Raw genomic sequence first — 43,424 nt, forward strand, 5'->3', positions numbered from 1 at the left:
CTGGCGGTGCGGGACCGGGTGACGGTCAACTCGTTCCTTCAGGCACTGGACCGGGCGATGGCTCTGGCGCATCACTGAGCCGCGGCGCCACCCGCTCCCGGGCGCCGTCCGGGAAGCGGATCTCCACGGTTCCGTCCGCGGCGACCGACGCGCTCGCTCCCGGGCGCAGGGCGTCCGGGTCGGCGCTGAGCACCACGAGGGTCACCAACAGGCGGACGCTGTCGCGCAGTTCGAGCACGGGCGTCGCCGAGTGGTGGCCGACGGCGTTGGTGCCCAGCGCCGTCGTGACCGTGCCCTCGGCGCCGTCCCAGCCGAACAGGCCGGTGATCGCGCTGGTCAGCCCGTCCGCCCGGCGGGCCGACGCGTGGCCCGGGCCGGTCCGGGCAACCGGCGGCGCGGTGTCGTCGGCGACGGCCCAGCCGCCTTCGCGGACCGCGGTCCCGGGCGGGACGCCGAGGTGGTGGACGCGGACCTCCCACGGGCCGTGGACCACGCTCACCGTCTCGATGCGATGCCCCCGCGCCCGGTGCCAGGAGGCGGCACGGCCGTCCGAGGCGCCGAGCGGGTGGATGCGGCCGCGCGGGGACGGCGTGCCGTCGGGGGCGAGCAGGGCGATGTGGTTGTCCGGGCCGGTGTCCGGGGCCGGAGGCGTTTCGGGGGCCGTCGCGCTGGAGTACGCGAACCGGGCGTAGTGCGGGCTGTCCTCGGCGGTCGCCGGCGGTGGCGGGAGCCGGTCGCTGCCGTGGTTGACGAGCCGGACGATCCCGTCGGCCGCGGTGGTGTGCAGGAGCCAGCCGGGGGCCGGGAGGGCGAGGCGGACGTCGGCAGTGTCCACGGGGGCGGGCTCCTCGGGTGCCGTCCACACCGGGTGGCTCTCGGGCAGCAGCAGGCCGAGGAATGCCTTGCTCGCCCAGTACGGGGAGGCGGGGCCCGAGTAGCGCTGGGTGACGGGGAGGAAGGGGCGGTACCAGCCGAGGGTGAGCAGACCCCGCTCGTCGGGCGCGCCCCGTTCGGCGAAGTGCCGCAAGGCGCCCGAGGCGAGGCGGCGGGTGCGGCCGGGCGGCAGCGGGGTGGCGTCGGCGAGGACGCCCGCCCACAGCGGGGCGGCGGTCGCGAAACGGTAGGTGAGGGACCGGCCCTGGTGCAGCGGGGCCCCGTCGGAGCCGAAGAAGTGCTGGTGGACGGCGAGGAACTCGCGCAGGCGGCCGCGGTGCCGGGCCACCGCCTCCGGGTTCGCACGCGGTCCCGCGATGCGCGCCCACAGCACCGGGTACAGGTGCAGCGCCCAGGCGTTGTAGTAGTCGAACTTGCGGCCGTCGCCGTCGGTGTACCAGCCCTCGCCCCGGTACCAGTCGTCGAGGCGGGCGAGCCCGGCGTCGATCTCGGCGCGGCGGTGCGGGGCGCCGACGGAGGCCAGGAACTCCTCCGTGATGACCTGGAACAGGCGCCAGTTGGAGTCGTTGACGTCCGCGCCGACGAAACCGCCCAGCCAGTCGGCGACCTGTCCGCGCACGCCGTCGTCGAGGTGGTCCCACAGCCAGCGGCGGGACTCGTGCAGGGCGATCGCGATCGACGCGGCCTCGACCATGGGCTGCGCGCGGTCGGTGATGGGCGGCCAGCGTTCGGCGCCGCGCGGGTCCGTGCCGGCGGCGAGTCCGGCCGCGTACCGCTCGATCAGGGCGGGACCGACGCGGCCGTCCGAGCCCGCGATACGGAACGCCGCCAGCAGGAACGACCGCGCGAAGCCCTCCAGCCCGTCCGACCACGGGCCGGAGTGACTGGGCGGCCCGGGCAGCCGGTACTGGGCGAAGCCAGGCGAGGCGTACGGCAACAGCCCGTCGAGAAGCCGGTCGGCGATCGCCTCCCAGTGGGCGCGGGTCCACCCGGTGACGGGCGAGAGCACCCGGTCGGCCGGAGGCAGTCCGGAAAGGTTCGGCAGCTGCGTCGGATCGTCGGGCAGCGACACGTGCGGCGCGGTCATACGGGGGTGGGTCCTCCGTCTCGGTGGTGGCCGGGGGTGGGCAACGCGGCGTGCTGGCCGGGGGCGGGGCCACGCGGCGGAATACGGCGGCGTCGGTGCGGGTCCTCCGTCGGTCGGTGGCTGCCGCGGGCGGGCGACGCCGCGGCATACGGCGATCAGGCTGGAGGCCCCCGGTGGATCGGCGGTGGCCGGGGCCGGGCCACACCGCGGCATGCGGCGAGGTGGGTGCAGGTCCTCCGTCGGTCGGCGGTGGCCGGGGGCGGAAGGCCGGGCTCCGGCACACGTTGTGGGCGGTGGCCGGGGGCGGAAGGCCGCGCTCCGGCGCACGTTGTCGGCGGTGGTCGGGGGCGGAAGGCCGCGCTCCGGCGCACGTTGTCGGCGGGTGCGGGGTCTCCCTCGGTCGGCGGGGGTCGGGGCGGGGCGGGGCGGGTCGCGCTCCGGCGTACGACGACGGGGGCGCGGTTCTCCCTCAGTGGGCGGTGGCCGGGGGCGGGGCCACGCTGCGGCGTACGACGATGTGGGTGCCGAGGAGGTGGTGGCTGCCGGCGGCGTGGTCGGGGTCGCGCAGGGCGATGCGGACGGCGGCGCGGCCGAGTTCCTCGGCGGGGGTGCGGACGGTGGTGAGGGGCGGGTTGAAGTCCTCGGCGAGGGGGATGTCGTTGTAGCCGACGACGGAGATGTCGTCGGGGACGCTCAGGCCCGCGTCGGCGATGGCGCGCAGGGCTCCGGCGGCGACCATGTCGTCCCCGGCGAAGACCGCCGTGAACTCCCGTGTCTCCTTGAGAAGTGCGGTCATCGCGTGCAGCCCGGCCACGCGGCCCAGGCCGCAGTCGACGACGTGCGCGGCGCTCGGCGGCAGTCCGTGCTCGGCGAGCGCGGCCCGGTAGCCCGTGACGCGGGCGTCGAGGGCGGTGTTGCCGGGCAGCCCGCCGAGGAAGACGATCCTGCGGTGGCCGGCCGACAGCAGGTGCCCGGTGACGGCCCGCGCGCCCGCCTCGTTGTCGAACTCGACCACCAGCGCGGGGATGTCGGGATCCGGGGCGGGCCTGCCGCACAGCACCAGCCGGGCACCGGTGGCGTCCAGGGCCTGGGCGTAGTGGGCGACCCGCTCGCGGTAGGCGTCGTCCTCGACGACCCCGCCGACCAGGATCACCAGCCTGGCTCCCTCCTCCCGCATGAGCTGCACGAACTCCATCTCGCGCTGCGGGTCCCCGCCGGTCGCGCCGACCACGCACAGCCAGCCGCGGTCGGCGGCCTCCGCCTCGACGCCCTCGGCGACCTGGGCGTAGAACGGGCTCGTCACCTGGCGGACGACGACCGCGGCCATCTTGCGGCCGCCGCCGACCAGGGCGCGGGCGTGCGCGTTCGCGACGTAGTCGAGGTCACGGGCGGCGCGCAGGACGCGGGCCCGCGTCGCGGGGGGCACCGGGTGGTTGCCGCTGAGCGCGCGGGAGGCGGTGGCCATGGACACGCCCGCCCGCTCCGCGACCTCCCTGATCGTGACCCGCCGCTTGGACCCCATGTCGTTCCCCATCCCCCGCGCTCCTCTTCCACCGGCAGCCGTCACGTGTTGGCCGCGTAGTCCTTCGCGAACTCCTCGGCCATTCTGTCGCCGCCCCGGGCCCGCCACTTCTTCACGGCCCCGTCCCACTCCGAAAGCGGGATGCGCCCGGCGACGATGCCGGTGACGGTGTCGTCGAGGAGCGCCTTGAGCGTGGTGCCCTGGGCGTTCTTCGTCCGGGACTGCAGGCCGTAGGAGGCGTTGCGGACGGCGTGCGGGACGGTCTTGAGCTGCCAGGCGTGCAGCGCCCGTACGGCGTCGGGCATGCCCGGCACGAACAGCACCTGGGGGCCTTCGGCGAGGTACTTCAGCGGCAGGTTGGTGTTGTTCTCCACCTCGCCGAGCTTGGTGGGCTGCGGTGAGCCGTCCTTGCCGCGGGTGAAGTGGGTGCCCTCGACGCCGTAGTGGACGAGTTCCCACTCCTGGCTGCCGAAGGGCGCGGCGAGGTAGTCGAGGATGCGCAGCAGCAGCTCGACGCGTTCCTTCTTGGCCTTCTTGAGCACGGTGTAGCCGAAGGAGCGGCGGGCCGCGACGATGCCGCCGGGCGTGCCGTCGACGCTGTACGGGAGCGCGGCGGCCGGGGTCAACTTGCCCTGGGATTCCCGGTACTTGGGCAGGTAGGCGCCGAAGCCGTCCTGCATGGAGCCGACCGTGCCGTTGTAGTAGAGGGTGGTGAGGTCGATCTGGGAGATGGACGTGGCGTCCGGGTGGTAGGAGCCGTCCTTGCGCAGCCGGGACTGGAAGGCGATCGAGGCCTTGAAGCGTTCGTCGGCCCAGCCCGGCAGGAAGGTGCCGTCCTTGGTGACGGCCCACTCCTGGGGTGCGTTGTGGGCGGCGGAGTGCACGGCGTTGCCGAACAGGGAGCCCTGCGCGGCGCCGAGTGCGTAAGTACGGCCGTTGGTGGCCTTCTTGGCGGCGGCGGCGAAGTCGTCGGCGCTCCAGCCCTCCGTCATGCCGGCGTCGGCGAACATGCCCTGGTTGAGCCAGAGGGTGGAGCCGGGCAGCGGGCGCTCCAGCGGGATGCCGAAGACCCGGCCGCCGATGCGGCCCATGTCGCGCCAGGCGTGGGTGGGGATGTTCGCGAGGTTGGGGTAGTCGGTGATCGCCTCGCCGGACAGGTACGGCGTGAGGTCCTCGGCCCGCCGCTGCACGAACTCGGCCTCGCGGGGCAGGACGAACCCGGTGAAGAGGTTGATGATGTCCGGCAGGGCGTCGGCGTCGCCGGCCATCACCGTGGCCATCTTCTTCTGGTAGTCGGCCTGGGAGACGATCGTGTACTCGATCTTCACGCCGAGGGCCTTCTCGACGGCGGCCCAGAACCGGTTCGCCGAGGCGGGCTTGGGCGGGGTGCCGAAGGACACCGACATGACCTTGACGGTGGAGCCGTCGCCCGGGGTGCGGGAGACGGACTTGACCAGGTCGGAGGGGTAGGCGGTGTATCCGGCCTGGACTCCGTCGCCGGTGGGGGCGAGGTCCGGCTTTGGGCCGGTGGCGGGCTTGTACGCGGGCCAGGGGGCGAGTTTCTTGCCCGCGTTGGAGACGTCGCTGTCGCCGGAGCTGGTGGAGCAGGCGGTCAGCAGGGCGGGGGCGGCGATCGCTGCGCCGCCCGCGGCCACGGATCGCAGCAGGGTACGGCGGGACATGCTGGGCATGGGCAAGTCACCTTTCTACACACGGCTCTTGATGACGGGTCGGCCGGCAACGGGCCGGTCAGCTCTTGATGGCGCCCGTGAGCACGCCCTTCGTGAAGTACTTCTGCAGGAACGGGTAGACCAGCAGGATCGGCACGGTGGCGATCACCAGCACCGCCATCTGCACGGTCTGCGGGGCGGTGACCGTGCCCTCGCCGGTCGTCGCGTCGGTGAGCCCGGAGCCGGCCACCACGTAGGTGCGCAGCACCTGTTGGAGGGGCCAGTGGTCGCTCTCCAGGTACAGGGAGGCGTAGAACCAGGAGTTCCAGTAAGACACCGCGTAGAACAGGCCGACCACGGCGAGGGCCGCCTTGGACAGCGGCAGGACGACGGAGAACAGCACCCGCCAGTCCCCCGCCCCGTCGAGCCGCGCGGCCTCGTACAGCTCCTCGGGGATGCCCTGGAAGAAGCCGCGCAGGACGACGAGGTTGAAGACGTTGACCAGGACGGGCAGGACCAGCGAGGCGTAACTGTCCAGCAGGCCCAGCTCCTTGACCAGCAGGAAGCTCGGGATCATGCCGGGCGGGAAGAGGAAGGTGAACAGGATGAGGAGCAGGACCGGTTTGCCGCCGAAGACTCCGGGGCGGGACAGGGCGTAGGCGAGGGTCACCGTGCAGGCGAGGCTGAGCAGGGTGCCGACGATCGTGACGCCGGCGCTGACGCCGAGGGCGTGGGTGACGATGCCGCCGTCGAGGATGTCGCGGTAGGCGTCGAGGGACGGTTCGGTCGGCCACAGCACCCAGCCGCCGTTGTCGACGACCTCGTCGGTGGAGGCCAGCGACGTCGACACGATGACGAGGAACGGCACGCAGACCAGCAGGACGACGGCGACGAGCGCGAGGGCCTTCGCGGCCTGCGTGAGCGGCTTGGGCTTCTCCAGCCAGCCGGGACGGACAGCGGCCCGGGTGCGGGCACTCACTTGTAGACCCCCTGTTCGCCGAGACGGTGGGCGACCTTGTTGGCGGCGTAGACGAGCAGGGCGCCGATCACGCCCTTGAACAGGCCCGCGGCGGCGGCGAATCCGTAGTCGCCGCCGACGATGCCCTGGTAGTAGACGAAGGTGTCGATGATCTCGGCGGCCTCCGGGCCGACCGCGTCGCGCTGCAGCAGCATCTGCTCGAAGCCGACGGAGAGGATGTCGCCGAGCCGCATGATGAGCAGCAGGACGATCACCGGGCGGATCGCGGGCAGCGTGACGTGCCAGAAGCGCCGCCAGGGCCCGGCGCCGTCGATCGCGGCGGCCTCGTACTGCTGCTCGTCGACCTGCGCCAGCGCGGCGAGGAAGATGATCGTGCCCCAGCCGGCGTCCTTCCAGATGACCTGGGCGACGGTGAGCGGCTTGAAGACGTCGGGGTTGCCGATGATGTCGACGGTGCTCAGCCCCATGCCGTCCAGCGAGGTGTTGAGCAGTCCGGTGTCGCCGAGCAACTGCTGGAAGAGGGCGACGACGATCACCCACGAGATGAAGTGCGGCAGGTAGGCCACCGACTGCACGAAGCGGCGCACCGAGCTCCAGGTGAGGCTGTGCAGGAGCAGGGCGAGGCCGAGCGGCACCGGGAAGTAGAAGGCCAGCTGCAGGACGGCGATCCAGACGGTGTTGAGCACCGCGTCCCAGAAGGCGCCGTCCTCGAACATCCGCTGGAAGTTGCCGAGCCCGACCCAGGGACTGCCCCAGAGGCCATCGAAGGGGACGTACTCCTTGAAGGCGATGACGTTGCCGGCCAGGGCGCCGTAGTGGAACAGCAGGAAGTAGGCGAGGCCGGGCAACAGAAGCAGGATCAGACCGCGACTCTGCAAACGTTTTCGTCGCGGATGCTCACCGCTGGTTCGACGGCGAGTTGTGTCAACCTCCTCCGTACCTGCGCGTTCCCGTAGGACAGCGACCACGGGTCCCCCTCGAGTCTCGATGTCGGAGTGAGGGGAAGTTAAAACGTTTTCATTCGGCAGTCAACAGGTCTGACACAGAAGGGCTGTTGACTGCGAACACGCTCGGCCGGTCAGCTCCGGCTGCGGCGCCCCGGCGCCAACTCCGCTGCGGCCGGGGCGACCTGCGACTTCACGTGGGCGGCCGGGGCCGTGCCGGTCCCGTGCCCGCCGAGGAGTGCGCTCGGTGGGGCACAGGCCGTTCGCTCACCCCACGACCCGCCCGTTCAGCACCACCCGCAGCGGGTCCGCGAGTACGCGGACGTCCGTGCGGGGGTCCCGTTCGTACACCACCAGGTCCGCCGCCGCGCCCTCCTCCAGGCCGGGGCGGCCGAGCCACGTCCGGGCGGCCCAGGTCGTCGCCGCGAGGGCCTTCAGCGGTGGGATCCCGGCCGTCACCAGTTCCGCGACCTCCGCCGCCGCCAGACCGTGGGGCAGGGTGCCGCCGGCGTCCGTGCCGACGAAGACCGGGATACCGGCGTCGTAGGCGTTGCGGACCGTGTCGTAGCGGCGTGCGTGCAGGCGGCGCATGTGGGCGGCCCAGCGGGGGAACCGGGACTCGCCGCCCTCGGCCAGCAGGGGGAACGTGGCGATGTTGACCAGCGTCGGGACGATCGCCACGCCACGGGAGGCGAACAGGGGGATCAGCTCGTCCGTCAGGCCCGTCGCGTGCTCGATGCAGTCGATGCCGGACTCCACCAGGTCACGGAGCGAGTTCTCGGCGAAGCAGTGCGCCGTCACCCGCGCACCCAGCCGGTGGGCCTCCGCGATCGCCGCCTCGGCGGCCTCCCGCGGCCAGCTGGGTGCCAGGTCGCCCACCTCGCGGTCGATCCAGTCGCCGACCAGCTTCACCCAGCCGTCGCCGCGCCGGGCCTCCCGGGCGACGTACGCCACCAGGTCGTCCGGCTCGATCTCGTGGGCGTAGCCCCGGATGTAGCGGCGCGTGCGCGCGATGTGCCGACCCGCCCGGATGATCTTCGGCAGGTCCTCGCGGTCGTCGATCCAGCGGGTGTCGGAGGGGGAACCCGCGTCGCGGATCAGCAGGGTGCCGGCCTCGCGGTCGGTCAGCGCCTGCTTCTCCGCGACGTCCTGCTCGACCGGCCCGTGCGGGCCCAGGCCCACGTGGCAGTGCGCGTCGACCAGGCCGGGAAGCGCCCACCCCGACACCCGGCGGATGTCACGGGCGCCGACGGGACGGTCGTAGGAGATCCGGCCGTCGACGATCCACAGCTCGTCCCGGACGTCCTCGGGCCCGGCCAGGATCCGGCCCTTCACGTGCAGCACCGCGCGATCGCTCATGAACGGCACCTTAGCCAGCCCCGGTGTCACTGCTCCCAGGGTGGTGGCCCCTCGAAGGCGAGCCGGTGCACGTCGAAGAGGACCGCGGCCTCCACACCGAGCGCGGGCCCGGCCTGTCGGGCCGCCCAGGTCAGGAAGGAGCGGGGTTCGAAGCCCTGGGCGCCGAGGCCCTTGGTGTACTCGGCGTGGGCGGCGAGCGACGCGATGCCCCGCTCCAGTGGTTCGCCCGTCACGTCCACGCCGTGGGTGGGCCGCTCGGCGCCGGCGAAGCACACGAAGCGGACTCCGCCCCACGGTTCGAGCCCCTCGTCGGCGAGCTCCGGGAAGATCCACCGGTTGCCGGCGTCGCGGGCCGCGTCGAGCGCGGCGAGGCCCACCACGCGGTGGTCGGCCTGGTTGACCACACCGGCGACCATCCGCACGGTGTACGCGCCCGACACCACGACCTCGGGCCGGTGCCGGCGGATCGCCCGCACGATGTCGCGGCGCAGGGCCGGCCCGTACTCGATGCTTCCGTCGCGGTGGTCGAGGAACTCGACCGTGTCCACGCCCACTTCGCGGGCCCCGGCCCGTTCCTCGGCCTCGCGCAGCGGGCCCGCCTCGTCCGGGTGCAGCCCGTCGATGCCCGCCTCGCCCCGGGTGGCCAGCAGGTACGTGACCTGCTTGCCCCGAGCCGTCCAGCGGGCCACGGCGGCGGCCGTCCCGTACTCGATGTCGTCCGGGTGCGCGGCCACGGCGAGGCAGCGTTCCCAGTCGTCCGGCAGAAAAGGCAGCGCGGCACCGGCTCCGGGGCCGCCCGCGTCGTCGAGAGTCGTCATGCCCGAAATGATGCCGCTCCGCGGACTCTGACCGAAAGAGAAACGTATGTCTTCTTCAGGCGCTTCCGCCCACCTGGTCCGACGTCTCCTCCTCCACCTCGGCCATCGCGGGGTCGAGGAGGCGGGAGAGGAAGTGGCGGGTGCGTTCGTGGCGGGGGCCTGCGATGACCTGCTCCGGGGTGCCGTCCTCGACGATCACTCCGCCGTCCATGAAGACGACCCGGTCGGCGACCTCGCGCGCGAAGGTCATCTCGTGGGTGACGACCATCATCGTCATGCCCTCGTTCGCCAGCCTGCGCATCACCGCCAGGACGTCCCCCACCAGCTCGGGGTCGAGCGCCGACGTCGGCTCGTCGAACAGCATCACCTCCGGGCCCATCGCCAGCGCGCGGGCGATCGCGACGCGCTGCTGCTGGCCGCCGGAGAGAGAGGAGGGGTACGCGGCCGCCTTGTCGGACAGTCCCACCCGCTCCAGGTTCTCGGCGGCGATCCGGGCGGCCTCCGCCTTGCCGCGCCGGAGCACCCTGCGCTGCGGCAGCGTGAGGTTCTCCGTCACCGACAGGTGCGGGAAGAGGTTGAACTGCTGGAAGACCATGCCGATACGGCGGCGTGCGGCGTCGATGTCGACGTCGGGGTCCGTCAGTTCGGTGCCGCCGACGAAGACCCTCCCCTTGGTGGGTTCCTCGAGGAGGTTGACGCACCTGAGCAGGGTCGACTTGCCCGAGCCCGACGGGCCGATCACACACACGACCTCGCCCTGGCCGATCTCCAGGTCGATGCCGCGCAGCACCTCGTTGTCGCCGAACGACTTGTGCAGGGCGCGGACTTCGATCTCGGGGTGCGCCCCAGGCGTCTTCTCGCTCATTTCACGGCCTCCTGGGCCTTCGTCTCCATACGGCGTACGACGAAGCCGAGCGGGATCGTGACCAGCAGGTAGCACAGGCCGGCGACGAGGATCGGCGTGGAGTTGGCGGTCGTGCTGGCCAGGTCGCGGCCGTACTTGGACAGTTCGCGCTCCTCCAGGGTGACGCCGAGGAACAGCACCAGCGAGGAGTCCTTGAAGAGCAGGACCAACTCGTTGGTGAGCGGCGGCAGGATGATCCGGAACGCCTGCGGGATGATGATCGAGACCATCGCGCGTGCGGGCGAGAAGCCCAGCGAACGGGCCGCTTCCATCTGCCCCTTGGGCACCGCCTGGATGCCCGCGCGGATCGTCTCGGCCATGTACGCGGCGGCGACCAGGCCGAGTGCGAGCGCGACCTTGCCGTAGGTGCCGCCGACGATCTCCGTGCCCGGGAAGGCGAGCGGGACGGCGACGCCGATGAAGATGAAGATCAGCAGGGCGGGCAGGCCGCGGAAGATCTCGATGTACACGCCGGCGAACCAGCGGTACGGCCCGACCGACGAGAGCCGCATCAGCGCGATGACCATGCCGAGCACCAGGCCGACGACGAAGCCGGACAGGGTGTAGAGCACGGTGTTCTTCAGCGCCAGCGTGATGACGTCCGGGAACATCTGCTCGGCGATGTCGACCTGCGCGAACTGGTTCTTCAGCCGCCCCCAGTCCGCCGAGAACGCGAAGGCGATCACGGCGGCGACGAAGACGGCGTACTGGACGCCGCGCGACAGGCTGCGCTTCTGACGTCGGGTCAGACCCTTTTTGCGGGGCGTGACGTCGAGTTTCGTGACATCACTCATGAGGCGGACGGAGAGGCCGCGGACTCGTCGTACGGGCCGATCCACTGCTCGTAGAGCTTCTTGTACGTGCCGTCGGCCTTGGCGTCCTTGATGGCCTTGTTGATCGCGGCGAGGAGCTTGGTGTTGCCCTTCTTCACCGTGAAGCCGTACTGCTCACCGGTGTTGAGGTTGTCGACCACCTTGTAGGCGTCGGCGTTGGCCTTGTCCTTCAGCCAGCCCTGGACGACCGGGTAGTCGATGACGACGGCCTTGACCTGGCCGGAGCGCAGTCCGTTGAGGACCGCGTCGGAGGACTCGAAGGAGACCGGGTCGAAGCCCTGCTTCGTGACGTAGTCCTCGCCGGTGGTCTGCGCCTGGGCGCCCAGCTTGGCGCCCTTGGACTTCACGTCGGCGAGGGAGCCGAGCCCGCTGGCCTTGTCGACCAGGACGGCCTGGGTGGCTTCGAAGTACGGGTCCGAGAAGTCGACGTTCTTCTTGCGTTCCTCGGTGATGGTCATGCCGGCCGCGGCCAGGTCGCACGCGCCGGAGTTGAGGAAGGCGCCGGTCTTGAAGTTCTCGAAGGGCGTGTCGAGGACGTCCTGCTTCACGCCCAGGTCCTTGGCGGCCAGGTCGATGAGCGAGACGTCGAAGCCCTGCACCTTGCCGTCGATCTCCGACTGGAAGGGCGGGTACGGCAGGTGCGTGCACGTGGTGAGCTGTCCTGCCTTGACCAGCTCGACCCCGCCGGCTGCGGTCTTCGAGCCGCTGCCGCCGTCGTCGGTGGAAGTGCAGGCGGACACGAGCACCAGCCCGGCCGTCGCGGTGATGGCGGCCAGGACACGGGTCCGGCGCCCGAGGGGCGTGTTCACGGCGGGCCTTCCTATGGGGGAACTATGCGTGGAGAGGGTTCTGATTATAAGGAGAACTTTGGGTTCCTCAAACCAAACCGATGGTTGCGGAGCCGTCCGGCCTGAGAAGTCATCGGTCGGGGAAGGGCTGCGGGCGACGGTTACCCTCGTCTCGTCTACCCCGTGAGTGACACTCGTTACCCCGCGAGCGAGTGGGAGTCGTTGCCCCGTGAGTGAAGAGAGCACTGCCGTGACGCATCCGTTTCTGGATCTGGCCCCGTTGACCGCGGCGCACTTCGCGTCGATCGAGGACCGCGTGACGCGCCTGCTGGGCACCGGACAGGACGTGGTGATCACGCAGGGCGAGGCGCTGCTGCCGCTGGAGGGTGCGATCCGTGCCACCGCCGGACCGGGCACCACGGCGCTCAACGTCATCACCGGTCCGTACGGGCAGACCTTCGGCGACTGGCTGCGCGACTGCGGCGCGCGGGTCGTCGACCTGGCGGTGCCCTTCCACACGGCCGTCACCGCCGAACAGATACGGGACGCCTTCGCCGAGCATCCGGAGATCGACTTCGTGTCCCTGGTGCACGCCGAGGCCGCGACCGGCAACACCAACCCGGTCGCGGAGATCGGCGAGGTCGTACGGCGCCACGGTGCGCTGTTCTACCTGGACGCCGTCGCCTCCATCGGCGCGGAGCCGGTACTGCCGGACGCGTGGGGCGTCGACCTGTGCGTGATCGGGGCGCAGAAGGCGATGGGCGGGCCCGCGGGGGTCTCGGCCGTGTCGGTGAGCGAGCGGGCGTGGGCGCGGATGACGGCGAACCCGGGAGCCCCGCGACGGTCGTACCTCTCCTTGCTGGACTGGAAGGAGAGGTGGATCGACGGCGGCCGCAAGGCGCTGCTGCACGCGCCGGCGCAGCTGGAGATGCTCGCGCTCGAGGCGTGCCTCGAACGGATCGAGTCGGTCGGCCTGGACACCGTGATGGACCGGCACCGGCGCGTCGCCGCGGCGACCCGGGCCGGGGCGCGGGCGCTGGGCGGGGGCCTGGAGCCGTACGTGTACGAGGACGCCGAGGCCGCGCCGGTCGCCACGACGCTGAGGGCGCCGTCGGGGGTGGTGGCGTCGGAGCTGGTGGCCCGGGCCCTGGAGTCGGACGCGGCGGTGCCGCTGGTGGCGGGCGGGGGTGCGCTGGCCAAGGAGATGATCCGGGTCAATCACTACGGGGTGGACGCGACGCGGGGAGCGGTGCGGGCGAGCCTTTCGGCGCTCGGTGCCGCGCTGGCCGCGAAGGGGTTGAACGTGGATGCGGAGGGGGCGCTGCGGGCCGCGGAGGATGCGTGGCGGTAGTCGTCGCCGACTGAGGTCTCGATTCTTTCGCCCCCGCCGCCCCTACCCGTCCCGTCCCCGGGGGCTGCGCCCCCAGACCCCCGCTTTCGGCCCCGGAGGGCCTCGTCCTCAAACTCCGCCAGAGGCGGGACCCCCAGACGGGCTGAGATACGCCAACCCCCCATGTAATGCTCGCCGTATGACGATGACCCTTCCCGACGGCCGTCCCATCCCCTTCATGACCGGCGGCGAGCGCCCCATGCTCGAGAGCTGGCTCGCCTTCCACCGGGCCACGCTGGAGCTGAAGTGTGCGGAGCTGGACGACGCACAGGTGCGGGCCGCGTCGGCGCCGCCGTCGTCGCTCACGCTGCTCGGGCTGGTGCGGCACCTCGCGGAGGTGGAGCGGAACTGGTTCCAGCGGGTGGCCGCGGGGATGGACGTACCGCCGCTGTACGCGGGCGGGACGGGCTATGCCCTGGATCCGGAGCAGGGGCTCGACGAGGCGCTGACGGTGTGGCGGCGGGAGATCGCGCGCGGGGAGGAGCTGTGTGCGGGGCGGCCACTGGACGACGTGGGGCGGATCACCGACGGGTTCATGGCTGGGATCGAGGTCAGCCTGCGGTGGGTGTACATCCACATGATCGAGGAGTACGCGCGCCACAACGGGCACGCCGACATTCTGCGGGAACGAATCGACGGGGTTACCGGAGCCTAATTCCAAGCTAATTCCGGGTATTCTTTTGCGTGCAGCTTCCCGTATTCTTCTGCCCGCTTTTTCTCGACCTAAACGCAAAGATTCTGCGAACGTCGGTCGATGGAATTCGGGCAGATCTCGTGGGGATTACATGGCTGTGACGCGTTACACATGTCGCCTGTTTTGCCCCCTATTATCCTGCCAAATAGGCCCATTCTTCCGCATGCACCCGCGCGGATAACACAAGCAGCGCCCGGACGTAACCCCAACCGGCGATGCATTTTTCAATTTCCCTCGGTAAATTCACTCCGCATGACTGCCGCACAAGCAGACCTGCAAATCGACCGCCCGGCGGTGGCGGACGGAGCCGCGCTGTGGCGGATGGCAAGGGACTCGAAGGTCCTCGACCTGAACTCGTCCTACAGCTATCTGCTGTGGTGTCGCGACTTCGCCGCCACGTCGGCCGTCGCTCGCGACGAGCACGGCGAGCCGGTCGGCTTCGTCACCGGCTACGTACGGCCGGACCGCCCCGGCACCCTGCTCGTCTGGCAGGTGGCGGTGGACGAGTCGCACCGAGGGCGCGGCCTCGCCGCCGCCCTGCTGGACGGGCTGGTCGCGCGCACCGCCGCCGAGCGCGGTGTGACCAGCGTCGAGACCACCATCACGCCGGGCAACACCGCCTCCGAGCGGCTGTTCACGTCGTTCGCCGAGCGTCACGGCGCCCGCCTGGAGCGCGAGGTGCTGTTCGACGCCGGTGTGTTCCCCGACGGCCCGCACGACCCCGAAGTCCTGTACCGCATCGGGCCCCTGTCCCTCACTCCCGCCGCCTGACCCCCACGCAACGAGGAGCGATTCGTCGTGACCATCACCCAGCCCGACCTCAGCGTCTTCGAGACCGTCGAGTCCGAGGTGCGCAGCTACTGCCGCGGCTGGCCCGCCGTCTTCGACCGTGCACAGGGCAGCCGCATGTACGACGAGGACGGCCACGAGTACCTCGACTTCTTCGCCGGAGCGGGCTCGCTCAACTACGGCCACAACAACCCCGTCCTCAAACGGGCGCTGATCGACTACCTGGAGCGGGACGGCGTCACGCACGGTCTCGACATGTCGACCACCGCCAAGCGGGCCTTCCTGGAGTCCTTCCAGAACCTGGTGCTGCGGCCGCGTGACCTGCCGTACAAGGTCATGTTCCCCGGGCCGACGGGCACCAACGCCGTGGAGGCCGCGCTCAAGCTGGCGCGGAAGGTGAAGGGGCGCGAGGCGATCGTGTCGTTCACCAACGCCTTCCACGGCATGTCGCTCGGCTCGCTCGCCGTGACCGGCAACGCCTTCAAGCGGGCCGGCGCGGGCATCCCGCTCGTGCACGGGACGCCGATGCCGTTCGACAACTACTTCGACGGGCAGGTCCCGGACTTCCTCTGGTTCGAGCGACTGCTCGAGGACCAGGGCTCCGGGCTCAACAAGCCCGCCGCGGTGATCGTGGAGACCGTGCAGGGCGAGGGCGGCATCAACGTCGCGCGTCCGGAGTGGCTGCGCGCGCTGTCCGAGCTGTGCGAGCGGCAGGACATGCTGCTCATCGTCGACGACATCCAGATGGGCTGCGGACGCACGGGCGCCTTCTTCTCCTTCGAGGAGGCGGGCATCACCCCCGACATCGTCACCGTGTCCAAGTCCATCAGCGGCTACGGCATGCCCATGTCGCTGTGCCTGTTCAAGCCCGAGCTGGACATCTGGGAGCCGGGCGAGCACAACGGCACCTTCCGCGGCAACAACCCCGCCTTCGTCACGGCCACCGCCACGCTTGAGGCGTACTGGGCGGACGGCTCCGTGATGGAGAAGCAGACCCGTGCCCGCGGCGAACAGGTCGAGCAGGCGTTCATCTCCATCACCGAGGAGAACCTCGCCGACGTGAAGGAGTACCGGGGACGCGGGCTCGTGTGGGGCATGGAGTTCCACGACAAGGCGCGCGCCGGGAAGATCGCCCATCGCGCCTTCGAACTCGGGCTGCTCATCGAGACGTCGGGCCCGGAGAGCGAGGTCGTGAAGCTGCTGCCGGCGCTCACCATCACGCCCGAGGAACTGGACGCGGGGCTGAGCATCCTCGCCCGCGCCGTCCGCGAAACCGCCTGACCGCCTGACCGCCTGACCCCCCATCAGTACATCCACCTAGGAGGCATCGCAGCACCGTGATCGTCCGTTCGTTCAAGGACATCGAAGGCACCGACCGGCACGTGAAGGCCGAGTCCGGAACCTGGGAGAGCAAACGCATCGTCCTCGCCAAGGAGAAGGTCGGCTTCTCCCTGCACGAGACGATCCTGTACGCGGGTACGGAGACGTCGATGTGGTACGCGAACCACGTCGAGGCCGTCGTGTGCGTCGAGGGCGAGGCCGAGCTCACCGACGACGAGACCGGGCAGAAGTACTCGATCACGCCCGGGACCATGTACCTGCTCGACGGCCACGAGCGGCACACGATGCGGATCAAGCAGGACTTCCGCTGCATCTGTGTCTTCAACCCGCCCGTGACCGGCCGGGAGGACCACGACGAGAACGGTGTCTACCCGTTGCTCACCGAACCCGAGGAGGTGTGACATCACCATGACCACCGCCACCAAGATCCCCGACCTCTATCCCAGTCGTGGCGCCACCGAGGTGGCCACCGAGCGCAAGGACCCCGTGGTGTGGTCCCCGCCCGGCACGCCGGGTCCGGTCACCCCCGCCGAGCTGCAGTCCTTCGACCGCGACGGCTTCCTCGCCATCGACCAGCTCATCAGCCCGGCCGAAGTGCCCCTCTACCGGAACGAGTTGGAGCGGCTCGTCACGGATCCCGCGATCCGGGCCGACGAGCGGTCCATCGTCGAGCCGCGGACCCAGGAGATCCGGTCCGTCTTCGAGGTGCACAAGATCAGCGAGATCTTCGCGAACCTCGTGCGTGACGAGCGGGTCGTCGGCCGGGCCCGGCAGATCCTCGGCTCGGACGTGTACGTCCACCAGTCGCGGATCAACGTCAAGCCCGGCTTCGGCGCCAGCGGCTTCTACTGGCACTCCGACTTCGAGACCTGGCACGCCGAGGACGGTCTGCCGAACATGCGGACGGTGTCGGTCTCGATCGCACTCACCGAGAACTACGACACCAACGGCGGTCTCATGATCATGCCGGGGTCGCACCGTACGTTCCTCGGATGCGCGGGGGCCACGCCGAAGGACAACTACAAGAAGTCCCTGCAGATGCAGGACGCGGGCACGCCGTCCGACGAGGCGCTGACCGCCATGGCGAGCGAGTACGGCATCAAGTTGTTCACCGGCAAGGCCGGTTCGGCGACCTGGTTCGACTGCAACTGCATGCACGGCTCGGGCGACAACATCACGCCCTTCCCGCGCAGCAACGTCTTCATCGTGTTCAACAGTGTGGAGAACGAGGCGGTCGAGCCGTTCGCGGCGCCGGTGCGGCGGCCGGAGTTCATCGGGGCCAGGGACTTCACGCCGGTGAAGTAGGCCCTCGGGGAGCGGGCGGTGTCACAGCCATGCCAGTGACGCCGCCCGCTCCAGCACGTTCCGTACGGCCTCCGCGTCCCCGTCGGCACCGCGCGGCACCTCGTCGGGCGCGTACCGTCCGCCGACGAGGAGGCAGAAGTCGACGGGATCGAGGGCGAGTTCGGCGCGTACGGGCTCGTCCTCGGAGCCCAGCACCCATTGCTCGCCGCCGGTGACCGAGAACAGCACCGGCGGCGCGGTGGGTCCGAGGGCCTGGCCGAGGATGCGGACGGCCAGCCGGACCAGCTGCCACAGGTGTGCCTCGGGCGGCGGCGGGACGGACAGACCGAGGGCGCGGCCGATGTCGTCGGTGTGGATCCACACCTCGAAGGCGCGCACCAGGAAGTGCTCGGCGACCGGCAGCCGCATCCCCATCAACGTCACGGCGGACGCGGCCGGTCCCAGGTCGCGCGCCTCGGGTGTGGCGAGCAGCGCGTCGGCCTGTGCGCCCCAGTCGGCGACCGTCTCCTCGGGCGTACGGCTGTGCTCGTGGGCGATGACCCGGGCGGTACGCCGGTTCCAGGCCGGCTCCCAGTCCGGGCTCTCGTCGGCGGGCTGTGCGACCGGCGCCCGTGTGCCGACGCCGAGCCGGCCGGCCAGGGGCTCGTCCGCGGCGAGGAGGTGGGCGACGGTCGCGTGCACGTCCCAGTCGTGCACCACGGCAGTGCCCCAGCGGCCGTCCGCCTCGGGCAGCAATGCCCTCAGCCCGGCGACGGCGGCGGCGTAGGGAGCGGCGTGCGGGGCGACGCGGGGTGCGGGCGGGCGGGTGCGCAGGGCGAGCGGGAGCGTGTCGGCCCGCGCTGTGGCGGGCCGCGCCGGGGGATCGTCCAGCGGCGGTCCGTCCAGCAGTCGTGCCGTCTCCCGCAGCCGTTCCGCCTCCGCCGCGCAGTCCTCGCACTCGGCCAGGTGCCGGGAGACCTTCCTCCCGTCGGCCGGTTCCAGGGCGCCGAAGGCCCAGGCTGCCAGCAGGTCCGGTACGCCGTCGTGGTCCGTGGTCATCGCACACCTCCTTCCCGCTCTTCCCGCGGTTTCCCGCCCGCCATCATGCGCCTGTCTCCCACGCCGGGTCGGGCGGATCGGGCGGGTCGGGCACATCCGCCAGGGACGCGGCCAAGGTGCGCAGCGCCGTGCGCAGGCGCGTCTTGGCGGTGCCCTCGGGGATGCCGAGTTCGACGGCGGTCTGCCGGTAGGTGCGGCCCGCGAAGTAGGCGAGGTGCACCACCTCCCGCAGTGGCTGCGGGAGTTCGGCGAGCGCGGAGTGCAGGAGCAGGCGGCGTTCCCGGTCGACGACCGCCTCGTCGGGGCCGGGGCCGGTGTCGGGGATGGCGTGCAGCGCGAGGTCGTCGGCAAGGGCGTCCTTGCGGTGCCGGGCCTCACCGCGCACCCAGTCGACGGCCCGCCGGTGGGCGAGCAGGGACAGCCAGGTGCGCAGGGTGCCCCGGCCGGCGTCGAAGGCGTACGGCCGGCTCCACAGCTGGGCGAAGACCTCCTGCGCCACGTCCTCGGCTGCGGCCGGACTGCGGGTGACCCGCAGGGCCACCCGCCGCACCAGCCCGCCGTACGCCGTGTAGGCCTCCGCCAGCGCCGACTCGTCGCCGTGGACCAGCCGCCGGTGCAGCGCGGCGTCGGCGCACGGTTCGACGGACGTCTTGCCCCTGGGCTCCAACGGCACCACCACCCCTGTGCCCTTCCTAGCGTCCAGGGCGGGCCCGCGCCACCGGTTCGGCCGGGTTCAGCCGGACAGGACGTCCAGCAGCCGGTCCACGTCCGCCGTCGTGTTGTACAGATGGAAGGAGGCACGCAGGTTGCCCGCGCGGTTGGAGACCTGGATGCCCGCACCGGCCAAGTCGGGCTGGCGGTGGCCGAGTCCGAGCACGGACACGATCGCCGAGCCGGGCGCGGGCAACGGTTCGTGGCCGAGGCCGGCGAGTCCCGTACGGAAGCGGTCGGCCAGGCCGAGGTCGTGGCTGTGCACGGCGTCCACGCCGAGTTCCTCGACGAGTTCGAGGGAGCGGCGCATTCCGGCGTACGAGAAGAGGGCGGGGGGCAGGTCGAAGCGCCGGGCGGAGTGGGCGAGTTCGGTGACGGGGCCGTAGCAGCTGTCCCAGGGGTTCTCCCCCGCGACCCAGCCCGCCAGGATCGGCGTCAGCGCGCCGAAGTCCTCCGGCACGACGAGGAAGCTCACGCCGTGCGGCCCGAGCAGCCACTTGTAACCGACACAGACCGTGTAGTCGTACCCGTCGGCCTCGGGCGGCAGCCAGCCGGCGGACTGGGAGACGTCGAGGTAGGTACGGGCGCCGTGCTGCCGGGCCGCCTCCCGGAGGGCGGGCAGGTCGGCGATCCGTCCGTCGGCGGACTGCGCGGAGCTGACCGCGACGAGCGCGGTGCCGTGACGGACGGACTCGGCGAGCCGTTCCAGCGGCACGGCCCGGACCTTGAGGTCGCCGCGGGTGTGGAAGGGGTTCACGACGGAGGTGAAGTCGTCCTCGGCGGTGAGGACTTCGGCGCCCGCGGGGAGCGAGGCGGCGACCAGTCCGCTGTACGCGGCGACCGAGGATCCGGCCGCGACCCGGCCGACCGGGACGCCGGCCAGCCGGGCGAAGGCGGCCCGGGCGGCCTCCACGTCGGCGAACAGGGGATCCAGCGGCCGCCCCTCGGCCCTGAGCTGCACGGCCTCGTGCAGGGCCGCGACGGTGCGGGCCGGCAGCAGCCCACTGCTCGCGGTGTTCAGATAGGTGTTCTCCGGGGCGAACTCGGCACGGACGAGGCTCTCGAAGGTCTCCATGGACCCACTGTGAGCCCCTGCCCGACCTCCGGTCCATTGCGAATTTTTACGTGATTCCTCTTAGGAGTGCTTATACGTCAGCCCCGACCTGCACGTTTCCTCAGTGCTGCGGCACCGCGCACCCGTCCGGACCGCACGCCTGCGCGCCCGCCTGGTCGATCAGCTTCAGCGGCTCGCGCTCGCCCCACGCCTGCGTCAGCGCCTGTGCGAACACCTCGGCGGGCTGGGCGCCGGAGACGCCGTACTTGCGGTCGAGGACGAAGAAGGGCACGCCGTTCGCGCCGAGCTCCGCGGCCTCGCGCTCGTCGGCGCGGACCTCGTCGGCGTAGGCGGCCGGGTCGGCGAGCACCGCGCGGACGGCGTCGGCGTCGAGCCCCGCGGCGACGGCCAGCTCCACGAGCCGCTCCTCGCCCTCGGCGAAGACGGACCGCTCCTCGGCGAAGTTGGCCTTGTAGAGCAGGGCGAGGAGCTCGTCCTGGTGGCCCTGCTCCTTGGCGAGGTGGAGGAGGCGGTGCATGTCGAAGGTGCTGCCGTGGTCACGGCCGCGGGTGCGGTACTCCAGCCCCTCGGCGGCGGCCTGCGCACCGAGGTTCTCCTCGCCTGCCTGGGCCTGCGCCTGGCTCATGCCGTACTTCTTGCTGAGCATCGTGAGCACGGGCTGGATGTCGTCCTTGGCACGGCCGGGGTCCAGCTCGAACGACCGGTGCACCACCTCGACCTGCTCGCGGTGCGGGAAGGCCTCCAGCGCCTTCTCGAAGCGGGCCTTGCCCACGTAGCACCAGGGGCAGGCGATGTCGCTCCAGATCTCGACGCGCATGGTGGCAGCACTCTCCAGGTCGTAGGGGTACGGAGGCTCTCTCCGGCGAGTGCGTGAACGTTCAAGCAGCGGGTTTCATTCCCCGGCTCCCGACGGCCGTGGCTCCCAGGCGGCTGAACTGTGCCCGGTAGGCGCTCGGCGGCAGTCCGGTCCGCCGGACCAGATGCGCCCGCAGCGAGTCGGCCGTGCCGAGGCCGCTCTCGCGGGCCACCTGCACCATGGGCAGGCCGGTGGTCTCCAGGAGTTCCTTGGCGCGCTCGATGCGCTGGTGGAGCAGCCACTGGAGGGGGCTGACCCCGCTCTCGGCGTGAAAGCGGCGGGTGAGGGTGCGCACGGAGACCCCGGCATGGCGGGCCAGATCGGTCAGGGTGAGGGGCTTGTCGAGATTGCGCATGGCCCAGCCGCGGGTGTCGGCGCAGGCGGTGCCGCGCTCGGGCGGCAGCGGGGTCTGGGTGAACTGGGTCTGGCCGCCGGGGCGGACCGGGGCGACGAGCGCGAGCCGGGCGACCTGGTTGGCGACCGCGGCGCCGTAGTCGGTGCGGATGACGTGCAGGCACAGGTCGATGCCGGCGGCGTAGCCGGACGCCGTCAGATACGGCCCGTCCTGCACGAACAGCACGTCTCCGCACAGGTCGACCTCGGGGTACCGCCTGCGGAGTTCCTCGGCGTGCGCCCAGTACGTCGTGGCCCTGCGCCCCGCCAGCAGGCCGGCCTCGGCGAGCTGGAAGGCGCCGGTGCACAGGGACGCGATCCGCTTGCCGGCGGCGGCCGCCTCGCGCACCGCGGCCACGATCCGCGGCTCCGGCTCGAACGGCGTCCCAGTGCCCGCCACCAGCACCGTGTCCGCGTCGCGCACCGCGTCGAGACCGCGCCCCACGAACAGATCGAGGCCGCCGGTGGTGGGCACCGGTCCCGGCTCGGCCGCGCAGATCACCACCTCGTACCCGGGCCGCCCGTCCTTGACGACCTTGCCGAAGAGCATCTCCGGGATGGCGAGGTTGAACATCGACACGGGCGAGGGCGCGATGACGACGACGCGGTGCGGGACGACCGACTGGGTCATGGCCAGAACCTCCGGGCATATGGCATTGCGGCCACTACTGTACGTCGGCGGAGATCCGCAGCATGGAGTCATGTCAACGAACCGGACCCTCCAGGCCGACGAACACGCCACCGGCCGACAGGAGTTGGGCGCCGATCGGCCCTCCCCCGCACTCACCCTCACCGCCGCCCTGCTCGGCTTCGCGCTGATCTGCCTCGACGCGTCCGTGGTGAACGTGGCGCTGCCCGCGATCGGCTCCTCCTTCGACAGCGGCATGTCCGGTCTGCAGTGGGTGGTGGACGCGTACACGCTGGCCTTCGCCGCGCTCATGCTGTCCACCGGGGCGTTCTCCGACCGGGCGGGGGCGAGCCGCGCGTACGCGCTGGGCACCGCGGTGTTCACGCTCGCCTCGGTGGCCGGCGGGCTGGCGCCGAACCTGCCGGCCCTGATCGGCGCGCGGGTGGTGCAGGGCGTGGCGGCGGCCGTCGTGCTCCCGGCCTCGCTGGCGCTGGTCCGGCAGGCCTACGCCGATCCGGCCGGGCGGGCACGGGCAGTGGCCCTGTGGGCGGCAGGGGGTTCGGCGGCGGTGGCCCTCGGCCCGGTGGCGGGCGGTGCGCTCACGACGGCCTGGGACTGGCGCGGGATCTTCTTCGTCAACCTGCCGGTGGGGCTGGTGATCCTGGCCCTGTTGGTGCGGGCCCCACGCTCGGAACGTCGTCCGGCACCGCTGGATCTGCCCGGCCAGGTGACGGCGGTGCTGGCCCTGACGGCCCTGACGTTCGCCGTGATCGAGGGCGGGGCGGCGGGCTGGGCCGCGGGAGCGGTGGCCGTCGTCGCCGGTGCCGCGTTCCTTCGGATCGAGGCACGCCAACCGCATCCGGTCGTCCCTCTCGGGCTCTTCCGCGACCGGACCGTGACCGCGACGGTCGCGACGGGCGCGGCGGTCAGCGTCGCCTTCTACAGCATGGTGTTCGTCTTCTCGCTCTTCTTCCAGCAGGTCCAGGGGCGCTCCGCACTGGCCGCGGGGCTGATGTTCCTGCCGATGACCGGGCTGATCGCGGTGACGAACGTGGTGGCGGGCAAGCTCGCCGGCCGGTACGGCCCCCGGCTGCCCATGCTGGTGGGGCAGGGGCTGGCCTGCGCGGGACTGCTGGTCCTGCTGTCCGTTGACACCGGCACGCCGTCGGCTCTGGTGGCCGTCCTCCTCGTCCCCATGGCGCTGGGCTGCGCACTGACGGTGCCGCCGCTGACCGCGGCGATGATGGACGCCGTACCCGCCGAGCGGGCGGGGCTGGCGGCCGGAGTGCTCAACTCGGCGCGCCAGGTGTCCGGGGGTCTGGGGATCGCCGTCTTCGGGGCGCTGGTCTCCGACGGGTTCGTCGAGGGGATGCGGCTGAGCCTGGTCATCAGCGCGGCCCTGCTGGCGGTGACGTTCGCGCTCAGCTGCCGTCTCTCAGGTCCTTCGGCCAGCTAGGCCGGAACTCGATGTGGTCGTACGTCACCACGCAGCCCTCGCCCAGCGGCGACTGCGCCATGAACCCGACCAGGGCCGCGCCGGTCTCCTTCTCGCCCCCGAGGGTGAAGAGCCGGACGAAGGTCCAGCGCTGTCCGTCGCGGGAGGCGTGGAAGGCGAAGGCGCGGCCGGTGCGGCTCACCCTGAGCCAGACGGAACTGCCCTCGACCGTCCAGGAGTTGGCGTCGTCGGAGTGCCCCCGGGTGACCACCGTGCAGACGGTGGCCACGTCCGGGGAGTACTCCAGGCACAGCTTGGCCCAGGCCCGCTCACCGACATGGACGTAGAGCACCCCCGCGTCGAAGGCCCCGGCGAACCCCACGGTGACGCGCGCGATCAGCTGGAAGTCCCCTTCGGGGTCACCCAGCAGCCGCGGTGCGTCGGAGGCGGGGTCCAGCCCCTCGCCGGTCGGCGGCACGAAGCGGTCCTGCCGGGGACCCGCCCATCCGGTGAGCACACCGTCCTCGTGGGACCAACTGCCGTCGGGACCATAGGTACGGAGAGGAAAGGGCAGTTCGGGAATCTCCACGTCCATTGCCTGACTCTCGCAGGTCCGGTCGAGGTTTTCGGGGGCGCGGGGAACTGCGCGACCGGCCACGGCGGACCGGCAGACGGCAGTCCACCGCACCCCTACGGCGCTATCGTTCCAGGCGCCCGTTGAACCTGCGCGGCAGCCCCAGCGGATTCTCGTCCCGAAGCTCCGCCGGAAGCAGCGCCCCCGGCGCGTTCTGGTACGCGACCGGCCGCAGCCACCGCTCGATGGCCGTCCCGCCGACGGACGTCGACGTCGACGTCGTGGCCGGGTACGGACCACCGTGATGCTGGGCCGCGGCCACGGCGACACCCGTCGGCCACCCGTTCACCAGCACGCGACCGGCCAGCGGCGTCAGCTCGGCGAGGATCTCCGCGCCACGTCCCTCACCGGCCGCCTCCTCCGTCGACAGGTGAACCGTCGCGGTGAGGTTGCCGGGGAGACGGGACAGGACGGCCTGTGCCTGCGCGTCGTCGTCGTAGCGGGCCACGACGGTCACCGGTCCGAAGCACTCCTCAAGGAGGAGGTCGTAGGCGCCCTCGCTCGTCAGCTTCTCCGCCGCCACCGTCAGGAAGCCCGCGCTCACCGTGTGCTCGCCACCCGCGCCGGGCGTCACCGGGGAGTCCACGTCGGGCAGCTCGGCCCGCTCGGCGACGCCCGCGACGAAGTTGTCGCGCATCCGGTGGTCGAGGAGCACCCCGGCCTCGGTGTCGCTGACGGCGTCGGTCAGGGACTTCAGCAGACGGTCGCCCGACGCACCGGACGGGGCGAGAACGAGCCCCGGCTTCACGCAGAACTGGCCGACGCCCAGCGTCAGCGAACCGGCGAGGCCCGTGCCGATCGCCTCGGCGCGTTCCGCGGCCGCCGCCTCGGTGATGACGACGGGGTTCAGCGATCCCAGCTCACCGTGGAACGGGATCGGCACCGGCCGCGCGGCCGCCGCGTCGAAGAGGGCACGCCCGCCCCGGATGGAACCCGTGAAGCCCGCCGCGGCGACCAGCGGGTGCTTGATCAGTTCGATGCCCGCCTCGAAGCCGTGGACGAGGCCCACGACACCGTCCGGGATGCCGTGCTCGGCGGCGGCCCGCCGCAGGACGGACGCGACCAGCTCGGACAGGCCCGGGTGGTCGGGGTGGGCCTTGACGACGACCGGGCAGCCCGCGCCCAGCGCGCTCGCGGTGTCTCCGCCGGCGACGGAGAAGGCGAAGGGGAAGTTGGACGCCGAGTAGACGGCGACGACGCCGAGCGGCACCTTGTAGCGGCGCAGGTCCGGGATCGGCGGCGTCGCGGTGTCGTCGGGGTGGTTGATGACGACGTCGAGGAAGGCGCCCTCGTCGACGATGTCCGCGAAGGCCCGCAGCTGGTAGCAGGTGCGGGCGAGCTCGCCGGTCAGCCGGACCGGGCCGAGCGCGGTCTCGGCGTCGGCGGCCTCGACGAGGTGGTCCTTGGACGCCTCCAGGCCGGCCGCGGCGCTGCGCAGGAAGGCCGCGCGGACCGTGCGGTCGGCGAGGGCGCCGCGCGCGGCGTGCGCGGCGCGGACGGCGGCGTCCACCTCCTGGGCTGTGGCCTCCACCGCAACCTGTTCACGCTGCTTCCCGGTTCGGGGGTCGACACTCCAGACTGGTGCTGCTGCCACCGCGAGTCCCTCCACATTGCTCGGCCGTCGGCGTGTTTGCCGCTTTATTGCCGCAGTTACTAGGTCATCCACCAGGGTCGTTCGATATGTTGAACGCTGTCTCTGATGGTGAATATGCTGTCGGAGACTATTTCCCGTCGAACGAAGGGGTCAAGGGCGATGTCGGCAGCCGAGACAGGCGGCGGGGCACAGGTCAAGTCCGCGGTACGGACCGTTGAACTGCTGGAGTACTTCGCCGGACGCCCCGGGATGCACTCCCTGGCCGCGGTCCAGGAGGCCGTCGGGTACCCCAAGTCCAGCCTGTACATGCTGCTGCGCACGCTCGTGGAACTGGGCTGGGTGGAGACGGACGCGACGGGCACGCGGTACGGCATCGGCGTGCGGGCGCTGCTGGTCGGCACGTCGTACATCGACGGCGACGAGGTGGTCGCGGCGGCCCGCCCGACGCTGGACCGCCTCTCGGACGACACCACGGAGACGATCCACCTGGCGCGGCTGGACGGCACGAACGTCGTCTACCTCGCCACCCGCCAGTCGCAGCACTACCTGCGCCCCTTCACCCGGGTCGGCCGCCGGCTGCCCGCGCACTCCACGTCCCTCGGCAAGGCCCTGCTGAGCACCTACTCGGACGAGCAGGTCCGCAAGATGCTGCCCGAGACCCTGCCCGCCCTGACCGAGCACACGATCACCGATCGGGAGAAGCTCATAGAGGAGCTGCACCAGGTGCGGGACCAGGGCTTCGCCGTGGACCGCGAGGAGAACACACTGGGGCTGCGCTGCTTCGGCGTGGCGATCCCCTACCGCACTCCCGCGCGCGACGCGATCAGCTGCTCGGTGCCGGTGGCCCGGCTGACCCCCGCCCACGAGCAGATGGTGAAGGACGCCCTGTTCGACGCCCGTGACCGACTGACACTCGCCACCCGGAGGCTCTGAACCATGCAGGTCGCACTCCGCGACGTCCACGACAGCGACCTGCCGGTCTTCTTCCGGCAGCTCAACGACCCGCAGGCCCTGCACATGGCTGCCTTCACCCCACGGGATCCGGCCGACTGGGACGCCTTCGAGGCCCGGTGGAAACAGCAGAGGTCGTCGGCCGACGTGGTGGCGCGGACCGTCCTCGCGGACGGTGACGTGGTGGGCAACGCGGCGGTCTACGGCGAGCCGGGCGAGCGCGAGGTCACGTACTGGATCGACCGCGCGTACTGGGGCCGGGGCATCGCCACCGCCGCTCTGAACGCGCTGCTGGCCGAGGTGCCGGAACGCCCGCTGTACGCCCGCGCAGCCGCCGACAACGAGGGGTCTCTGCGCGTTCTGAGGAAGTGCGGCTTCCGGACGGCCGCCCGGGCCACGGGCTACGCGAACGCCCGCGGCGACGACATCGACGAGGTCGTGCTGACACTGGACGCCTGAGTGCGGGCGGAGGCCGGTTTCATGAACACCCGATGAGAAAACCGCCGGAAGGGAACGTTCCGTCCGCTTCCGCTCGTCTTTCTGAGCGGGATGAACAAAACGATCAGGCGCGCCTCCGTCTTCACACTGATCCTGGTGTTCGCTCTGCTGATCAGGGCGACCTGGGTGCAGTTCTACGACGCCAAGGCGCTCGCGGACAACAAGGACAACCGGCGCAATGCGATCGAGCTCTACAGCGAGCCGCTCGGTGACATCGTCGTGGGCGGAAAGTCGGTCACCGGCTCGGCGCCCACGACGGGCAGCGACCTCAAGTACAAGCGGACGTACACGGACGGCAAGCTCTACTCGGCCGTCACCGGCTACAGCTCGCAGGTGTACGGAGCGACGCAGTTGGAGGGCATCTACCAGGACCTGCTCGACGGGACGGACACCCGTCTGAAGACCGTGATGGACACGGTCACGGGCAAGCGCGCCGAGCCGGGCAACGTCATCACGACGATCGACCCTGCCGTACAGAAGGCGGCGTACGACGCGCTCGGCGACAGCAAGGGCGCCGCCGTGGCGATCGACCCGGCCACCGGCAGGATCCTCGCGGTCGTCTCCACCCCGTCGTACGACCCGTCGACGCTCACCACGGGGACCGGCGACGCGTGGACACAGCTGACCAAGGACCCCGAGAAGCCGATGACGAACCGGGCGCTGCGCCAGCCGCTGCCGCCGGGCTCGACGTTCAAGCTGGTCGTCGCGGCGGCCGCGCTGGAGGACGGGCTGTACTCCTCGGTGGACGAGCGGACGGACAGCCCGAACCCCTATCCGCTGCCGCTCTCCAACAGGGTGCTGTCGAACGAGAACCCGTCGGCGCCCTGCGAGAACGCCTCGATCCGGGTGGCCCTGCAGTACTCCTGCAACAACGTCTTCGGGAAGATGGCCGTCGACCTGGGCCAGGACAAGGTCCGGGCGCAGGCGGAGAAGTTCGGGTTCAACGACGCCTCGCAGGACGTGCCGGTGCGGGCGTACGAGAGTGTGTACCCGAAGGACATGGACGAGGCGGAGACGGCCCTGACGGGCATCGGCCAGTTCGACGTGACGGCGACGCCGCTGCAGATGGCCATGGTGTCGGCGGCGATAGCCAACGGCGGCAAGCTGGTGACGCCGCACATGGTGTCGCAGATCACCGACAGCGGCGGTGACGCCCTGGAGAACTACGACGACAACACCGACACCACGGAGATCGTCAGCTCCTCCACCGCCGAGCAGCTGCAGTCGGCGATGCAGACGGTCGTCGAGAAGGGCACCGGCACGAACGCGCAGATTCCGGGCGCGACGGTGGGCGGCAAGACCGGTACGGCCCAGCACGGCGAGAACAACAGCAAGACGCCGTACGCCTGGTTCACGTCGTACGGCAAGACCGACGGCAAGCAGGTCGCCGTGGCGGTGATCGTGGAGCAGTCGAACGCGGCCCGCTCGGAGGTCAGCGGCAACGGTCTGGCCGCGCCGGTCGCCAAGGCCGTGATGGAAGCGGCGCTGGAGAAGTAGGAAGGTCCGGGGCAGCCCCTCGCAGGCTGCCCCGGACCCGATGTGCTTCGCCGACGCGCTACTTCGCGCCGAGGACCTGCTCGATCGGGTCGATCGCGAAGTACACCAGGAACAGCGCCGAGGTCGCCCACAGCAGCCAGTGGATCTCCTTGGCCTTGCCGAGGACCGCCTTGATCACCACGTAGGCGAGGAAGCCGGCGCCGATGCCGTTGGTGATGGAGTAGGTGAACGGCATGACGGCGATGGTCAGGAACGCCGGGATGGCGATCTCGTACTTGTCCCAGTCGATGTGCTTGACCTGGGTCATCATCAGGAAGCCGACGGCGACCAGGGCCGGGGCGGCCGCCTGCAGCGGGACGATGGTGAGCAGCGGGGTCAGGAACAGGGCCAGGGCGAACATGCCGCCGGTGACCAGGTTGGAGAAGCCGGTGCGCGAGCCCTCGCCGACGCCGGCCGCCGACTCGATGTAGGAGGTGGCGGAGGAGGACGAGGCCGCGCCGCCCGCGACCGCCGCGGCACCGTCGATGAGCAGCACCCGGCCGAGGTTGGGCACCTTGCCCTCCTCGTCGAGCAGGCCGGCTTCGGCGCTGATGCCGACGACGGTGCCCATGGTGTCGAAGAAGTCGGACAGGATCAGCGTGAAGATCAGCAGGACGACGGTGATCACACCGACGCCGGCCGCGTCGAAGGCGCCGAACAGGCTGAAGTGACCGATCAGCCCGAAGTCGGGGGTGTCGACGACCTTGTCGGGCCAGGCGGGCGTGGTCAGGCCCCAGGCCTTGATGTCGGCGATCGAGTTGATGATCATCGCGATGACCGTCATGGTGACGATGCTGATCAGGATGGCGCCCTTGACCTTGCGGGCGAGCAGTCCGATCGTCAGCAGCACGCCGAGGCAGAAGACGAGGATCGGCCAGCCGGTGAGGGTGCCGGTGGCGCCGATCTGGACCGGGACCGTGGTGCCCGCGATGTCCGGGATGCGGGTGACGAAACCGGCGTCGACGAAGCCGATGAAGGCGATGAACAGGCCGATGCCGACGCTGATGGCCTGTTTGAGGGCTTGCGGGATGGCGTGCATGACCGCCTCGCGCAGTCCGGTCACCACCAGGACGCAGATCAGCAGGCCTTCGAGGACGACCAGACCCATCGCGTCGTCCCAGCTCATCAGCGGGGCGATCTGGAAGGCGACGACCGCGTTCAGGCCGAGGCCGGCGGCGAGCGCGAGGGGCAGGTTGCCGCCGACGCCCATGATGATCGTCATGACGGCGGCCACCAGGGCGGTGGCGGTGGTGAGTTGGACCGCATCCAGCTGGTGTCCGAACTTGTCCTTGGCACTGCCGAGGATGATGGGATTCAGGACAAGGATGTAGGCCATCGTGAAGAACGTGGCGAAGCCGCCGCGTATCTCACGGGCGAAGCTGGATCCCCGTTCGGAGATCTTGAAGAACCGGTCGACGCTGTTCGTCGCGGGTGGCGGGGCGCTTCGCCGGTCGGCCACCTTCTGCGGTTCGGACATGGTTGTTGCTCCTTGTTGCCTGAATGATCGGTGCGCGGATGCTGGCTGGATTGTTCCTGCGTTGAACCTGTTTCAGGTTTTCTCCGTGTTACGGAATCGGGGGTCGGGGGACCATACAGCGTTCGAAGGCCCGTACGAAGCACGTGTTCGATCACTGCTACGCTTCCGGATCTCGTCCCGGCGGACGCCGGACGATCACATGTCATTCACATGACACACACAGGGGGCCCTGCGGGTGCCCGAGTCGCCGTGAGGAGAGGTCTGCCCGTGGGCACAGTCGTCGACGACGCCGCCTCCGTGGAGTTCCATGCCTTCTTCGAGCGTCACTACGCCGAACTGTCCCGCCTCGCCCATCTGCTGACCGGCGAGGCGGACGCCGCCGACGACCTGGCGGCCGACGCGTTGCTGGCGCTGTGGCACCGCTGGGACCGGGTCCGCGCGGCCGACCATCCGGCGGCGTACGCCCGTGGCGTCGTGGCCAACCTGGCGCGCACCCGCATCCGCAGCGCGGTCCGCGAACGCCGGCGCATCGCGCTGTTCTGGTCGCAGCGCGAGGAGAAGATCGAGAACCCGGACGTGGCCGGCGTGGTGGACGTCCAGGAGGCGCTGCGCAGACTGCCGTTCCGCAAGCGGGCCTGTGTGGTGCTGCGGCACGCGTTCGACCTCTCGGAGAAGGACACCGCGCTCGCCCTCGGTGTCTCGGTCGGTACGGTGAAGAGCCAGACCTCGAAGGGGATGGCGGAGCTGCAGCGGCTGCTCGGCACGCAGGCGGCACCGCTTAGAGTGCATGCGGCGATGGCGCGCACCGGTGACGCCGTGGGAAGGGACCGATGACCATGCAGCGGGAGGTGCACGACGAGCTGCGCGCCCGGCTGCACGAGGCTGCCGGAACGCACGAGCCCGACCGCGCCCGCATCCTGGCCCGGATCGAGCGCGGCATGAGCGAGCAGACCCGCACCGACCACCGGGCGACCCGTCCGCCGGTGTTCGGCTGGGTGCGGGTGGTCGCCGCCACGACCGCGGTCGCGGGCGTTCTCGGTGTCGGCGGCTACGCGGTGGCGTCCGCGGTGAAGGAGGACGCTCCCCCGCAGAAGACGGTCGCGGTCACCGCGACCCCGTCCCCCGACGCCACGAGCCGCGCGCCTGTCCCGCCCGCGGACCCGACGCCGAGCGCCCCGGAGCAGTCCCCCGAGACCGGCGACGCGCCGTCGCGGACCCCGAGTGCCTCCGCCACCACCGAGGCTCCCGTCGCCTCCGGCGTCGAGGACGGCCCGCTGTGGTCGGACGGCTCGGTGGACCCGCACAGCAACGAGTTCTGGGGGCAGAGCAACGTGACCCTCAAGACGGGCGGGAAACTCACCGCGCTCACCGTGCGGTTGAAGGTCCGCCAGACCGGCGGGGTGACGTCGGCGGGTGCCTGGCGTTCCGCTCCCGAGGGCGACTTCACGGCGACGGTCGCCGAGCAGGACGGCTTCCTCGTCTACACCTGGGTCCTCAAGCCCGAGCGTTCCCTGTGGACGGGCGAGTGGGTCTTCGCGGGCCAGTACGACCACGACCGCGGCGGCCGGGACGCGCGGGACGACAGCTACGCGATCACCGCCACGGTGGACGGCGAACAGCGTGCCGTGGCGGGCGACTTCGCGGCCACCGAGGACGACGAGGACGACTCGTAGGAAAATCTCGGAGGGGCGGCAACCCTTTCCTCACCCCGTGGCGACCAGGAAGCGCAAGGTTCCTCTCCCACGCAAGGAATGGGCATGACTGCACGAGCCGCACAGCGCGTCCGCCACCGCCGCCGGGTCACCACGAGGCGGGCCGTGATCGCCTCGACCGCCGCGTTAGGTATCACCGGCGCGGCGATCGTCACCACGACGATGCTGTCCTCCGCCGGCGCCGCCTCGGCGTGGCCCACCGCCAAGGGCAGCAAGGCCGTGTCGTCCACCATCAAGGTGTCCGGCACGTACGACGGCAAGCTCACCAAGTTCTACGGCTCGGGCGCCCTGGGCGGCGACAGCCAGGACGAGGGCCAGGACCCGGTCTTCCAGCTGGCCGACGGCGCGGTCCTCAAGAACGTGATCATCGGCACCCCGGCCGCCGACGGCGTGCACTGCCTGGGCAGTTGCACCCTGCAGAACGTGTGGTGGCTGGACGTCGGCGAGGACGCCGCCACCTTCAAGGGCAAGTCGGCGTCGTCCGTGTACACGGTCCACGGCGGCGGCGCGAAGAACGGATCGGACAAGGTCCTCCAGTTCAACGGCGCGGGCAAGCTCGTGGTCAGCAAGTTCCAGGTCGAGAACTCCGGCAAGCTGGTGCGCTCCTGCGGCAACTGCTCCACGCAGTACAAGCGCACGGTCATCATCAACGACGTGGACGTCACCGCGCCGATGAACTCAATCGTCGGCATCAACTCCAACTACGGCGACACCGCCGCCCTGCGCAAGGTGCGCATCCACGGCGACAGCGGCAAGAAGATCAAGACCTGTGTCCGCTTCCAGGGCAACAACACCGGCAAGGAGCCCACCCAGCTCGGTGTCGGCCCGGACGCAACGTCCTGCCGGTTCTCCGCGTCTGACATCACGTATCAGTGATCTCCTGACTCCGGGTCGTCGCCCAGACGTCCGACGGCCCGGACGCCGGTCGGCCAAGCCCCCCTTGGGCCGACCGGAAGCGCTGGTCGAGCCCCCCTCGGCCGGTACGAAGAACGCCCCCGTCGGTGACGACCGGCGGGGGCGTTCATCTGCGCGGGGTTCTAGTTCATCGCCGTACCGACAGTCGTCGTCCCCGTGGTCAGGAACGTCGTGGTGGGCAGCGAGCCGTCCGCCGCGCGCGGGCCGTGGGCCGTGGTGGCGTCCGTCGACTTCAGCGCCGGGGTGCTGACGCCGCCGTCCCAGTTGTTCGCGGCGGAGACGGTGGACGAACCGAGCTCGGCCGGGCGCCTCTTGTTGCTCACCGCGAGGTTGCGAGCCAGCCGTGCCTTTCCCGTGGCGAAGGAGAACCCGGCCTTGGCGTTGGCGTAGGCGGTGTTCCGGTTCAGCACGATCGCGCCGGGGTTGGAGTTCTCGGTGAAGCCGTTCGACCTGTTGTCCCACGCCGCGTTGTCGTTGACGACGTGCGCGACCGTGACTCCCCCGCCGCCCAGCTCGAACCCGTCGCCGTCGCCCTCGAACACCGAGTCGCCCCACCGGTTCTCGCCGTTGCCGAAGGCCCAGGTGTGCTCGACGGTGACCGGTGAGGAGAACTGCCACAGGTCAAGGCCGTCGTCGGAGTTGTCGTACAGTCGCGCGCCGGTGATCCTGTTGCCCGTCCCAGAGCCGAACTTCACCGCCAAGCCGTCGGCGTTCTGCCCGTGCCCGGCCGGGTCGTAGTTGCCGTGACTGTCCAGGTTCTGCACGAGGTTGTCGGTGGTGCCGTCGCCGCGCAGGGTGAAGCCGCAGTCGCCGTTCTTCGTGGTGACGAGGTTCCTGAAGACGCCGCCCACGGAGGAGGTGGCGACGAAGCCCTGGGCCGGGGAGTTCTGGAAGGTGAGGTTCTCGACGGTCCAGTAGTCGCCGTAGATCCCGGCGAGCCAGGAACCGGCGGCTAGCCGGGAGCCGTCGATCCTCACCTTCTCGCTGCCGTACGCCCGCAGGGTGATCCGCGCCGAACCGGTGCCGTCTGCCGTGGACTTGAGGGTGGCCGTCGGGTAGTACGTGCCGGCGCGGACCTGGATGACGGTGCCCGCCGACGCGTTCTTGACGGCCGCCTCCAGCCGGCCGGTGGTGGACACGGTGACCGTCGTCGAGGCGGCCTGGGCGCCGCCTTCGGACAGGCCGAGGTACACGCCGCCCGCGCACGCGGCGACGGCCACCGTCGCGGCGATCGACAGGGTCCGCGTCCTGCGGTGGCGTCCGGTGCTTGGGCGCACGGGGCGTTCCTTTCCTGGGAGATGGGGACGAAGCGGACCGGAGGGGCCGCCCCGGCCCGCTTCTGACATCCGGTCGTCGCCCCGGCCGGAAAGGTTGCCGCAGCCCCGCGAAAACGATCGAAACTTTCGCTTCCGCCGGCCCCACCCGCACCGATTGACCAGCTGTCCCCCTCCCATGACACTCCGAGGGAAAACCGACTCCACAGAAACCCCCACACTCACACAGGATGTGTCATGCGACCCCCCAGAGGCCGTACCGCCCGCACGCTCCTGATCCCCTTCCTGGCCCTCCTCGTCTGTCTCCTCTCCCTCGTCGCCAGTCCGCCCAGCACCGCGCAATCTGGAGCACCACCCGTGAAGCAGTCCAAGTACGCCGGCTATCTCTTCGCCTACTTCACGGGCGAGGGCACCGCCGACGGCGAGCAGATCCGCTACGCCCTCAGCCGCGGCAACGACCCGTTGCACTGGCGTGAGCTGAACGCGGGCAAGCCGGTCCTCACGTCGACCATCGGCGAGAAGGGGCTGCGGGACCCGTTCGTGATCCGCTCCCCCGAGGGCGACAAGTTCTACATGATCGCCACCGACCTGAGGATGTACCGCAACAGCAGCGGCAGCTGGGACCAGGTCCAGCGGCACGGCAGCAAGTCGATCATGGTGTGGGAGTCCACCGACCTGGTCCACTGGACCGACCAGCGCCTGGTGAAGGTCTCGCCTGACAGCGCGGGCAACACCTGGGCGCCGGAGGCCTACTGGGACGACTCGCTCGGCGAGTTCGTCGTCTTCTGGGCGTCGAAGCTGTACGCCGACGACGATCCCGGCCACACGGGATCGACGTACAACAAGATGCTCTACGCGACCACGAAGGACTTCCGCACCTTCAGCGAGCCTAAGGTCTGGGACGACCCCGGCTACTCGGTCATCGACTCGACGGTCGTCAAGGACAAGGACACCTACTACCGCTACACCAAGGACGAGCGGGACCCGTCCTCCAGCTCACCCTGCTCCAAGTTCATCACCGGGGAGAAGTCGACGAGCCTGACGGACACCACGTACGACTTCGTCTCCGACTGCATCGGCAGCGGCTCGATCGACCGGGGCGAGGGGCCGACGGTCTTCAAGTCCAACACCGAGAAGAAGTGGTACCTGTTCATCGACGAGTACGGCGGCCGCGGCTACGTCCCCTTCGAGACGACCGACCTCGACTCGGGCAAGTGGACGATGTCCGCGAACTACCAGCTGCCCGCGAGCCCGCGGCACGGCACGGTGCTGCCGGTGACGCAGGCGGAGTACGACCGGCTGCTGGCCGCCTACCCGGCCACGCCGACGTCGGTCATGGACGCGACGGTGACCGGCCAGAAGGGGTACGCGGTCGTCACCGAGGCGGCGTCGAAGGTCGTGCTGCCGATGGAGCCCGGCGCGGATGTGACGCGTCTCGCGCCGAAGCTGCACGTGAGCGAGGGCGCGAGCGTGAGCCCGCGGTCCGGTACGCGCCGGGACTTCCGCAAGCCGCAGACGTACACCGTGACGGCCGCCGACGGGACGAAGCGCGCGTGGACCGTCGAGGCGGTCCGCACCCGCAGCCCGATCCTGCCCGGGCTCAACGCCGACCCCGACGTGCACTATCTGAACGGCGAGTACTGGATCTACCCGACGACGGACGGCTTCCAGGGCTGGGGCGGGACGCGGTTCAGGGCGTACTCGTCGAAGGACCTGGTCCACTGGAAGGACCACGGCGTCATCCTGGACCTCGGGCCGGACGTGACCTGGGCGGACAAGTACGCGTGGGCGCCCGCGATCGCCGAGCGCGACGGCAAGTACTACTTCTACTTCTGCGCCGAGCAGCAGATCGGCGTGGCGGTGGCCGACTCCCCCGCCGGTCCCTTCAAGGACGCGCTCGGCAAGCCCCTGGTGGCCAAGGGCGGTTCGCTGAGCGGCCAGATGATCGACCCGGCCGTCTTCACCGACGACGACGGGACGTCGTATCTCTACTGGGGCAACGGGCACGGTTACGTCGTGCCGCTCGACGACGACATGGTGTCCTTCGACGCCGCGAAGGTGCAGGACATCACCCCGGACAACTTCCGCGAGGGTTCCTTCGTGATCAAGCGGAAGGGCACGTACTACTTCATGTGGTCCGAGGACGACACCCGCAGCGAGAACTACCACGTCGCCTACGCGACTGGACCGTCCCCGCTCGGTCCGTGGACCAAGCGGGGGACGATCCTGTCCAAGCGCGCCGACTACGGCATTCTCGGCACCGGCCACCACTCCGTGGTGAACACCCCGGGCACCGACGACTGGTACGTCGTCTACCACCGGTTCGCCCTGAACGGCCCCGGAAGGCCGGGCGGCGACGGCATGCACCGCGAGACGACGATCGACCGCATGGAGTTCGCCCCGGACGGGACGATCAAGCCGGTGGTGCCGACGCTGGAGTCGATCAGGCCCGTGCGGTCTAACTGACGAAGTACGACGGGTTCGGCAGCTTGTACGTCCGGTCGGCGTAGCCGCCGTCGAGGTCCGAGTACTGGTCGCCGAAGTTGGCGACGATGTCGTACCCGAGGTCCTTCTCTATGTGCTGCCGGGTGCCGGACTTGTACTGCACGGTGGTGCAGGTCCAGGCGCCCGGCGTGGCACAACCGCTCAGGTAGGACGGCGGGTTGGCGGTGTTCTTGAGGAACATGTGGCCGGCGTCGAGGTTGACGTCGGCACCGACCTTCTTCAGGTTCTCGACGGCGGCCGAGCGCTGCGCCTCGCTGAGGCCCGAGTTGTAGAAGACCTCGACGCCCTTCTTCTCGGCGTACCGCACGAGTTCGGGGCTGCCGAAGACCGCGGGGCGGTCGGCCTTGTTGACGTAGGCGGCCCAACTGGCCGAGTTGTAGGTGTAGTTGTAGCGCTTCTCGTAGTCCAGGCTGAGCAGCAGTGTGTCGTCGATGTCGAAGACGACCGCGGGCCTGGCGCCCTTGTGCAGCGCCTTGCGGGCCGCCTGGTCGATGTACTTTCTCGCGGCGGTGTCGATGCGGGCGAGGTCCTTGGCGTACGGGCTGTCCGCGGACGCCTGGTAGACGCCGTTCGCGTCGGGCGTGGTGCCGTAGTAGGTGTCGATGTCCTTGACCAGGAGCCCGATGTTGTAGGGCTCGTGGGTGGAGTTGGCCGTGGACTGGCCGGCGGTGGCCGCACCGGCGCCGTACAGGGCGGCGCCGGTGACGGCACAGGCGGCCGCGACGGCAGCGATACGCAATGGCTTATGCATGACAGGTTTCTACGCGCGTCACCCTCGTCCGCGCGAGACCCTTTGCCCGATCTATACCTGTTCCAAGGACGGCAAATACGAAAGAGACCGCGCTGCCGCTGCGCCTCGCCGGCCAGCGCAGGCGTCCGGCCCTGCGGGCCGCGGCCGAGGTGCTGGACCGGCTGGGATCCGGCGGGACTGACCCGGCCGGTGGGGAAGCGGGCCGGAGGACCGGCCCGCTTCCCGCGGGTCAGTTCATCGTCGCGCCGATGGTGGTCGAGCCCGTCGTCAGGAACATCGTGGCGGGCAGCGTGCCGCTCGAACTGCGGGCGTTGTAGGTGCTGCTCGCGTCCGTCGACCGGAACGCCGGGGTGGAGATCCCGGAGTCCCAGTTGTTGCCGGACGAGGCGACCGAGGAGCCCTTGCTCACCGATCCGCCGCCGTTGCTCACGGCCAGGTTCTTGCCGAGCTTGGCCGCGCCGGTGGCGAAGTAGTAGCCCCACTTGGCGTTGGCGTAGGCGGTGGTGCGGTTGATGACGATCGCGCCCTTGTTGCTGTTCTCGGTAAAGCCGTTGCCCGCGTTGTCCCAGGCCGCCGAGTTGTTGATGACGTGCGCGACGACCTCTCCGTCGCCGCCCAGCTTGTAGCCGTTGCCGTCGCCCGCGAACGCGGAGTCGGACCAGCGGTTCTTGCCGTTGCCCATCGCCCAGGTGTGCTCGACGGTGACGGGCGAGGAGAAGGACCAGAAGTCCAGGCCGTCGTCGGAGTTGTTGTAGAGGCGGGCCCCGGTGATGAGGTTGCCGGTGCCGGAGCCGAACTTCACGGCGATGCCGTCGGCGTTCTCGCCGTGGGTGGCGGCGTCGTAGTGGCCGTAACTGTCGATGTTCTTGACGGTGTTGTTGACCGTGCCGTCGCCGGTGAGGGTGAAGCCGGAGTCGCCGCCGTTGATGGTCTTGATGTTGTTCCAGACCGTCCCGGTGCAGGACTGGCAGACCACCGCGCTGTCCGGGGAGTTCTGGAAGGTGATGTTGGAGACGTTCCAGTAGTCCGCGGTGAGCTTGAAGATCCAGCCGCCGGAGGGCAGCGACGACCCGTCGATCTTCACGGTCTCCGAGCCGTACGCGGTGAGCGTGACCGGCGCCGACGAGGTGCCGTTGGCCGTGGACTGGATCGTGGCCGTGGGGTAGTAGGTGCCGCCGCGGACCTGGATGACGGTTCCGGCGGTGGCGTTCTTGATGGCGTTGGACAGGTCGGTCGAGTTGCTGACGACCACGGTCGCGGCCTGGGCCTGGGTGGGGAGTACGGCGAGGCCGGCGCCCAGGGAGAGCGCCGCGACGGCTGTGAGAGCGGTACGACGAGACATGGAGTGCGGTCCCTTTCGTCGTTCGGATGGGGAGTTCCTACGGGGAGTGGGTCACAGGACGCGGTCCAGCCAGCTGAAGACCTCGTCCTGCATGCGGTCGACGAAGACATGGCCGAGGTCGGGCCAGGTCTTGAGGTGCAACCGCTCCTCGGCGTGGCGCGAGCGCCAGAGTGCGCGCAGCTTGTCGTGGGCCACCCGTACGCCGTCGGCGGGGAAGAGGGTGTCCAGCGCGCCGCTGAAGAAGAGCATCGGCCTGGGTGCGGCGATGCCCGCCACGTCGGGGAAGTCGAGGAACCGGGGAAGCCCGGGGTGGAGCATGTAGTACGAGGACTGCCCGCGCAGCGTGTTGTTGCCGGGCACCATCATTTCCTTCAGCCCGGTCATCCAGCACACGCTCGCCGCCGCGGCGACGGCGTCGCTGAGCGCGGCCGTCTGCCAGGCGCGGTAGGCGCCCATGGAGAACCCGACGGCCGCGACCCGGCGGGCGTCCACGCGGTCCAGGCCGGCCAGGAATCCGGCGGCGCGGGCGTCCTCGCGGGCCATGAGTCCGGCGAGGGAGGAGCCGAGGTTGTAGAAGTTGGAGGCGAGGGCCTGCTGCTGCTCGTAGGTGAGGGGGCCGCGGTCGCCCCAGCCGAGGGCGTCCAGGCACAGGACGACGTAGCCGCGCCGGGCCAGTTCGTCGCCGACGAAGCGTCCGCTGAAGTACTTGTCCGCCCATGCCTGTCCGGAGGCCAGGCGCGTGTCGTCGTACCAGGGCCGGACGAGTTTCTCCTTCCCGATGTCGAACCGGGCTCCGTGATCGTGCAGGAGCAGGACGGCGGGGAAGGGTCCGGTGCCGTGCGGGGTGAGCAGGGTGCCGCGGACGCGTTCGTACGAGGTGAGGGAGAGCGTCACCAACTCCCTGGCGTATCCCTCGCCTTGGGGGCCGGGGGTGAACTCGGGGGCGTACGGCGTCTTGTCCTGCCGGTCGACGAGGAGGTGCTCCTCGACCTTGGAACGGGCGGCGCGGCGCCAGGACCTGAAGTCGCGGACCGGGGACGTGCCCCAGGCGAGCGGGAAGCGCAGCTCGCCCTTCAGAGCCGGGTGGAAGTCGGGGAGGTTGCCACCGACGAGCCCGGCGGCCTGCGCCTGGCCGGGTGAACCTCCGAGGAACGCCGCCGCGGCGGCTCCCGCCACGAAGGTCCGGCGGCCGAACAGCTCAGTCATCCTGCCGCCCGGGGCCCGCGTGACGCAGGACGTGGTGCTGGATTGCCGACGGGGTCGTGAGCGGCCGGTGGTCGTAGACGTCGGCGGGGTCCCAGCCGACGTCGCTCGTCAGGCCGAGGCCGTTCGCCACGGCGTTCAGGCGGGCGGGGCGGCCGTTGAACCAGGAGCCGGTGTCCCGGAAGTGCTCGCCCCCGTAGTCCGCGACCGCGAGGGCCGGGTTGCCGCGCGGGTACGCGAAGACGTTGCGCTCGGAGAAGATCGCGGACTCCAGGCCGGCGCCGAGCGCGTACAGGGTGTCGGCGGCCCGGCCCCGGTAGACGTTGTTGACGACGTGCACCTGCCCGAAGCGGACGCGGGGGGCGCGCTGCACGATGTCGGTGAAGAGGTTGCGGACGAAGGTGACCTTGAGGTGCCCGCGGTCCCGGTCGCCGCGTCCGTCGCCCGACCCGATGAGGATCGCCTTGTCGTGGTCGGTGAAACGGCTGTCGGACACGGTGACGAAGTCGGAGCCGTCCTCGATGTCGAGGAGTCCGTCGTGCCGCTGGACGTGCTCCCCGTGGAAGCCGGGGGGCGCCTCGCGGTCCGGGAAGCGGCCGTCGGTGAAGGCGCAGTGGTCGACCCAGATGTTCTTGCCGGTGATCACGGTCATCGCGTCGAAGCGGGCGTTCCAGTTGCCCTGTGAGCCGTCGCCCGGCGACCAGGTGGTGAAGTGGTCGACGGGCGCTTCGAGGTGCAGGTTGCGGACGATGATGTTCGTGCCCGTGTTGACGGTCAGGAAGACCCCGAGGAGCCGGGCGTCGCCGCCCACGCCGACCAGGGTGGTGTTGCTGGGCACGGTCAGCTGGATCTGCAGCTTCTCCTGCGTCGACCCGGTCTGGCGGAGCTGGCGCTGCTGCCTGCAGTAGTCGTGGCGGGTGTCGGACCAGGTGCCGCCGTCCTCGCCGAAGCAGGACATGTACTTGGCGAGGTCGTAGCCGGGGGCGTAGTCCTGCTCGCCTAGCAGCGAACCGTCCGCCGCCTCATGGCCGTTGATGTCGCCGACGACCCGGATCACCTTGGGTGCGGCCGGCTCGCCCCGGTTGGCCAGGGCCTCCTTGAGTTCGGCGCGGGTGTGCACCGTCCAGGTGGTGCCGCCCGCGCCGCCGGTGGTGCCGGTACCGGTCGAGGCCCAGCCGGCGGGTGCGCGTTCGGCGGCGGAGGCCGTCGTCGGCAAGAGCAGGAACGCGCAGGCCAGGAGGGCCGTCACGGCCCTACGCACGAGGCCGCCAGTCACCGAGGTAGGCCGACTTGGTGTGCGACTCGGCCTCGGCGCCGGTCAGTTGGGGCCGGTTCTCCGGCACCGTGATCGCCGCGCCCGGACCGGAGTTGCGGTACTCCCTGAACCGCATGGTCTGCCAGGGGTACGCCTCGCGCATGTTGGTGTAGGGCGCCACCGCGTCGATCCCCGGCCCGATCCGGCTGTCCCGCACGACGAGGGAGGGCCAGGCGGTCGTCTCGTACGACGGCACCCACGGCCGCGCCAGCTTGTACGCCCCGTCCTCGGCGGCGGAGGTGATCCGGGAGCGGAGGGCGAGGATGCCGTGCGGGTTGGCCCGGGCGGTGGACGGGGCGAAGACCATCCCCTTGGGCGTGAACGACACGTCTCGTTGCAGCGTGCGGAAGTGGCAGTCCTCGAAGACCGCGGTCGCCCGGCCGAAGACGAAGTCGACGTCGCCCTCGATGTGGCAGCGGTGGAAGTACTGCCGGTCGAAGACGTCCAGCGCGCTCGTCTCGACGAACAGGGTGTCCTGGTGGGCCAGCAGACGGACGTTCTCGAAGTGCGTGCGGTCGCCGTACGTGTACGCCGCCACCGCCTGCGTTCCGGTGATCTCGGGATGGTCGGCGCGCAGCCAGTCGTTGGCGAGGGTGAGGTCGCGGACGGTGAGCCCGGGGGCCGCCGAGGTGAAGGTGGCGGAGCCCGCGGTGCCGTACGTGCCCGAGCCGTCGGGCTTCTGGGTGCCGTTGGCGTTGTCGAAGACGATGACGACGTCACGCGGGTCGCGGGTGGCCCCGCGCAGGGTCAACTCGGGCTTGCCGACGGGGATGTTCACGACCTCGCGGTACGTCCCCGGGTGCACGACGATCGTCCAGCCGGGGCCGGTCACCGCGTCGACTGCCGCCTGGACGCGGTCGCCGGGGCGGACGTGCAGGACGCGGCGGCCCACCGCCCAGGCGGGACCGGCACCGGCCGCCACGAGCCCGCCGGCGATGCCCGTGAGGAGCGTGCGCCTGCGCATCAGCGCTCCCCCTTCCACGGCGTCCAGTCACCGAGGTAGGCCGCACGCGTCGCGGACCGGGCCTGCTCGTCGGTGAGTTGGGGGCGGTTGGCGGGAACGGTGATCTCCGCGCCCGGGCCCGAGTTGCGGTACTCCGCGAACCGCTGGTTCTGCCACGGGAAGGCGTCCGACATGTTGGTGTAGGGCGCGACCGCGTCGATGCCCGGGCCGAGCCAGGTGTTCCGCACGGTGAGCGACGGGCGGGCGGTGGTGTCGGAGCTGGGCACCCAGGGGCGGGCCAGCTTGTAGGCGGCGTCCGGGGCCTCGCTGCTGATCCGGCTGCGGAGCACCAGGTAGCCGAGCGGGTTGGCGCCCGCCGTGGAGGGCGCGAAGACGAAGCCGTACGGGGCGGCGGACAGGTCGGTGCGGTTCAGGGTGCGGAAGTGGCAGTTCTCGTAGACCGCCGTGCCCCGGCCGAAGACGAAGTCGACGTCTCCCTCGACATAACAGTGCGCGAAGTACTGGCGGGCGAAGACGGACAGGGCGAAGGAGTCGGCGTACAGGGTGTCCTGGTGGCCGAGGAAGCGGCAGTGGTGGAAGGCCGAGCGGTCGCCGAGCACCTTGATGGCGACGGCCTGGGTGCCGGAGATGCCGGGGTGGTCGGCGCGCAGCCAGTCGTTGGCGAAGGTGATCCAGCGGGCGGTGAAGCCGTCGGTGCGGATCAGGGTGGTGGCGGAGCCGGTGGTGCCGTAGGTGCCGGAGCCGTCGGGCTTCATCGTGCCGGCCGCGTTGTCGTAGACGATGACGACGTCGCGCGGGTTCTCGCTCGCGCCGATCCAGGTCATCTCGGCGGCGGCCTCGGTGCGCTGCCCGGTGGCCGGGTCGACAACACCGGCGGACACCGTCTCGCGGTACACGCCGGGCGCGATGACCAGGGTGTACCCCGCGGTGGTGGCGGCCTTCACGGCGGCCTGGACGGTGGTGAAGTCGCCGCGGCCTCGCTGGTCGACGTAGAGCGTCTTCGGGGTCAGGCGTGCGGCCGGAGACCCGTACCGGCCGAACGGGCGGTGCCGGGAGGAGGCCTCGGCGGGCAGAGGTGCGGCCTCGGCGGGCAGGGCGGCCGGCCCGAGCGCGGCGCCCGCTGCGGCGCTCGCCATCAGGAATCCCCTTCTGGACAGGGGGAGGTGGACGTGGGGCGAGGACATGCGGGGGCTCCTTGGATGTGCGGCTCGGCAGGGTGGTTCGGTGCGGTGCCTCGCGGGGAGTGCGGGGGCCGGGGCGGGCGCGCCTCCGATCGAGGGCGCGGTGGGGTCCCGCCCCG

Annotated in this window: 40 protein-coding genes (1 of these 40 cut by a window edge); 15 read left to right on the top strand and 25 right to left on the bottom strand. The window is 70.8% G+C overall.

The window, feature by feature from the left end; all coding sequences use genetic code 11:
• A protein-coding gene (gene cobC, locus ACWBNA_RS06200; RefSeq protein ID WP_482703123.1) for an Rv2231c family histidinol phosphate aminotransferase CobC crosses the window boundary here: on the top strand, positions 1–78 show its 3' portion. 984 nt of this gene lie to the left of the window's left edge; only the last 78 of its 1,062 coding nucleotides appear in the window; its start codon lies off the left edge, out of view; its stop codon occupies positions 76–78.
• On the opposite strand, the gene ACWBNA_RS06205 is transcribed toward cobC, so the two are convergent.
• The 10 genes from ACWBNA_RS06205 to ACWBNA_RS06250 form a co-directional block, all read right to left on the bottom strand.
• A complete protein-coding gene (locus ACWBNA_RS06205; protein ID WP_482703125.1) occupies positions 26–1,981 on the bottom strand; it encodes a DUF2264 domain-containing protein in 1,956 nt (651 codons plus the stop codon). The two genes, cobC and ACWBNA_RS06205, sit on opposite strands and share 53 nt — an antisense overlap.
• Before the next feature lie 469 nt (positions 1,982–2,450).
• The gene (locus ACWBNA_RS06210; protein WP_482703342.1) at positions 2,451–3,503 is read right to left on the bottom strand and encodes a LacI family DNA-binding transcriptional regulator; all 1,053 of its coding nucleotides are present in this window, start codon (positions 3,501–3,503) and stop codon (positions 2,451–2,453) included.
• Between the two features lie 41 nt (positions 3,504–3,544).
• Complete coding sequence (locus ACWBNA_RS06215) at positions 3,545–5,194, bottom strand: type 2 periplasmic-binding domain-containing protein (protein ID WP_482703127.1); 1,650 nt, start codon at positions 5,192–5,194, stop codon at positions 3,545–3,547.
• A gap of 58 nt (positions 5,195–5,252) precedes the next feature.
• On the bottom strand, positions 5,253–6,152 hold the full coding sequence (locus ACWBNA_RS06220) for a carbohydrate ABC transporter permease (RefSeq protein WP_482703128.1): 900 nt from the start codon (positions 6,150–6,152) through the stop codon (positions 5,253–5,255).
• Positions 6,149–7,003 (bottom strand): ABC transporter permease, encoded by an 855-nt coding sequence (locus ACWBNA_RS06225; RefSeq protein WP_482703343.1) that lies wholly within the window; start codon positions 7,001–7,003, stop codon positions 6,149–6,151. The genes ACWBNA_RS06220 and ACWBNA_RS06225 overlap by 4 nt, the downstream gene beginning before the upstream one ends.
• 360 nt (positions 7,004–7,363) lie before the next feature.
• Positions 7,364–8,455 (bottom strand): amidohydrolase family protein, encoded by a 1,092-nt coding sequence (locus ACWBNA_RS06230; protein ID WP_482703130.1) that lies wholly within the window; start codon positions 8,453–8,455, stop codon positions 7,364–7,366.
• 26 nt (positions 8,456–8,481) lie between these two features.
• Positions 8,482–9,273, bottom strand: coding sequence for a PIG-L deacetylase family protein (locus ACWBNA_RS06235; RefSeq protein ID WP_482703132.1), 792 nt, complete (start codon positions 9,271–9,273; stop codon positions 8,482–8,484).
• A 55-nt stretch (positions 9,274–9,328) separates the two neighbouring features.
• Positions 9,329–10,138 (bottom strand): amino acid ABC transporter ATP-binding protein, encoded by an 810-nt coding sequence (locus ACWBNA_RS06240; RefSeq protein ID WP_482703134.1) that lies wholly within the window; start codon positions 10,136–10,138, stop codon positions 9,329–9,331.
• Positions 10,135–10,971: an amino acid ABC transporter permease gene (locus tag ACWBNA_RS06245; RefSeq protein ID WP_482703136.1), complete on the bottom strand. Its 837-nt coding sequence runs from the start codon at positions 10,969–10,971 to the stop codon at positions 10,135–10,137. Before ACWBNA_RS06245 ends, ACWBNA_RS06240 begins: the two co-directional genes overlap by 4 nt.
• Positions 10,968–11,819, bottom strand: a complete 852-nt coding sequence (locus ACWBNA_RS06250; RefSeq protein WP_482703138.1) for a transporter substrate-binding domain-containing protein — start codon at positions 11,817–11,819, stop codon at positions 10,968–10,970. Before ACWBNA_RS06250 ends, ACWBNA_RS06245 begins: the two co-directional genes overlap by 4 nt.
• A 229-nt stretch (positions 11,820–12,048) precedes the next feature.
• On the opposite strand from ACWBNA_RS06250, the gene ACWBNA_RS06255 reads away from it, so the two are divergent.
• The 6 genes from ACWBNA_RS06255 (at position 12,049) to thpD (ending at position 17,317) form a co-directional block, all read left to right on the top strand.
• Positions 12,049–13,149: a pyridoxal-phosphate-dependent aminotransferase family protein gene (locus ACWBNA_RS06255; RefSeq protein WP_482703140.1), complete on the top strand. Its 1,101-nt coding sequence runs from the start codon at positions 12,049–12,051 to the stop codon at positions 13,147–13,149.
• A 178-nt stretch (positions 13,150–13,327) separates the two neighbouring features.
• Entirely contained in the window at positions 13,328–13,843 is a 516-nt protein-coding gene (locus ACWBNA_RS06260) for a DinB family protein (RefSeq protein ID WP_482703142.1), read from the top strand.
• 291 nt (positions 13,844–14,134) lie between these two features.
• The gene (gene ectA / locus ACWBNA_RS06265) at positions 14,135–14,653 is read left to right on the top strand and encodes a diaminobutyrate acetyltransferase (protein WP_482703144.1); all 519 of its coding nucleotides are present in this window, start codon (positions 14,135–14,137) and stop codon (positions 14,651–14,653) included.
• A gap of 27 nt (positions 14,654–14,680) precedes the next feature.
• Positions 14,681–15,952: a diaminobutyrate--2-oxoglutarate transaminase gene (gene ectB, locus ACWBNA_RS06270; RefSeq protein WP_482703146.1), complete on the top strand. Its 1,272-nt coding sequence runs from the start codon at positions 14,681–14,683 to the stop codon at positions 15,950–15,952.
• A gap of 56 nt (positions 15,953–16,008) precedes the next feature.
• Positions 16,009–16,413: an ectoine synthase gene (locus ACWBNA_RS06275; RefSeq protein ID WP_482703148.1), complete on the top strand. Its 405-nt coding sequence runs from the start codon at positions 16,009–16,011 to the stop codon at positions 16,411–16,413.
• Positions 16,414–16,420: 7 nt separating this feature from the next.
• Entirely contained in the window at positions 16,421–17,317 is an 897-nt protein-coding gene (thpD, locus tag ACWBNA_RS06280) for an ectoine hydroxylase (protein ID WP_482703150.1), read from the top strand.
• A gap of 21 nt (positions 17,318–17,338) precedes the next feature.
• Here the strand turns inward: thpD and ACWBNA_RS06285 are convergent, their stop codons facing one another.
• From ACWBNA_RS06285 to ACWBNA_RS06305, 5 genes are all read right to left on the bottom strand, one after another.
• The gene (locus tag ACWBNA_RS06285; protein WP_482703152.1) at positions 17,339–18,355 is read right to left on the bottom strand and encodes a maleylpyruvate isomerase family mycothiol-dependent enzyme; all 1,017 of its coding nucleotides are present in this window, start codon (positions 18,353–18,355) and stop codon (positions 17,339–17,341) included.
• 43 nt (positions 18,356–18,398) lie between these two features.
• Positions 18,399–19,034 carry an RNA polymerase sigma factor gene (locus ACWBNA_RS06290; RefSeq protein WP_482703154.1) on the bottom strand — a complete coding sequence of 212 codons (636 nt, stop codon included), beginning with the start codon at positions 19,032–19,034 and terminating at the stop codon, positions 18,399–18,401.
• A gap of 54 nt (positions 19,035–19,088) precedes the next feature.
• Positions 19,089–20,141: an aminotransferase class V-fold PLP-dependent enzyme gene (locus tag ACWBNA_RS06295; RefSeq protein WP_482703156.1), complete on the bottom strand. Its 1,053-nt coding sequence runs from the start codon at positions 20,139–20,141 to the stop codon at positions 19,089–19,091.
• A 100-nt stretch (positions 20,142–20,241) separates the two neighbouring features.
• Complete coding sequence (locus tag ACWBNA_RS06300) at positions 20,242–20,958, bottom strand: DsbA family oxidoreductase (RefSeq protein ID WP_482703158.1); 717 nt, start codon at positions 20,956–20,958, stop codon at positions 20,242–20,244.
• Positions 20,959–21,019: 61 nt separating this feature from the next.
• Positions 21,020–22,021, bottom strand: coding sequence for a GlxA family transcriptional regulator (locus ACWBNA_RS06305; RefSeq protein ID WP_482703160.1), 1,002 nt, complete (start codon positions 22,019–22,021; stop codon positions 21,020–21,022).
• Positions 22,022–22,091: 70 nt separating this feature from the next.
• Between ACWBNA_RS06305 and ACWBNA_RS06310 the strand changes: the two genes are divergently transcribed.
• Complete coding sequence (locus ACWBNA_RS06310) at positions 22,092–23,474, top strand: MFS transporter (RefSeq protein WP_482703162.1); 1,383 nt, start codon at positions 22,092–22,094, stop codon at positions 23,472–23,474.
• Here the strand turns inward: ACWBNA_RS06310 and ACWBNA_RS06315 are convergent.
• A complete protein-coding gene (locus tag ACWBNA_RS06315) occupies positions 23,440–24,048 on the bottom strand; it encodes a DUF1349 domain-containing protein (RefSeq protein ID WP_482703164.1) in 609 nt (202 codons plus the stop codon). The two genes, ACWBNA_RS06310 and ACWBNA_RS06315, sit on opposite strands and share 35 nt — an antisense overlap.
• A 103-nt stretch (positions 24,049–24,151) precedes the next feature.
• Positions 24,152–25,681 carry an aldehyde dehydrogenase (NADP(+)) gene (locus ACWBNA_RS06320; RefSeq protein WP_482703166.1) on the bottom strand — a complete coding sequence of 510 codons (1,530 nt, stop codon included), beginning with the start codon at positions 25,679–25,681 and terminating at the stop codon, positions 24,152–24,154.
• Between the two features lie 159 nt (positions 25,682–25,840).
• On the opposite strand from ACWBNA_RS06320, the gene ACWBNA_RS06325 reads away from it, so the two are divergent.
• The 3 genes from ACWBNA_RS06325 (at position 25,841) to ACWBNA_RS06335 (ending at position 28,627) form a co-directional block, all read left to right on the top strand.
• Positions 25,841–26,614, top strand: coding sequence for an IclR family transcriptional regulator (locus tag ACWBNA_RS06325; RefSeq protein ID WP_217235771.1), 774 nt, complete (start codon positions 25,841–25,843; stop codon positions 26,612–26,614).
• A 3-nt stretch (positions 26,615–26,617) separates the two neighbouring features.
• Complete coding sequence (locus tag ACWBNA_RS06330) at positions 26,618–27,091, top strand: GNAT family N-acetyltransferase (protein WP_482703169.1); 474 nt, start codon at positions 26,618–26,620, stop codon at positions 27,089–27,091.
• Between the two features lie 90 nt (positions 27,092–27,181).
• On the top strand, positions 27,182–28,627 hold the full coding sequence (locus ACWBNA_RS06335) for a peptidoglycan D,D-transpeptidase FtsI family protein (RefSeq protein WP_482703171.1): 1,446 nt from the start codon (positions 27,182–27,184) through the stop codon (positions 28,625–28,627).
• 58 nt (positions 28,628–28,685) lie between these two features.
• Here the strand turns inward: ACWBNA_RS06335 and ACWBNA_RS06340 are convergent, their stop codons facing one another.
• Complete coding sequence (locus tag ACWBNA_RS06340; RefSeq protein ID WP_482703173.1) at positions 28,686–30,143, bottom strand: NCS2 family permease; 1,458 nt, start codon at positions 30,141–30,143, stop codon at positions 28,686–28,688.
• A 267-nt stretch (positions 30,144–30,410) separates the two neighbouring features.
• Here ACWBNA_RS06340 and ACWBNA_RS06345 point away from each other — a divergent pair, with 267 nt between their 5' ends.
• From ACWBNA_RS06345 to ACWBNA_RS06355, 3 genes are all read left to right on the top strand, one after another.
• Complete coding sequence (locus ACWBNA_RS06345) at positions 30,411–30,977, top strand: SigE family RNA polymerase sigma factor (protein ID WP_383865226.1); 567 nt, start codon at positions 30,411–30,413, stop codon at positions 30,975–30,977.
• Positions 30,974–31,816 carry a hypothetical protein gene (locus ACWBNA_RS06350; protein WP_482703175.1) on the top strand — a complete coding sequence of 281 codons (843 nt, stop codon included), beginning with the start codon at positions 30,974–30,976 and terminating at the stop codon, positions 31,814–31,816. The genes ACWBNA_RS06345 and ACWBNA_RS06350 overlap by 4 nt, the downstream gene beginning before the upstream one ends.
• 84 nt (positions 31,817–31,900) lie before the next feature.
• On the top strand, positions 31,901–32,731 hold the full coding sequence (locus tag ACWBNA_RS06355; RefSeq protein WP_482703177.1) for a pectate lyase: 831 nt from the start codon (positions 31,901–31,903) through the stop codon (positions 32,729–32,731).
• Between the two features lie 161 nt (positions 32,732–32,892).
• On the opposite strand, the gene ACWBNA_RS06360 is transcribed toward ACWBNA_RS06355, so the two are convergent.
• On the bottom strand, positions 32,893–34,047 hold the full coding sequence (locus ACWBNA_RS06360) for a right-handed parallel beta-helix repeat-containing protein (protein WP_482703179.1): 1,155 nt from the start codon (positions 34,045–34,047) through the stop codon (positions 32,893–32,895).
• 234 nt (positions 34,048–34,281) lie between these two features.
• Between ACWBNA_RS06360 and ACWBNA_RS06365 the strand changes: the two genes are divergently transcribed.
• Positions 34,282–36,510, top strand: a complete 2,229-nt coding sequence (locus ACWBNA_RS06365; protein ID WP_482703181.1) for a glycoside hydrolase family 43 protein — start codon at positions 34,282–34,284, stop codon at positions 36,508–36,510.
• Here the strand turns inward: ACWBNA_RS06365 and ACWBNA_RS06370 are convergent.
• From ACWBNA_RS06370 to ACWBNA_RS06395, 6 genes are all read right to left on the bottom strand, one after another.
• Positions 36,503–37,300, bottom strand: a complete 798-nt coding sequence (locus ACWBNA_RS06370) for an HAD family acid phosphatase (protein WP_482703184.1) — start codon at positions 37,298–37,300, stop codon at positions 36,503–36,505. The genes ACWBNA_RS06365 and ACWBNA_RS06370 overlap by 8 nt on opposite strands.
• Before the next feature lie 229 nt (positions 37,301–37,529).
• A complete protein-coding gene (locus ACWBNA_RS06375; RefSeq protein WP_482703186.1) occupies positions 37,530–38,642 on the bottom strand; it encodes a right-handed parallel beta-helix repeat-containing protein in 1,113 nt (370 codons plus the stop codon).
• Positions 38,643–38,693: 51 nt separating this feature from the next.
• Positions 38,694–39,848 (bottom strand): dienelactone hydrolase family protein, encoded by a 1,155-nt coding sequence (locus ACWBNA_RS06380; RefSeq protein WP_482703188.1) that lies wholly within the window; start codon positions 39,846–39,848, stop codon positions 38,694–38,696.
• Positions 39,841–41,094, bottom strand: coding sequence for a pectate lyase family protein (locus ACWBNA_RS06385; RefSeq protein ID WP_482703190.1), 1,254 nt, complete (start codon positions 41,092–41,094; stop codon positions 39,841–39,843). The genes ACWBNA_RS06380 and ACWBNA_RS06385 overlap by 8 nt, the downstream gene beginning before the upstream one ends.
• A gap of 4 nt (positions 41,095–41,098) precedes the next feature.
• A complete protein-coding gene (locus ACWBNA_RS06390; protein ID WP_482703192.1) occupies positions 41,099–42,124 on the bottom strand; it encodes a pectinesterase family protein in 1,026 nt (341 codons plus the stop codon).
• Positions 42,124–43,308, bottom strand: a complete 1,185-nt coding sequence (locus ACWBNA_RS06395) for a pectinesterase family protein (protein ID WP_482703194.1) — start codon at positions 43,306–43,308, stop codon at positions 42,124–42,126. Before ACWBNA_RS06395 ends, ACWBNA_RS06390 begins: the two co-directional genes overlap by 1 nt.
• Positions 43,309–43,424: the final 116 nt, after the last annotated feature.

The sequence above is a fragment of the Streptomyces sp. Q2 genome (assembly GCF_056820935.1).

What these genes read in the sequence shown, in the direction of transcription:
- ACWBNA_RS06205 (WP_482703125.1), bottom strand. Translation starts at nt 1,981, where the DNA reads ATGACCGCGCCGCACGTGTCGCTGCCCGACGATCCGACGCAGCTGCCG.
- ACWBNA_RS06210 (WP_482703342.1), bottom strand. Translation starts at nt 3,503, where the DNA reads ATGGGGTCCAAGCGGCGGGTCACGATCAGGGAGGTCGCGGAGCGGGCG.
- ACWBNA_RS06215 (WP_482703127.1), bottom strand. Translation starts at nt 5,194, where the DNA reads ATGCCCAGCATGTCCCGCCGTACCCTGCTGCGATCCGTGGCCGCGGGC.
- ACWBNA_RS06230 (WP_482703130.1), bottom strand. Translation starts at nt 8,455, where the DNA reads ATGAGCGATCGCGCGGTGCTGCACGTGAAGGGCCGGATCCTGGCCGGG.
- ACWBNA_RS06235 (WP_482703132.1), bottom strand. Translation starts at nt 9,273, where the DNA reads ATGACGACTCTCGACGACGCGGGCGGCCCCGGAGCCGGTGCCGCGCTG.
- ACWBNA_RS06240 (WP_482703134.1), bottom strand. Translation starts at nt 10,138, where the DNA reads ATGAGCGAGAAGACGCCTGGGGCGCACCCCGAGATCGAAGTCCGCGCC.
- ACWBNA_RS06245 (WP_482703136.1), bottom strand. Translation starts at nt 10,971, where the DNA reads ATGAGTGATGTCACGAAACTCGACGTCACGCCCCGCAAAAAGGGTCTG.
- ACWBNA_RS06260 (WP_482703142.1), top strand. Translation starts at nt 13,328, where the DNA reads ATGACGATGACCCTTCCCGACGGCCGTCCCATCCCCTTCATGACCGGC.
- ectA (WP_482703144.1), top strand. Translation starts at nt 14,135, where the DNA reads ATGACTGCCGCACAAGCAGACCTGCAAATCGACCGCCCGGCGGTGGCG.
- thpD (WP_482703150.1), top strand. Translation starts at nt 16,421, where the DNA reads ATGACCACCGCCACCAAGATCCCCGACCTCTATCCCAGTCGTGGCGCC.
- ACWBNA_RS06285 (WP_482703152.1), bottom strand. Translation starts at nt 18,355, where the DNA reads ATGACCACGGACCACGACGGCGTACCGGACCTGCTGGCAGCCTGGGCC.
- ACWBNA_RS06295 (WP_482703156.1), bottom strand. Translation starts at nt 20,141, where the DNA reads ATGGAGACCTTCGAGAGCCTCGTCCGTGCCGAGTTCGCCCCGGAGAAC.
- ACWBNA_RS06300 (WP_482703158.1), bottom strand. Translation starts at nt 20,958, where the DNA reads ATGCGCGTCGAGATCTGGAGCGACATCGCCTGCCCCTGGTGCTACGTG.
- ACWBNA_RS06305 (WP_482703160.1), bottom strand. Translation starts at nt 22,021, where the DNA reads ATGACCCAGTCGGTCGTCCCGCACCGCGTCGTCGTCATCGCGCCCTCG.
- ACWBNA_RS06310 (WP_482703162.1), top strand. Translation starts at nt 22,092, where the DNA reads ATGTCAACGAACCGGACCCTCCAGGCCGACGAACACGCCACCGGCCGA.
- ACWBNA_RS06315 (WP_482703164.1), bottom strand. Translation starts at nt 24,048, where the DNA reads ATGGACGTGGAGATTCCCGAACTGCCCTTTCCTCTCCGTACCTATGGT.
- ACWBNA_RS06325 (WP_217235771.1), top strand. Translation starts at nt 25,841, where the DNA reads ATGTCGGCAGCCGAGACAGGCGGCGGGGCACAGGTCAAGTCCGCGGTA.
- ACWBNA_RS06330 (WP_482703169.1), top strand. Translation starts at nt 26,618, where the DNA reads ATGCAGGTCGCACTCCGCGACGTCCACGACAGCGACCTGCCGGTCTTC.
- ACWBNA_RS06335 (WP_482703171.1), top strand. Translation starts at nt 27,182, where the DNA reads ATGAACAAAACGATCAGGCGCGCCTCCGTCTTCACACTGATCCTGGTG.
- ACWBNA_RS06340 (WP_482703173.1), bottom strand. Translation starts at nt 30,143, where the DNA reads ATGTCCGAACCGCAGAAGGTGGCCGACCGGCGAAGCGCCCCGCCACCC.
- ACWBNA_RS06350 (WP_482703175.1), top strand. Translation starts at nt 30,974, where the DNA reads ATGACCATGCAGCGGGAGGTGCACGACGAGCTGCGCGCCCGGCTGCAC.
- ACWBNA_RS06355 (WP_482703177.1), top strand. Translation starts at nt 31,901, where the DNA reads ATGACTGCACGAGCCGCACAGCGCGTCCGCCACCGCCGCCGGGTCACC.
- ACWBNA_RS06365 (WP_482703181.1), top strand. Translation starts at nt 34,282, where the DNA reads ATGCGACCCCCCAGAGGCCGTACCGCCCGCACGCTCCTGATCCCCTTC.
- ACWBNA_RS06370 (WP_482703184.1), bottom strand. Translation starts at nt 37,300, where the DNA reads ATGCATAAGCCATTGCGTATCGCTGCCGTCGCGGCCGCCTGTGCCGTC.
- ACWBNA_RS06375 (WP_482703186.1), bottom strand. Translation starts at nt 38,642, where the DNA reads ATGTCTCGTCGTACCGCTCTCACAGCCGTCGCGGCGCTCTCCCTGGGC.
- ACWBNA_RS06380 (WP_482703188.1), bottom strand. Translation starts at nt 39,848, where the DNA reads ATGACTGAGCTGTTCGGCCGCCGGACCTTCGTGGCGGGAGCCGCCGCG.
- ACWBNA_RS06390 (WP_482703192.1), bottom strand. Translation starts at nt 42,124, where the DNA reads ATGCGCAGGCGCACGCTCCTCACGGGCATCGCCGGCGGGCTCGTGGCG.
- ACWBNA_RS06395 (WP_482703194.1), bottom strand. Translation starts at nt 43,308, where the DNA reads ATGTCCTCGCCCCACGTCCACCTCCCCCTGTCCAGAAGGGGATTCCTG.